Source organism: Pseudoalteromonas sp. P1-9 (genome assembly GCF_001399975.1).
Taxonomy (GTDB): Bacteria; Pseudomonadota; Gammaproteobacteria; order Enterobacterales; family Alteromonadaceae; genus Pseudoalteromonas.
Genome location: NZ_LKBD01000032.1, coordinates 1 through 57,596, shown reverse-complemented (window position 1 = coordinate 57,596; position 57,596 = coordinate 1). Strand labels below are relative to the sequence as shown.

Genomic DNA, 57,596 nt, shown 5'->3' with positions numbered 1-57,596 from the left:
CCGAACGGTTCTTTTGAGCGCACTTTTCTCATTGTTGCTCGATATTCGCTTAGATTACTAGGCCACACATCGAGCGCCGCGATAAAAGCTCGCTCAAGCAGAACAAAAATAGAACTGCAAAGGTCAACAGACCCTCTAACTGTACAAGAATTACTTGGTCATACTGACTTAAAAACCACAGAAATTTACACGCATGTTGTAGGTACGCGGTTTGGTAATACAAGAAGTCCTATTGATCGTTGAACATTAAAATGAAACCGCATGTTTATTTGTTTTGTGAAAGGATTTAATTAGTGAATGATAAATAAAGGCTAACACACACGTTAGCCTTTTTTAGTTTGATGATATTAAGCTGTTTCTAATGCTAGTTTTGCTTTGCGCACGCGATAGTTTTGCCAGCGGCGCCACGATAGCATGATCCCTGTATAAACGAGCAAACACGCTAATAATGAGGCGAGGCCTGCGATGGTTTGGCCGATAATGCCGTACGCTTCGCCTGTGTGTAAAAAGCGAATGTAACTGCGTGCTTTTCGATATGTTGATAAATCATCAAAGGTGAGCGTTTGTAATACAGCGCCAGTTTGTGTATCTACCGTTACCGTTAAGCGTTTTTGTGGCTCGCCACCTGTACCGGTATCAAGGCTAAACGCTATTTTATCCATAGGTTTAGTAGCAAGTGTAAACTGTGCACGTTGCCATTTTGGTGTGTGGTTAATTGCATTTTCAAATAGCACATTAAGCGATTTTGGCGTGCCGTTATTTAATGGCGACGCTTTTAGCTGCTCAACTTTCGCATCGTTTGATACCACTTTTTTTAAGGTGTTTCCCGGCAATTTAAAAGAGAAAAAGAAAGCTGTTGCAATGAGTACCGCAAGTACCGGCGCTAAATAAATACCGTACACATTATGCCATTGGTAGTCGCGCGCATTAGTGTTTGGGTAAGACTTAGCAAAAGTAAGTTTTTGTTTAAAAGCGCGTTTATTAAAGCGTTTTGGTAACCACAAATAAAGACCCGAAAGCACTAACACAAAGAAAATAATATTAGCGATGCCATTAACCCAGCGACCTGTCTCACTAAACTTACCATCAAGGGTTAGCCAGCGATGAAAAGCGCGTAATTTACGCATGAATGTTTTAGTTGCAAGCCCTGGTTCGTTAATGTGTTCACCATTGTATGGGTTTAAATAGGCAAGGGTTTTGCGGCCTTCTTTAATTTGAATAAAGGCGTTTTGTTCGTTTCTAATCGCAATACTTAACGGCTTTTTATGCTCTAAGGTACTGGCAATAGTATTTATTTGTTCAAGCGTAAGTTTTTGCGTGTTTGCAGAAGGTGCTTGGGGATAATCGTATTGCTCTGCGCTGTGAATAATTTGGCGTTCATAGGTAAGTAACGCACCGGTGGCCGACATTAAAAAAATAAATAGGGCAGCGATGCAACCAATAATTAGGTGAAGCCAAAAAAAGGCTTTTCTTATATTCATACTTTATTGCTCATAATAACGGTAGCGGCGAGCTATGCTTTTGTAACTCGTTGCTTTACATATTTGATTGACAGACCAAATGTGCTTTAAACGCTTCAGTGAGGCAAAATGTCGCGGACAAGCAGTACTTTTAAGTTAGCCGTTTAATTTTGCTTTAAGTAAACGTTATTTTCTTTAAAGGTTGCGGGCATTCTAAGCAAATAGCAATAAAATTGGAATAGTTAATGATAATAATTATTGTTAATTTTGCACCATGGAAACTATTACCTTAAACGTTCCCATTCTAGACTAAATATTTGTTTTATAATTAAATGTATTAACTGGTTAGCGTTTTATGAAAGCGATAAATATTGTTGCATGTAGAATTAAGTACGCTGGCAAAAGTGAAATGTGAGTTAATACGCAAAATGGCGATTTTGCGTATGAGAAGACGCGAACACAGCGTAAGTATTTGTTTTACAATGTATTCGCATTGTGATCTAGTTAAACGTATCTGAACGCTCAATTACTTCAATCGCGTAACCGTCTGGATCGTTGATGAAAAAGAATTTCGCAACGAGTGAATCACCGTTATAAAACTCTTTAACGTCTTTTGGTTGATAACCAAGAGAAACTGCTTTTTGATGTATTGCCTCTATATTTTCAGCACTTACTGCAAGGTGGCCGTAACCGTTACCCAAATCATACTGTGCTTTTTGGTCAAAATTTACTGTTAGTTCAAGTTCAAAGTCTGACTCTTCATTACCTAAGTAAATTAAGCAAAAGCTATCGAAAGTAATCCGACGTTTTTCTGTTAAGTTAAGTATGTTTTGATAGAATCGCAGTGACTTTGATTCGTCTACTACGCGGATCATACTGTGAATCATTTTTGCCATTGTTAGGAATACCTTATGTGTGAATTATATGCTCAAGAGCCGCAGACATCTTACGATAGCACCAAGCGTTCAATACGCATTCAGGGGGTGGTGACAAGTATTTCGCTAGAAAATAAAATCTGGCAAATTCTTGAGCGTATAGCAGCCGATGAAAAAGTAACAGTGCCGGAGTTTATTTCCACCTTGTATCAAGAAGTAATTGAACGTCATGGCAGTGTTAAAAATCTCGCATCAATGCTGCGTGTAACGTGTTTAACCTATGCGCTAAATAGTAAACCACTTGGTTAATTAACGGGTAGTATCTAGGTACTACATTGGTTGTTAACCATTAATCACCACATTTTGCCGCTTAGCATTTTTTGCCAAGTTATTTCTCATAGGCAAGTAGTCTGGCCCCAGTTACTTTTATTGAGAATACGATTATGGAAACACTTACTTTTTTTGAAGATCTTTTTGCCAACGCAGATCCGGTGTTTATATTAGCTGTTGCATTAGCAAGCTTAGTTTTATGGTTTTTACCGGCAGTTCTCGCGTTTTTCTTTAATCGCAAACATGCAAAATTAATCGCAGCCGCATGTGTGCCAGCGGGTTTTTCACTCATTGCGTGGTCAGGCCTGATGATTTGGGCTGTCACCGGTAAAAGTGTTGAAAAAGCGGTGACTAAATCGCGCAAACCAGTGTCATCAAGCGAAGCCAGCTAATATAAAACGCCCTTTTTACAGCGTTAGCAGTAGAAAGGGCGAAAATATTAAATTTAATCAGCGGCTGTTAGCGCTGATTTTATTGATTAAAAGGTGTATTGCACCGAAAGACTTGCGTAGTCTACTTCACCATTAAACTTATCTACATTTGAAAAAATCCCAATTTCATCATCTTCAAATTCAAAGTCGTAGCGAGTGTAATCTAGATTAAGTTGCCAGTTTTTTGAAATCGCAAATGATGCACCAGCGCCGTAAAATAGCTCATTGCCATCAAGTGAGAGGGTATTATCAAAGCCATTTAAGTCGGCATCCCACCAATAATTACCGCCTTTTACGAACAGTGTTATACGCTCAGTAACCGGTAAACCAAGCTTAAGCCCAAGCGTATAGCCATCGAGTTTGGTGTTAAAGTTATCGTTACCAAACTTACCAAAATCCAAGTAACCCGCTTCTAAACTGATCATTTGATTAAACTGAGTACCAATAAATACATTGTAAGCGTCGTCATCATCATCAAAATCATCGTCACCGCTGGCGCTTATTAATCCATAACCACCACCCACATAAACACCGCGATGATCTACATCAGCCTCTTCTTTGGCGATGGCCGGTGCTACTAAAATTGACGATAAAATTAATGATAATAATGATGTGCTTTTCATAGTAAATCCTTGTTAATGTTAAACTTTTAAAGTCAATCTAAGGCAGCAAACAGTGTTCCAATAATTTTTTATTTAAAATTCATTGAGTTATGGTTTTGGTCTGGAACTTTTACGTACTTACTTTTGTAGCAACAACACAGGGTATGAATATTTTACAGACTGAAAGTCTGCAATAACAATAAGTTAAATTACGGCTTATTAGGTTTGGGTACATCTTGGATATTTACGCCCTCTTGTTGCATTAGGCGCTCCGCGGCTTTTTGATCCTCTTTATCTGCATCAACATGACTGTCTTGCGATGTTGCTTCATATACTAAGGTTGTTAGTAACGGAAAATGGTCAGAGCCAATGGATGGCAAACGGGTGATTTTATGTAAGGTAAAGTGCTCGCTATGAAACACATGATCTAAAGGCCAACGGGCAAACCAATACTTGGTGTGGAATGTATTAAACATGCCTCGGCCAATTCTTGGATCAAGTAACCCACTTATCTTTCTAAATAGCCGAGTTGTATAAGACCAAGCCACGTCGTTAAGATCGCCTGAAACCAAAATTGGTTGGTTTGATTTTGCTATTTTTTTTGCCACCACAATTAGCTCAGCATCACGCTCAGATGAATAGGTATTTTCCGAAGGGCTTGGCGGTGCAGGATGCAAAAAGTGAGCTTGCAGTTTAACCCCATTTTTTAGTGTAACCGATGCGTGAATTGATGGTACGTATTGTTCAACTAAAAATTCGATGCGTTCATCACCTATGGGTAATGCTGAGAAAACATGCATACCATAAAGGTTATCTAGTGGGCAGTTGACGTGGTAGGGGTAGCGTTTTGTTATACCTTTGAGTGCATCCTCCCACCACCTATCGGATTCTAGCGTAACAATAATGTCGGGCTTATGTGTTTTTATGAGTTGAATAAGTGCTTTTGCGTTGCGGTTTGTCATTAATACGTTTGTATTGAGAATGGTAATTTCATCAAATGATCTGTGTCCAGAAGCTGCTTTGACTTCTTTTGGCCAGCAACGGGTATAAGGCAATATCCACAACAAGTGCCAAATTATCGCGCAGAGTGTTAAAACAGGTAGTACGTAAAATATGTTGGGCTTATCAACCAATATGAATATTTGCCATATCAGTAAACTTATCCCAAGCGCACACAACTGAACCCTTGGAAAATCAAATACCCTAATTACCCAATGCGACTTTCGCACTATAGGAATTAACGTTGCTGCTATAAATAAAACCGTTAGCGTAATAAGTGTCGCAATCATTGAAATTCCTTATTTAAGTGGCGCGCTTTAGTGATGACTCAGTACAGACTCATTGCACTACAAGTTAGCTGATAGCCCTAACTTCGCGCATTTTTATATTTTAAAGATGGGTAACACGTTCTAACTAATCAATTGTTGTGCCACTGTACATTTATCCGTAGCAATTCACTTGTTATGACGTTTAGTGTTGTTTTAACGCCTTATAACTTAACAAGAAATAAGTTTTAGGCAGAAAGGCACAAGTACTTGTTGCAGGCGGTATTACGCGTTTGAAACGTAATCCTTGCACAGTGGTTTGAAAAATTTACCAGTAGATATGTAAAAGATTCACATAAGTTATCACTAAATAGCACGAAAAATATTTAAGTTGTTGATTATATTGTAATTAAAAGTTGGTTTTATTGTTGCATCAAGTCTAAGCAAGATATTTTTACACGACAAAAGAAGGAAACTTGTAATGGCTACATCTAATCAAAATGCATCGAATTCAAAAGCTAAGCAAAACGCATCAAATGGTCATCCGATTGCCGATAAATTGAATAGCTCTATGCATGATTCAGTCGATACCATCACTGAAAAAGTTGGTACAGCGGAAGAAACGCTGCGCGAAACCGCGCATTCAAGCTCAGAAACCCTATCTCAAAAGCAGCAGGAAATGAAAGCTAAGTGGGAAAAGTCAGCCGTTAAAAAATACGCAGTAGAAAACCCAGTAGCAACAGCAGGTATTGCATTTTCACTCGGTATGTTGGTGTCTGCAATTATTAAACGTAAATAATATAGGTTTAAGACGATGGACAACATGGGTCCCGAGCAGGGCGGTTTTAACAATCAAAGCGAGCCAAATCAGCAGCCTGAAAACGAGGCGAAGCTGGCGCAAACATTCGAAAGCGTAACAGCATTGCTTGAAAGTAAAATTGCCAAGCTCATCACGTCAAAAAACTTAGTAGCGGCTGAGGCTAAAGTTAGCCTCAGCGCTGCGCTACTCTCATTCGCGATTTGTTTAACACTGGTCGTGATTGTGAGTGTAATTTGGCTCTTGCTTAATGCAGTGGTTGGACTAACTTTCTATAAAATGTATCCCAGTTTAGCCTTGGTAATTGGCAGCTTGTTACTTTTTAACAGTGCATTAGCGGTATGGCTATTTATTCAGCTTAAGCGTATATGGCATCGCGTGGGGTTTAAAGCGAGTGCGTCTTTACTTTTAAACGGAGACTAACATGGAGTTTTTACTTAAAGATGATCTGAACCAACTTGAAAAAGCAAAAGCCGAATACCTCGCGGTAAAGGCGTTTGATGACTACAACACACAAGTTGCAAAAACGAATGTGAAATCGATTTTATCGTCAAAAGAAGGGCTTATGGCATCTTTTGGGGCGGGGTTTGTAAAAGGGTTAATGGATAACCCTGATAACCAAAAATGCGGTTCATCCCATTCTGATCTAATTAAAATTATCAGCTTATTAGTAAAGTAATGGGATGTTGTTATTTTGCTTTTTCTTTAGGCTTGAGTACTTCAGAGAATTGAAAGATTAAAAAGCCAATAAACGATAGAACAATACTAATTTCATAGCGGCTGTACGCTACAGATACGCCAATTGCACCTGTATTCCAAAGTCCAGCTGCGGTAGCTGTGCCTTTTACGCTGTCTTTATCCCTGAAAATAGCTCCGCCGCCAATAAATCCCATACCTGTGATAATGCCATACATTACCCTTGCTTCGGCATCAGAACCTTCAAACACGTTTATACCGACGAGCATAAATGCGCATGAGGCAATGGTAACCAGTGGAAATGTTCTAAGGCCAGCGCCGTTTTCCCTTGACTCTCGGTTTAATGCAATCGGCAATGACAGCAAAAAAGCAATACCAAGTTGCTTGAAGTGAAACATTATTAAGGTGAAATCTAAGTCTATCTCGAACATCCGTTTCTCTTTTTTAAAATACGGCTAAAACACAGTGTACGCAGGCAAACTGATCGTCACGTTTAAAAGCAGTGTATTGAAGTGAGTGTGTAATAAAACCAAACACTTATATAAATACGCTGCGTGTCTAAAATGACCATCGTTTTAAATAGTGTAACGCAACTTATTAATGAAAGTCGATTGGCAACGATGTGATGCGTTTAACCACATGCGTTGTTACTGTTACCCTAAAGTAGCCTAGACTGTATAGGTCAAAACGCTCTATATTTTAGACAATTAAGATAATGACTGTTTATTGAAGTGTTCATAATTAAGGATAGTGTATGAGTAATTCTGTATTAGTAAGTGCGATAGAGCGCTTACAACGAATTGGCGAGCAAGCAAATACCTCAAAGCAAGTGATTGAAGCACTGAGTCACCCACACGCCACATTAGCGTGTAATTTACCCGTACGTTTAGACAGTGGCCGTTTAGCTTATTTTAAAGGCTATCGTTGTCGCTATAACGATATCTTAGGCCCGTGCAAAGGCGGTATTCGCTTTCACCAAGCGGTGAATCAAGATGAAGTAGAAGCCCTCGCGTTTTGGATGACACTAAAATGCGCTGTGGTGGGATTACCACTGGGTGGTGGCAAAGGCGGTGTTACGGTGAACCCGAAAACGCTATCACCAATGGAGCTTGAACGATTATCGCGTGCGTATGTGCGTGCGATGGCCGATTTTATTGGCCCCGATACCGATATTCCAGCACCCGATGTTTACACCAACGCGCGCATTATGGGTTGGATGATGGACGAATATGAAAAAATAACGCGCAGTAAAGCCCCTGCGGTGATCACCGGAAAACCGATATCGTTAGGCGGTAGTTTAGGACGCGAAAGTGCAACAGGTCGTGGGGCGTTTATTTGTACGCAAATGTTGGTAAAAAAACTGGGCTTAAACCCACAAGAGCTCACTGTGGCAATACAAGGTTTTGGTAACGGTGGTTACCACTGCGCCAAATTGCTGCAGCAAGCTGGCTTTAATATCGTTGCTGTAAGCGATTCGCAAGGGGGGATCTATCGAGAACAAGGACTGGATGTCGATAGTATTTTCCAAGAAAAGCAGCGCAGCAAAAAACTCTCTGCTGTGTACTGCGAACAATCGGTGTGCGAAGTGCAAGAGTTTAAACACATTAGCAATCAAGAACTGCTTACTTTAGATGTTGATATTTTGATCCCTGCAGCGCTCGATAGTGTGATCACCCGTGATAATGCCAATGATGTGCGCGCTAAGTACATTGTTGAAATTGCAAATGGTCCCGTTGAAAGCGAGGCGGATAGTGTTTTGCAGCAAAATAACGTAACAGTGGTGCCGGATATTTTGGCAAATGCTGGTGGTGTTATTGTAAGTTATTTTGAATGGCTGCAAAACAGACAAGGCGAGCAATGGTCACTCAATATAGTAGAAGAAAAGCTGCATCAAAAGCTTGAAAAAGCGTTTGAAAATGCTTGGCAAATCTATCAAGAAAAAGACATTACACTGCGCGACAGTGTATATAACGTAGCGTTGCGTGCTTTAACCGAAGCCATTGAAGCGCACGGCACCACCGATTACTTTAATGCACAATCGAAACGTTAATAATCGTTTTGGCTATTAAGTTGAATTAGTTAAGCGCGATTCACAATCGCGCTTTTTACACTTAAGTATGTATCACTTTTTTGTCTTGTTTCGTTTTCTTACAAATTGGCGATATACAAACAGCTTTTGTATTAATAAACTAAGCGCATAATTTATATAATAAAAATAAACTCTATATGCAGCTTTTTCCTCGTTTAAATGCCTTTTCTTTGGTTCTTTGTGCACTTCTTTCAAGTTTTGTAAATGCCGCTGAGATTGTCGAAAAGTTACCTGAGCAATATGAACCAAGCGATAAATTTGTTTTCTACTCCCATGGTTATATTGTTGAAGGAGACAACCCAACGCCCGTTGAAGTGAAAAATGGTTGGGGTTTGTATGATTTTCCAAAGGTAAAGCAAGCGCTTGCTGATGATCGCTATACGTTAGTTGCGGTTCATCGTAAAAAGAACACAGATCCATTTGAATATGCAAAAGCGCAAAGCGCGACGATTAGAAACATGATTAACAATGGGGTGCCCGCCAACAACATTACCTTGATTGGTTTTTCGCGTGGCGCGTTTATTACGGGATTAATATCAAACCACCTAGCTGATTTTGGCGTAAATACTGTATTACTAGCAGGTTGCGGCCGTTTAATCTCAAGCAAGCTTGATGATATAAAAGTGTATGGGCATGTTTTATCAGTTTATGAAAAAACCGATAAATCAAATACCTGCAAAAAGTTAAAAGACAAAAGTGGGCAGGTACAATCATTTAAAGAAGTAGCGATAAACACCGGTTTGTCGCATGGCGCGTTTTACCGTCCATTGCCACAGTGGGTTCTGCCGGTAAAAACGTGGATGAAAGAGAAAATGGATATTCGCTAAATTGCGCTGAGTGCAGCAATTAGCTGGTGGTTTCTTCGCTTAAATCGCGCGGTGTAAAGTTTGCTTTAAAGCTGAATGCATAAGGTGTATCACCGTGCTCACGAAGATGGTTTAGTCGTGATATCGCTTCACTTAGCGATGGAATATGGCCTTCTTCTACCCACCAAAGCACGTAATTATCTTCATTTAGCTTTTCAAACCACTCGTTTTTCCTGCGCATGAAGTCACGATGGTTGGTTCTAAACATAAAGTTTTTCAGGCTATCGACATTTTGCCAAACCGACATATTAACCAACATATTAGGGTTTTCAAAAGCTTGAATACTGGTTGCATCGCCAGAATCATCTTTAAGGCGCCATACAAAACCATCGGTTTTTTCAGCGAGTGAATTTACTTTATCTAGGTTATCAACAAAGTCTTTAATTTCTGGGGTATCAAGAGCGTATTTTGCAAGCGCGATATTAAGTTGAGCTAATTGCATCGTTATCCTTAGTTCGTCGTAACGGTATAAATATTAGTTTTTAACACGCCACGGCGGGTTTAAACGGTTTTCTCCTGCCCAATAAAGCTTGATTTTATTGCCTGAAGGGTCAAATAACACGGCTTCTCGCCACAGGTATCTTTCATCAGTTGGTAGCTGGGAAAATATAACGCCTTTTTCTTGTAAGTCAGCAACCCAGTTATCGAGCTGTGCATGTTCAAAATAAATCGTGGCGCCATTAACGGCATTTTCTTCAAGTGACAGCGAAAATGTTGAATCGCCCTCTGGGCAGGCAAAACGCGCATAATGGGGTGTGTCGACAATAAGTTCAAAACCGAGCGTTTGGTAAAACCTAACGGCATCACTCATTTGCGTTACCGGTAATGTTACTTGGTTTAAGTTCATTTAAATCCTTAAAACTAAACTGTAGGCATGCGTTTTAAAGGCATGCCTATACGTTATTTATTTGTTCTCATTAACTAAAATAACTTTACGGTGCGGGAATGGAATTTCAATATTGGCATCATCAAGCGCTTTTTTAATTTGCTCGGGTACCGAATACAAAATATCGAAATAATGTTCACCGGAACAAAACGGACGTACTAAGAAATCGACCGAACTATTGTTGAGGGTTTCAACTTCAACAAAAGGCTTAGGGTCATTCAAAATATGTGGGTGCGCGTCTAATACCTTATTAATAACTGTGCGAGCAGCGTCGATGTTCTCGTCATAGGCGATGCCAAAACGCATATCAACACCCCGTATCTCATGGTGAGAGTGATTGACAATTTTATTGCCCCAAATATCGCTATTAGGAATGATAATACGCTGGTTATCAAAGGTTTGTAAAATGGTGGTAAACATGTCTATTTCAGCCACTTTGCCAAATTGGTCGCCCGTTTCAATAAAATCATCCACTTTATACGGTCTAAATATAAGCAGCATTACACCCGCAGCAAGGTTCGATAACGTGCCCTGAAGTGCCAAACCAACCGCAAGCCCAGCGGCACCTAGCAGTGCAATTATAGAGGCTGTTTGCACACCAAAACGGTTTAACACCGCAATACCGACAAATGCCAAAATGGTGTATTTGGCTACACTGCCAAAAAACTTAAACAAGGTATCGTCTAGTTGTGCATGACGATTAGAGATTTTGATGATAGCTTTATTTACTTTGCCGGCAAGCCAAATACCAATAATTAAAATGGCGAAGGCAAGTAATAAGTTAGTTGCCCAATCAAGTGCCGTTGGCAAGTATTGATTGAGGTCGAGCTGAGCGATAAATTCTTCCATTTTTTGTTAACCCAACGTTAAAAACTATACACTAGGCTATCTTAAACTGTGCTTCAAGAGCCATAGCTATAATTTATACACATAGAAAGTTTATTAAACATTAACTTGCGGTTTGCGGTGTTACATCACATAGTTTGTAAAGTAGTTTTATTCTATGTTGCGTGTTTAAAGGAAGAGGTATGTCCTATTTGAAATTAGCAATACGCTTTCGTTTAGAGCCTGGGTGTTTAGGGCCAACGGGTACTGATTACATTGAAGATTTTTGCCGATTGATAAATCGGGTTGATTTTACCTATCCGTTTGTCACCCTTGATGTGATCCCTCGCTATGATAAAACCTTGCCTGAATGGGAGTTTTTACTGAACGGTAAGTTAATTTCAGAAGAGCAAGCCGAACGTGTGTTAAGCGTAAATGGCTTTACTGTCGACAGCATGGAAGAGCAGGTGGAACAATTCCTGACCTTAAAAGTAGAGCAGTTTATGTTGTCGCTTAAAAATAAGCGTTAACACATTTCGCCGTTAAGAATCACTCGCATTCAGTTAGTCGCTTCCGTATACTGCATTTTTATTTAAGAGCCTAGGAACTTTATGAATATCTGGGTCGATGCAGATGCATGCCCTGTTGCAATTAAAGAGATTTTATTTCGTGCAGCAGAGCGTACACAGATCAACACAACCTTTATTGCTAACCATAGTTTCCGCATTCCACCGTCTCGTTTTATCAAGCGATTACAGGTCGAAAAAGGTTTTGATGTTGCCGATAATGAAATTGCTAAACGTGTAGTCGCGGGCGATTTAGTGATTACACAAGATATTCCACTCGCCGATGAAGTGATCACTAAAGAAGCGATTGCGCTCACCCCGCGCGGCGAGTTATTAACCGCAAGTAACATTAAAGCGCGTTTAAATATGCGTGATTTTTTTGATACTTTGCGTGCCAGTGGCGTTGAAACAGGTGGCCCGAGCGCGTTATCAAACACTGATAAAAAAGCCTTTGCTGATGAGCTCGATAAAGCGCTTGCAAGGCTCGGTTAGCCTTATTATTTAAAAGGAAAGTTGCGCAGTTATGCACGATCTTACGAAAGGAAGCATTCCAAAACACATAATTTCAATGGCAGTGCCAATCGCCATTGGTCTGCTTATTCAAACGCTGTATTTCTTAGTTGATTTGTATTTTGTTGGTCAACTAGGCAGTGCCGCGATTGCCGCTGTGAGTAATGCATCAAGTTTGTTTTTCTTTGTTATGGCATTAACGCAAGTACTCAATATTGGTTGTGCAACACTAGTATCGCATGCGGTCGGGCGCAAAAAACAGCGCCAAGCCAGTCACGTATTTAATCAAACGTTAGCGCTTGCCAATTGGGCAACCCTGTTTTGCGCAGCGATAGGCTACGCATTTGGTCACGTATTTTTTGCGTTTATGACCGCCGACATTGCTACACAAGCATTAGCCGAGAGTTACTTTTATTGGTTTTTACCGTCGTTACTGCTGCAGTTTGTATTTACCGCATTAAGTGCTGCGCTGCGCGGGACTGGTATTGTAAAACCGGTTATGTCGATTTCGGTGATTGGTATTATCGCTAACATTATTCTATCGCCTATTCTGATAACGGGGTGGGGGCTTGGCATTGAGCTCGGTGTCGTTGGTGCGGGTCTGGCGAGCAGTATTTCAATGTTGCTATCGTTTGTGCTTTTGGTGCGTTATTTCAATAAACAAGAGCAATATCTTCAAGTGCGCTGGTTATCGTTTGCGTTAAAAGCGAAAACGATACGCAAAGTACTTAATATTGGTTTACCGTCGGGCGGTGAATTTTTACTGACCTTCTTGTATATATCGTTGATTTATTGGGCGCTTAGTCGTGTATCTGCTGAAGCACAAGCCGGCTTTGGTTTAGGTGGGCGTATTATGCAATCGCTATTTTTACCGGTTATAGCCATTGCCTTTGCCGCGCCTGCCATCGCTGGACAAAACTTCGCAGCGCGGAAAATCTCACGCGTATACGAAACCTTTCACATCACCGCGTTTTTAACGTGCTCATTAATGGGTATGTTAATGGTACTGTGTTTATGGGTACCGGAGCTATTTGTCACCGGTTTTAGTGACAATGCCAACGTGGTGTTAGTTGCAGCTACGTTCTTGAGTTTTGTTGGCCTTAATTTTGTTCCTGCTGGCTATGTATTTGCCATTTCAGGCATGTTTCAAGCGCTTGGAAATACGTGGCCCGCGTTACTGAGCACCTTTGTGCGTTTGTCACTGTTTGCGGTTTCAGTTATTTATTTAGTGAATCAAGACGACTTTTACATTGAACAAATTTGGTATTGTTCAATTGTTACTGTGTTTATTCAAGCTTTGGTCAGCCACCTGTTAATTCGTCGTGAATTTAATAAAAAGCTGGTTAAAGCGCCAAGTAACACGCCAGAGCAAACTTGCGCCGTGGCAAAATAAATCAGTGGTATAGCTGAAAGAGTATGCTAATTGTTGTGCTCAGTGAGTAATTCTTTAATCGTTAACGCATCAACGGGCTTGGCAAACCAATAGCCTTGAATTAGCGAGCAATCCGATGCGGTTAACCAGTGCATCTGCGCATTGAGCTCAACGCCTTCGGCAATTACTTCAAGCTTTAAGCTCTTACTCATTGCAATAATGGCTTTGGTAAGGGCTTGGCTTTCGGCGTTATGTTCGATGTCTTTAATGAAGCTTCTATCAATTTTGAGCTTATGCACTGGGAATTTCTTTAAATAGCTGAGCGATGAATAGCCGGTGCCAAAATCATCAATGGCTATTTTTACGCCTAAATTAGCTAACATAGTGAGCTGGGCAATGGTTTTTTTATCGTTTTCAATGAGTAAGCTTTCGGTAATCTCTAATATCAGCTTGTTGCTTGGCAAGCCACTGATTTCAATTGCATTTTTAATAGTGGCAATAAAATCATCACGTTGGAATTGAATAGTAGAAATGTTAACGCTAATACCGGGCGCATTTTCATATTCATCTTGCCACTTTGCTGCGGTAATACAGGCATGTTCTAAAACAAACTCACCAATATTGGCGATTACACCAATTTCTTCAGCAAGTTCAATAAATTGGTCAGGTGAAACAAGGCCCTTGGTAGGGTGATGCCAGCGTACTAATGCTTCACACGCATAAATAACATTATGTTTAGCATCAAAAATGGGTTGGTAATCAATGAAAAACTGTTGGTTATCGATGGCGGTTCGCAGTTCGCTCTCAAGGGTGCGCCTTTTTTGCGCTTTTTCGTCCATTTCGGCAGTAAAAAACTGAAAATTATTTTTACCTTTTGCTTTCGCTTTATACATGGCGCTATCGGCTTTTCGCATCAGTGTTTCTACGTCTTGCCCGTCGTTTGGATAAGTTGTTATACCGATACTAGCAGAGACAAACCCTTGTGCGTTATCCAGTTGATACGGGGTGGCGATTGCCGCCTGAATTTTATGGGCGACTCGATCAACTTTAAACTGATTGTTATCGCTTGCGATAAGTACCGCAAATTCATCACCACCCAAGCGAGAAATAGTATCTGATTTACGTAAGGTTTCGCTCAGGCGCGTTGCTGTTTGCTGTAAAAGGGTATCGCCTTGTGAATGACCAAGGGTATCGTTAACGTGTTTAAAACCATCTAAGTCGATAAACAATAGCGCCAGAAATGAGTTCTCGCGCTGTGCTTTATTAAGAGCTTGCTCAAAACGATCTGAGAATAAGTTGCGGTTTGCAAGCCCAGTAAGTGAGTCAAAGTTAGCTTGCTGGTAAATTTTATTTTCTGCCTTTTTACGTTTTGTGATGTCGCTAAACAGTGCTACAAACGCATCAATCTCGCCGTTATTATCACGAAGGGCGGTGATTGAAAGCCATTCATAATAAAGTTCACCGTTTTTACGGCGATTGCAAATTTCGCCTTGCCATTGGTTATTTTCATCAAGTTGGTGCTGCATATTGGCGTAAAAAGGTTCTGTTTGCAGGTTTGAGCTCAGTATGTCAGGCGTTTTATTTAATACTTCGTCACTGCTGTAGCCAGTTATTTCAGTAAAGGCTTCATTGACTGCTTGAATTTTTGCGTTTTTGTCGCAAATCATTACGGCTTCATTGGCGGTACGAAATACTGTTGATGTAAGCCTAAGTTGTTTTTCATCCTGTTTTTGCTTTGAAATATCATTGAGAATAAGCACATAGCCATTTTTCTTTCGCTGGTTATTTATCAGCGGATAAAGATGCACATGGAGCCAATGGTGCTCGTGCCCTAAATTAATGCGGTCAACCCAAGGGGTATTGGTGCTAATTGCGTTATCAAATTCGTCGCTGTGCTGCGTTAAATTACGTAATTCATCAAATAAACTTTGTTTACTTGATGATAATTTTCTAAAAAGAGCACTTTCAGAATGTTTATTTTGATAATCAATATAGCCCTGTAAGTCGGTTGTGATAATTGCAGAGGGGCTTTGCTCCACTATTTGGCTGAGTTTGGTACTGTATTTTTGCGCTTTTCGGGTGATGCGTAGTAAAAAGGTTAAAAACAGTGCAAGCGCAATTAATACTACTAAACCCGCAATGTAAATGGCATGTATTTTATTGTTTTTGGTTTTAATAATCGCAACTTGGCTATCAACCATTTGTTCTAGGTTTTTTTGATATTGCCAAATTTCGCTTTGATATTGCCGTTGTGTGGAAATATCTTTAATGACCGAATAGAGCAGTGTTGCACCATGAAACTCGATGGGAATGGAATAAACTTCAACGGTTTTAATATCACCCGCTGCTGTTTGATGGCGAAAGATAAAATAGTTGCGCTTTTGTCGATGGGCGTTTTCACGCTCTTCTGCGACTTGCTCTGCGGTAAATAAGTTAATTTCTTGAATGGTTTTACTTTGCAGTGCTTGCGAGCTGTAGCCATAAAAATCCGCCGCGGCTTGATTGGCTTTTACAATTTTTCCTGATTTTGGCTCAATCAGTAGCATCACAGCGGTGTGATCATCAAATATTTGCTCAAATTCGGTATTGGCAAATACAAAAAGCGGGAAAAATAACAAAAAAGCAAATACTACGGGCATAATCAGTTAAATTTGGCTAACGACGGTACATTATTCAACTATAGTCGTAATTATTGCAATAAGTTGATGTAATTAATCGTTAACTAAAGAGTGTGTGATCACGTTTATTGCAAGTTTATAGCGCTACTCAAGGTGTAACAGCACATTTATCAAGCTGATGTTGCGCCTTTGCTGATTGTGATAAAAAACAGGTAAGTTGCGCGTGACTAGCGCGAAGGGAATTCGATGAGACATATTTTACTACTTTGCTGTGTTTTGAGCTTAATTGGCTGTCAGCATTTTCGCCAAGCTAAACAACAATCTCAATTACTCGACAGTGTTGCTGAAATAAATGGCCGAGTTGATTATCAATCTAATTCAGATGGTGGCGAACTCGTAGTTGCTATATTAAGCCGTAACGACAACACCTTCGCGATAGAAAATCAGAAACTACTTGATAGCAACGGGCAGTTTAAATTCTACCTAAAACCAGGCACTTATTACGTTGCTGTATATCAAGACAGCAACCACAACTTGACCTACGACGACAATGAAACAGGCGTTGCTTATGTTGACTCGGTTGGCATGTTACAAGCAATTACGCTTAACGATAAAGCCAAATACAAAGCCAAACCAATTCACTTCGCAAAGCCTGTAAAAAAAGGGTATGCGGTTCAATACAGTGATAATTACAATATTAATAATATCGGCAAGTTAGCGAATTTAGAGAACGCTATGTTTGATGCCCATAATGTTGATATGGGGTTTTGGCGACCGCTTGATTTTCTTGCACAAGTGGAGTCTGGTTTATTTATGTTGTCTCCGTATAACGCTAAAAAAGAACCGCTTATTCTAGTGCACGGCATGATGGGCAACCCGCGCGAATTTTCCGCTTTAGTTACGGCGCTTGAAGATTCTGACTATCAAGTGTGGGTATTGTACTACCCAAGTGGCGTAGGGTTGCATTTGGTTAAAGACTATCTGTTAGAAAGCATTGAGGTTATGCAAAAACGCTACGGTTTTGATGCGGTTTCGGTGCTAGCGCACAGTATGGGTGGGCTGATTACCCGAGGTTACGCACTAAGTCATCAAGGTCATGCACGTAACTATAAAATTAATCATTTCATTACGGTAAACAGTCCTTTACTGGGTATGCAAAGTGCTCGAAAAGGGGTTGAAAGTTCGCCCCTTGTAATTAACTCATGGCGTGATGTTGCAACTAACAGTGACTATGTTAATCAGCTGCATACTCAGACACTGCAGCCAGAAATTAATTACGCTTTGGTATTTTCCTATCAAGACGGTGCAAGTGATGATGGCGTTGTGGCATTATCTAGTCAAATTCCGCCTAATATTCAGCGTGAAGCAAATAAAATGATGGGCTTTAATGCATCGCATGCAGGGGTGTTGAAAGAGCCAAAGTTTATTAATTTTATTATGAGCACGTTGTCAAATTCAGCATCTGCTAACTGAAACATGTTATTAACATGTCGTTAAATACAGTTATTTGAGTTAAAAATAGTCTAAAGTACGCATAAATTTAACATTCTTGCGTTTTAGCATTGCTTCTTTTGCGCAGTTTTTTTATAGTTTCGCCTCATTTTCAAACAACATGGACGCACATCACATGAAAATGGTGCTCTCACATTTTAATTATTGGTGTAAAGCTAAGGACGAAGCACAGCTCGCCAACGCAAAAATTGAAATGTTTGATCCAATGAGCAAAAGCCCACAATTGGATTGGGTGCCAGCAATGCAGCGCCGACGACTAAGCCACTATGCAAAAATGGCGTTGTTTGTTGCAGCAAATAGCGCCGAGAAAAGTGGTGCAGAATCGATGCCCGTTGTATTTGCATCGCAACATGGCGACTTTCACCGTACATCAAGTATTTTAAAAGATTTAGCTCACCAAGAAGTGATCAGCCCAACATCGTTTGGCCTATCTGTTCATAATGCAGTTATTGGGCTTTATTCGATTTTGACGAATAATCAACAGCCAATGAACAGTATCGCGGCTGGCGAGAACACCCTGCTGATGGCATTAATTGAAGCAAGCATTCAGTTAAATAACCCGAATATATCCGAAGTACTCGTTGTGTATTGCGATCAACCACTACCTGACGATTATGCACGATTTGACGATGTGAATAGTTGTGATTTGGCGTGTGCATTTGTCGTATCTAAAGACAATGAACAGGGTATTACGCTGTCGTTAACTCCTAGCGATACGCCTAACAATACACCGTTACAGGCAAAACAGTTTGTGGAATTTTTAGCGACAAACAAAACCAACGACGCGCTTGTACTCGGCAGTCAAAGTGCGTGGCACTTGCATATTGATGAGGTAACGCCTTGTTAACCAAGCTAGGACGCTGCTGGCGCATTGTCGCAACCGGTTTTTGTTTTGCGGTGTTTGGTTTAGGTGGATTGTTAGTTCCGCTAATTGTATTGCCTATTCAGTACCTTATTTATCGTGATGAAGAAAAGCGCCGCAAGGCAGCGCGCTATACAGTGCATTTGCTGTTTAAGTTTTTTGTTGGCTTGATGGGCGCATTAGGAATCTTTAAATTCACTATTGCTGATCGAACTAAATTTGCCAATTTAACAGGCAAGTTAGTACTTGCTAATCACCCGACCTTGATTGATGTTGTGGTACTTATTTCGCTTATTCCCAATGCAGATTGTGTTGTTAAAGCACATTTATTTAGTAACCCATTTATGCGAGGTGTGATAAAATCCACCGGTTATATAAGCAATGAAAGCCCTGAGGGCTTACTAACGGATTGTGCAGCATCACTTGCTGCGGGAAATAACTTGATCGTGTTTCCCGAGGGCACTCGTACGACACCTGGTCAAGCGTTAAAATTTAAACGAGGTGCGGCAAATATCGCACTGCGCTGTCGTGCTGATATCGTTTCTGTGTTAATTCATGTTGCACCGTCAACGTTAACTAAGTCAGAAATGTGGTACGAAGTGGCACCTACGCAGGTTAAATTTGATCTCGCAATGACGAAACAACAATTGCAATTACCCAGTTTTGAAGCGTCGAAATTGACGCAGCATGCGCGTAGTTTTACGCGCGATATGCAGGCATTTTTTCAAGGAGAATTAGACAGCTATGAGTGATTTAAAAATTAAAATCAAGAAGCTCATTATTGAATCATTAGATTTAGAAGATATTACCGTTGATGACATTAACGACAGCGAACCACTTTTTATTGATGGTTTGGGTCTTGATAGCATTGATGCGCTAGAGCTTGGCTTAGCGATTAAAAAAGAGTTTGATATTAAAATTGACGCAAACTCAGAAGAAACAAAGCAGCATTTTGCATCGGTTGATGCGTTAGCAGCGTTTATTGAACAAAACGCATAACAGCGGGTAGGGTATGAAAACACAACAAGAAATCTTCGCAGTATTAACTGATATCTTGGTGGAAGAATTTGAAATAGATCAAGGCGATATTTCGCTTGAGGCACACCTTTATCAAGATTTAGATCTCGACAGTATTGATGCCGTTGATCTGGTGGTGAAATTGCGTGAAATCACAGGGCAAAAGATTGATCCTGAAGCGTTTAAGCAAGTACGCACTGTAGAAGATGTGGTAAACGAAGTAAGCAAGTTGGTTTCAGCGTAAAACACATGATAAAAGCAATACTGAATACAGTATTCATTGTATTATTACTGGCCTACCCAGTGCTTATTTATTTTGGCCTGCAGTATGCGAGTATTTCCAGTATTGCACCTGTTTTACTTATCGCCATTGTTGGTCGCTATGTATTTACACGGGCGGCCAGTAGCACCATGCCATGGCTTCTACCGGCAACGGTATTAGGCAGCGTATGTGTCGCATTGGCGTGGTTACTTGATAACAGCAAGGTACCCTTGTTTTACCCTGTGCTTATTTCAGGCACTATGCTTGTCACGTTTGCGTATTCATTGTTCAAAGGGCCTACGGTGATAGAAACCTTTGCGCTACTCGATGAAAAACGTAAAAGCAAAGACAAGCAAAATGTAACATTACCAGAACATGTTGTTGCCTATACGCGAAATGTCACCAAAGTGTGGTGCGTATTCTTTAGCATTAATATTGCACTTGCATGTTACACCATATACCTTGGAGATATTGCGCTTTGGACGCTATACAACGGATTGATTGCGTACATTTTAATGGGCGTACTAATGGCAGGTGAGTTACTTGTTCGTCATGTTGTAAAGCAGCGTCACGAGTTTGATCATTAAATTAGTATGCATACAACCAGCCCTTCGATTTTAGATAGAGATATCTGTGCTAATGTGGTAACGGCACTTGCCAATCAATTACGCGTGTTTAAACAGCAAACCGGTGCGCAGTCTTTGGTGTTATACCATGCTGCAAGTGATGTGTTTTTGGTACGTTTGCTCGCGGCCGCACATGCAGGTTTTGATGTTATATTTCCAGCCAACGGGCAGCCAGAGAATATCCAGATCGCCAGTGAAGATGCCGACTATGTGTTGGTAGATGAATTTAGTGGCGACAAACACCTTTCGCTTGATTCCCTTACCTTTGCTGAATCGTTACAGCAACCTGCCAATGCGTTAAGTTTGCCAGAATCTGGAAAACTTACATTTTATACATCTGGTTCAACAGGTTACGGTAAGCCTGTGGTAAAGTCTTGGCAGCATATTAATGCTGAGCTTACAAATTTGTGCAATACCTTTGCGTTTACTCGTGATTGCCAAATTGTTGCAACTGTATCTCATCAGCATATTTACGGTCTGCTATTTAAGTTATTCTGGCCGTTACGTGCGAATTACTCAGTAAACCTCACATTTGTTGAATTTCCTGAGCAATTACGCGCGTTAGTCGCAACACAGCCTTCGGTTATCATTACCAGTCCCGCATTCATTGACCGCCTTATTCGTGACAATGTATGTGTTTCAGTTAAACACAATATTGTGGGAGTATTTTCATCAGGCGGACCGCTTAGCGACAGCAGTGCAGTGACCTTGTTTCAACAATTGGGCGTTGCTGCGACGCAAATATATGGCAGCACTGAAACGGGCGGCATTGCGTATCGCCAAGTCTCTGAGTTTAAAACTGAACCATGGCAGTGCTTTGACGGTATAACGGTATTAAAGCATCAGCAGCAGCTTGCAGTTAAATCACCTTATTTTGATGATGCAATGTTTGTCACGCAAGATTGTGGTGAGATTTTAGAAAACGGGCGCTTTAGTTTGTCAGGTCGCTTGGATCGCACCATTAAACTTGAAGAAAAACGCGTTAATTTAGATGCACTTGAGCGTGTATTAAGCGACGATAGTGCGATTATCGAGTGTAAAGTTGTTTTGTTAACGCACGGATTTCGCCAGCAACTGGGATTAGTTGCACAATTGTCGGCCGCTGGGCTTGGCGAACTGAATAAAAACGGTAAACTAGCGCTCAATAAGCGCTTAAAGCAAGTGCTTGCTGGGCAGTTTGAAGCAGTGTGCATGCCACGTAAATTTCGTTACGTGGATGAGTTGCCAGTTAACAGCCAAGGTAAGTACGTATTTGCAGAATTGGAGAAGTTATTTGACTAAGTTACAAGAATCATTACCAGAAGTACGCGCCGTTGAAGAGCATGACGATACGGTAAAACTCACCCTTTGGGTTGACGGTAGTTTAGATTATTTTAACGGTCACTTTCCACAAGCACCGATTTTAGCCGGTGTTGTACAGTTAGATTGGGCAGTAAAATACGCACAGCAATACTTTTCGTTAAGTTCTGCGCTGGTTGATTCTGTTGAAGTATTGAAGTTTCAAGTGGTGATTGTTGCAAATTCAGAGGTTGAGCTTACTCTCACCAAGAAAAACGACAGCAAATTTACCTTTAGTTTTCACTCAGAACATGGTCAGCATTCATCTGGCCGCGTAGTGGTGCACAGCTAACATTATGCACGCGTGTATTGTTATTCCAAATTATAATCATGTTGCTGTGATTGAATCGGTTCTAACGGAGCTAAGTGCCCTCGATTTACCGATTATTATGGTCAATGACGGTTCAACAGCGGATGCGAGCGCTGTCATGCGTCAATGTGAATCTCAGTTTCCGTTATTAACGTTGATTGAACACAGTGAAAATCAGGGCAAAGGTGGCGCAGTACAAACGGGTTTGCTGACAGCCGATAAATTGGGTTATAGCCACGCAATACAAGTTGATGCAGATGGTCAACACGACCTAACAGATATTCAAACCTTAATCTACCTTGGCAAAAAGTATCCCGACAGCGTCATAAGCGGCCAGCCTATTTACGATGAATCTGTGCCGAAAGTGCGTTTATACAGTCGTTACATTACTCATTTTTGGGTGTGGATTGAAACCTTATCGTTCAGTATAAAAGATTCAATGTGTGGCTTTCGCTGTTATCCAGTGAAAGCAACGGCTGCACTGCTGCGTGATAAGCAGCTTGGCAAGCGCATGGATTTTGATATTGAAATCATGGTGCGCCTATTCTGGCGTGGTACGCCAAGTCGGTTTATGCCAACGAAAGTTATCTACCCAGAAGGCGGTAGCTCACACTTTCGCGCATTTGAAGATAACGTACTTATTAGCTGGATGCACACACGCTTGTTTTTCGGCATGTTACCACGCGTTCCATTACTGCTTTGGAGAAAACTGCGTGGCTAAACATTGGTCGACAATGCAAGAGCGCGGTACCTTGCTTGGCATGCGTTTTTTACTGGGCTTTTATCGCTTGGTTGGGCGTCGTGTATTGTGGTTAATGTTGTTTCCTGTGGTGTTTTATTTTTACTGCACAGGCAAAACGCAACGTACGGCAAGCATTGCGTTTTTAAACCAAGTGGCACAGCATAACAATCAACCGGCAAATGCAGGTTTTTGGCAGGGGTTAAAACACTTTTGCAAATTTGCCGACTCGGCGTTTGATAAAATAGACGCTTGGCTTGGCAAAATCCCACTTGATGCCATTCAATATCAAAACCATGAAGAATTTGCTGAATTGCAAAAAAGTAAGCAAGGGGCCATTTTTATCGGCTCTCACTTGGGTAATTTGGAAGTATGTCGGGCGCTCAGTCAAGGTCGTTACGCAGTAACCATAAACGTTTTGGTATTTACCCATCACGCAGTTGAATTTAATAAGGTGCTGCAACAAATCAATGCCGATGCCAAAGTAAACCTCATCCAAGTTACGGATATGAGCCCAACCTTGGCGATTTTACTGAAACAAAAAATTGATGATGGCGAAGTAATAGTGATTGTTGGTGACCGCACTAGCTCAAGTGTCGCAGGCAGGGTAAACTATTGTAATTTCATGGGTAAACCAGCACCGTTTTCGCAAGGGCCATTTATTCTTGCGAGTTTACTCGAATGCCCAGTGTATTATTTATTTTGTTTAAAAGCGCATAATCGCTATTTAGTTATTTTTGAAAAAGTTGCGGATAAGTTAAAATTTAGCCGTAAAACACGACAGCAGGATCTACAAACAACAATTCAGCATTTTTCAGAACGTCTGAGTTTTTTTGCGAGTCAGTATCCTTACCAATGGTTTAATTTTTATGATTTTTGGACTGACGACAGTAAAGTCAGCCGGGATTAGTTCGGAGTAAGAAGTGATTAATCAACAGCAAACAGGGCCACTGACATTCGGCCAAGGACCGCTTTCAATTGAAGATATTGTCGCGATAGCAAAAGGACACACACAGGCTAAGCTGTCGAATGATACCGGATTTACTCAACGCATTGACGCAGGCGTTGCCTTTTTAGATAAATTACTCGCAGAAGACGGCGTAATTTACGGTGTAACAACCGGGTATGGCGATTCAGTAACGCGCGCAGTACCACTATCGCTAGTAAATGAATTACCACTGCACCTAACGCGTTTTCACGGTTGTGGTTTAGGCGATGTGTTTTCAAAAGAGCAGGGCCGCGCAATACTCGCGACCCGATTAAATTCATTAGCACAAGGTTACTCGGGTGTTAGCTGGGATATGCTGACGCTGTTAAAAGAATACCTAAACCACGATGTTGTGCCTGTTATTCCACAAGAAGGCTCAGTGGGCGCAAGTGGTGATTTAACCCCACTTTCATACGTTGCCGGTGCCTTAGTTGGCGAGCGCGATGTGTATTTTAATGGTGAAGTGGCAAATAGTGGCGATGTGATGAAAGCCCTCAATCTAACGCCGCTTACGTTAAGACCTAAAGAAGGCTTAGCGATTATGAATGGTACTGCGGTGATGACGGCACTTGCATGCCTTGCTTATGACCGCGCCGAATACCTTGTCAAACTTGCGACTCGCCTTACGTCACTTGCGAGTTTAGGTTTAATGGGAAATTCACACCATTTCGATGATATTTTATTCTCGGTAAAACCTCATGCAGGGCAACAACAAGTGGCTGCTTGGATCCGTGACGACCTAAATTATCACACTCATCCGCGCAATGCCGACCGTTTACAAGACCGTTATTCTATTCGCTGTGCGCCGCACATTATTGGCGTTCTAGCAGATACCTTACCTTGGTTACGTCAGTTAATTGAAAACGAGCTAAACTCGGCAAACGATAACCCAATTATTGATGGTATTGGTGAACACGTGTTGCACGGTGGTCATTTTTACGGTGGACATATTGCAATGGCAATGGATACGCTGAAAACGGCGGTTGCTAACTTAGCTGATTTGGCCGACCGTCAAATTGCGTCATTAGTTGATAGTAAGTTTAACAATGGCTTGCCAAGTAACTTATCAAATGGCGATCCAGAGCGTCAGTACATTAACCATGGTTTTAAAGCGGTGCAAATTGGCGCATCTGCATATACTGCAGAGGCGTTAAAACTTACGATGCCAGCAAGTGTATTTTCTCGTTCTACTGAATGTCATAACCAAGACAAAGTAAGCATGGGCACCATCGCAGCGCGTGATGCACTGCGAGTCATTCAGTTAACTGAGCAAGTATTAGCAAGTACCTTGTTAGCGTCAATTCAAGCATTGCGCATTCGTAAAGAGCGCGGCGAAGTTGATGCCGACAGTCTTGCCAATGGATTAACCGAAATGTACCAAGACATTACTGGTTATTTCCCGAACCTTGATGAAGACCGCCCGCTTGAGCGTACTTTGCGTGATACAGTTTATGCAATTCAACAGCAGAAATGGAAGTTATATGAATAGTCGAGATGCGCTATTAACTACGCAGGTTGAAATTGATGTACCGTTTCACGATTGCGACCCAATGCAAGTGGTGTGGCACGGTAACTATGCCCGTTACTTTGAGGTAGCGCGTTGTGAACTGTTGCGCTTGTTTGATTACGATTATGATGAAATGGCAGCCTCTGGCTTTATGTGGCCGATCATCGATATGCGTTGTAAATACATTAAACCTGCGCGTTTTCGCCAAGTGATTGTGGTAACGGCGTATTTAAAAGAATACGAAAACCGCATCAAAATTGATTATGTGATCAGCTGTAAAGAAACAGGCGAAAAGCTGACAAAAGGTTATTCGGTTCAGGTTGCGGTGAGCATTAGTGATGGTGAAATGCAGTATGTGAGCCCGCCAGCACTGATTGAAAAACTATCAAAGGTGTTAGATGCGTAGCGCATTGTTAGTTTGTATTGCGGTTGCGGCATTTTTTGCAAACGCAAATACCACGCTTGTTGATGCGTTTAGTGAGCTAAAGCTTGTTAATCAGATCAAGGTTAGTGGACAATTTGAGCAACACAAAAAAATTAAAGTGTTAAAAAACAGTATTGTTTCCGCTGGTAGCTTTAGTGCCGATCAAAGCGGCTTTGTGTGGCAGCAAAAAACACCGATTGCTTCAACAATCCGCATGAATGAACAAGGCATTTACAGCATAGATCATCGCGGAAATGAAAGCCAAATGACGAATGCTGATCTTTATATTCCGCTGCTACAAGCCTTGTTATTGCAAGATCCAGTTAAGTTATCTGACTATTTACAGCTTCAATCGGTGGCAGATAATTGCATAAACTTGTCGGCAAATGAGCCGCTTGACCAAGTGTTTAGTGCGGTAAAACTGTGTGGAACAGGCACCATCTCGCGAATTGTGCTCAGCGAGCAAGCGGGGCATACCACTGAGATCAATTTAACCTATGCCGCGGCTAATTAAGTTGAATTCTCAAAGAATTTCCATCGCGCTTGCCTTTGTTGTGATTGCTGCGTTGTTTTGTGCAATTATCGCAAAACAATTTACAAGTGGCGACACACAATTTAGCAGTGATATTTTAGCGGTGGTGCCACAATCTGATGTACGTGCGTCTCCTTCGATTACTCACGCGAAGGCAATTATACAGCAGCGCTCATCCGGGCAGCTGGTGTTTAGTAGTGGCAACAAACACGCGTTACTCGCGTTTAAGCAAAGACTAGAGCAAAATGCTGCGCTGACGTACATCCCGCCACCTGATATTAAGCTCGACGAAGTGGTGGCGTTTTACTCCCGTTATCCAGGCAGTTTAATGTCGAGTAGTTATCCTAGCCAACTGTCAGAGCCCAGTGAATTACTCAATTACACTTTGGCAGAATTAACCAAGCCAGACAGTACCTTAAGTGCAAGCTCGCTATCGAGTGACCCAACATTAGCGCTGGCAAGTTTTCTAAATGGTGTGTCGCATATGGGCAGTATGGGGCAGCAAGATGGCTTGTTTAAAGTTCAGTTGTCACGGGCGCAACAACAGGTTTTTGCCGCGGATGACCCGCACAAAACCTTTTATCTTGCGCGTTTTATGCTAACTGAAAACGGCGCAGACTTTTCGCAAAATATTGCATTAACGCAACAAATTACCGATTTAATTAGCCAGTTTGAGGCTGAATATAACAGCCAGATTTATTTCTCAGGCTTTGCCTTTCATGGCAGTGAAAATGCGCAACAAGCAGAATATGAAATTTCGACATTTGGCATCATTAGCTTGGTTGCAGTGGTGTTGCTTGTACTCGTATTTTTTAGAAATTTAATTGTTATTGGGCTGATGCTGGTGACAATTTTAAACGCCTGCATTTGGGGTATGGCCGCGCTGGTATTAGTATTCGATAACATTGAATTGATTGGCTTAGTGTTTTCAGTGACCTTAATTGGCGTCGCCATTGACTACTTATTCCATGTGCTGTGCGCGGAAAAAAACACTATTACAACGAGCTTGGTTCTTGGCTTTGTAACAACTGCCGCAGGATATGCACTTTATAGCTTTTCACCAATGGCCTTATTACAACAAGTCGCAGTGTTTATGATTTTTGGTCTGCTTGGTGCGCTTGTGTTTTCTCTTTTTTGTCAGTATGCACTTGATCTTAAACTTAAAAAGCCGCGTATTGCTTGGGCGAATGTGTTAATGCTATTAAACCGTGAAAAAGCGAAGTTATTGGCAGTATTAGTTGTATTGTTCTCCCTTAGCTTTTTAGTGAAACCGATTGTGCATCAAGATGACGTGGCTGTTTTGAGTAATACAAGTGAGACACTTAAACATAATGAAATGTTTAATCTCGCTTTACTTGGCCAAAGTAATAAGCACCACTTTTTACTGACTGCTGACTCCATGCAGTCGGCGCTTGAAAAACAAGAGACGGTAGTTAAATGGTTGGAAAAAAACGCCAATCAGGTTGAAGTAAACAGTTTGGCAAATTACTTGCCGTCACTAAATGCGCAGCAAACTACCTACACCTTACTACAAAATAAAGTAGTGGCAGGTCACTATACTGAGGTGAGTAATTCGCTTGGTATTAATGTGGGGGTTGAGCAATATTCGCCATTAACGGTGAGCGAATTTAAACAGTCGCCACTTAAGCAGCTGTTACCGCTTCATTTAGTGTTTGAAGATGCGCACAATGCGGTGCTTTGGTTTAATGTTGACACATTAACGAGTGATACCCTGAATGAATTATTAAACGAACATGGAGATTTCTTGCATTTACTTGATAAACGTCAAGAAATTTCAGATGCATTAGGTCATTATCGCTCTACAGTAATGGGACTTATGGCATTAAGTGCGGTGGTTGCAATGCTCGTTATGGCACTACGTTTTGACTTGGTTACGGCGTTATTGTCAGGGCTAATCATTGGTTTAGTGACGCTGTATGCATTGTTACTCTCGAGTTGGATACAAGGTGCGGTGAATTTATTTAATTACCTCGCAACAATTTTAATTTTAGCGCTGGCAATTGATTATCTAATTTTTTATCGTAGTAAAGGCTTGTGTCAAAGTAACTTGCAGGCAATAAGTTTATCATTATGTTCATCATGTTTGGTGTTTGGCATATTAATATTGAGTAAAACACCGGCTGTTTTTAGTTTTGGTTTAACCTTAGTTATCGGGTTAGTGAGCCTTTACCTATTGGCTCCGTGTATTGTCAAGGAAAGGAAATGAAGGTAGAAAAAGTTGATGTAGTTGTAATTGGTGCAGGTCCTTCAGGCGCAGTTGCAAGTAGTTTATTAAATAAACAAGGAAAAAAGGTTGTCGTGCTTGAGCGTGAAACATTCCCACGCTTTTCAATTGGCGAGAGCTTATTACCTCAGTGCATGACCTATTTAGCTGAAGCTGGCTTAGTTGATAGTTTAAATTCACAAGCGGATGCACTTGGCTTTCAGTTTAAAAATGGTGCCGCATTTGAAAAATCAGGCGAACACACCTTTTTCGACTTTACCGATAAATTTACCGAAGGACCAGGTACTACGTTTCAAGTAAAACGTGCAGACTTTGATAAATTACTTGCCGATGGTGCAGCGCAGCAAGGGGTTACAATTCGTTATCGTCATACTGTAATTGAAGTGACTGAACACGCTGATTTTATGCGTTTAATAGTGATCGACGAAAGTGGTGAAACCTATACGGTTGAGGCAAAATTTGTATTAGATGCGAGCGGCTTTGGTCGAGTGTTACCGCGTTTACTCGATTTAGAAAAACCGTCAAAATTCCCTGTGCGCAGTTCGTATTTCACGCATGTTGAAGACAATATTGATGATGCTAACTTTGATCGCAATAAAATTCTGATAACGGTTCACCCAGAGCATCCAGATGTTTGGTATTGGTTAATTCCATTTTCAGATGGTACCGCAAGTATTGGTGTAGTAATTGAGCCTGAAAAAGTTGTGGCAGCTGAGCGCGAACACCAAGAGATTTTGTTTGATTATATCAATCAAGTACCCAACTTATCTCAACTACTAAAAAATGCCAAAGCGATTGCACCTGCACGCCAAATTAAAGGCTATTCAGCGGACGTAACACGTTTACATGGCGAGCGTTTTGCGCTGTTAGGCAATGCTGGTGAGTTCCTAGATCCTGTATTTTCAAGTGGTGTAACCATTGCACTTCGCTCTGCGTGTTTAATTGCACCTGTAGTAAATGATTTGCTCGATGGCAAAGAAGTAGATCTTGCTACACAATATGCAGAGCCGCTTAAGCAAGGTGTTGATTGCTTTAAAACCTTTGTTACCGCGTGGTATGACGGTCGTTTCCAAGACGTTATCTTCCATAAAGAGCAAGATCCGCAAATCAGACAAATGGTATGCTCAATTCTTGCTGGTTACGCGTGGGATACAAGTAATCCATACGTTGCACATAGCGAGCGTCGTTTAGATGTATTAGCGAAGTTATGCAAAGAGTATCAGTAACCTTACTAATACTGTGTTTATTGGTAGTAGGTTGTTCAAGTGCACACCGTATTGATACGGTGTCGCTTGATCACGAAATTCACTATAAATTACAAGCAGTACCTGAAAGTTGGCCAAAAATGTCTGCACTGCAATTGATCACAGTAACACGGGGTGATGAGCAAAATACCTTGTTGTTACAAAGCGAACGTTCCGAGCAGCAACTCAATTTAGTCGCGCTAACAGCGCAAGGAATAAGTTTATTCTCATTATCGCTGTTCAAAGACGGTAATTATCACGTTGAAAACCATCTACCCGGTATTAATTTGTACCCAAGCCATATGCTAGCCGATATGCAATTGGCAACATGGCCGCTTACAAATGTAAAAAAAGGGCTACTTGGAGCATCCATTACACAGCAGCAAGACGCACGCATTATTAGCGACCTAAATGGCGAGGTAATGCGCATTCGCTACACAGACACCACTACGACAATTACCCACATGCGTCGTCACTACACAATCACTATCGAAGAGATAAACTAATATGGCAATCGGTTTAAATGACTTAGGGCTTGTTTGTAGCCTAGGCGACAGTAAGCAAAGTGTGATGACAGCACTGTCCAACAGTGAACTATCACAGCCGCAATTACTGACCAAATTTGATAAACCGGGCAATGACGGAACTGAATTTTTTGTCGGTGCTGTAAGTGCAACGTTACCAGAAATTTGTGAGCCACATTTTAATACGCGCAATAATCAATTGCTGTTAACTGCGTTCAAACAAATTGAGCACACATTTACAGCGCTTACAAAACAATTTGAAAAACAACGTATTGCTATTGTTTTAGGCACCAGCACAAGTGCCATAAGTGAAGGTGAAAACGCCTATCAGCAATTTACAGATGCGGGTGATTACCCAGCGCATTTTAATTATCGTCAGCAAGAATTACACGCACCAAGCGAATATTTAGCGCATATTACGGGCGCCAGTGGCCCTTGTTACACCATTTCAACAGCCTGTAGCTCAAGCGGTAAAGCATTGGTCAGTGCGCGCGGTTTAATTGAATCGGGTATCGCAGATGTGGTGCTTTGTGGCGGCGTAGATAGTTTATGTAAAATGACCTTAAATGGTTTTAAAGCGCTTGAATCGACCGCGGCTGAATACTGTAAACCGTTTCACAGCGAGCGTGATGGTATTAATATTGGCGAGGCAGCGGCACTTTTTGTAATGAGTAAACAGCCTGCAGCTGTGCGTTTATGTGGTGCAGGTGAGAGCTCGGATGCGTATCATGTTTCAGCGCCAGAACCGTCTGGCCGTGGTGCGATTGCAAGTATGACGAAAGCTTTGCAAGACGCTGGCATCGATGCCAAAGAGATTGGTTACATAAATGCCCATGGTACCGGCACACCGAAAAACGATGAAATGGAAGCGAATGCCATTCATACTCTTGGTTTTGATTGTTTAGTAAGTTCAACTAAAGGTGTTACTGGTCATACGCTTGGTGCGGCTGGGGCATTGGAAGCGGGGATCTGTTGGTTGCTACTAAGTGATTTCAATAAAGACGAGATTATTCCTGCCAATTACCCCGTAGCGGAACTGGATGAAAAACTTTCGTCAATTAGACTCGCAGCATCGAATTCTTCTGGTAAAATACGCTTTTGTTTATCCAACTCGTTTGCGTTTGGTGGCAATAATGTGTCACTTGTTTTTGGTAATTAGCGCATCAACGGAAAAACACCGAATTAAAAATGTAACGCTAGGCATCAGTGCTAATACTTAAGTGCCAGCGCAAGTAAACTCGATTAAGTGCTCACGCCCTATTTGGGCGTTGTTTATTTTGCACCCTTAATCCGAAACTTAGGTTAATTCATGACACATTATTCGATTGAAGCGGTGCTACCTCACGCCGACCCAATGATCTTGCTCACGCGCTTGGTGAGCTATGATCAAGACTCTGCAGTTTGCGAGGTCGATATCTCTGCACAATCAGCGTTTTTTAACGAACAAACTCAATCAGTTGCAAGTTACATTGGTACTGAATATATGGCACAATCTATCGCAGCATACGCAGGTGCTTTAGCACTCGATGACAATGCTGCGGTTAAAATTGGATTTTTAATTGGTTCGCGTAAATATAAGACATTTACTCCTGAGTTTACGCTAGGGCAGACGTTAGCTGTTTCGGTTAAAAAACTGTTTCAAGAAGAAACAGGGTTAAGTGTATTTGAATGCCAAATTCTGCATGCAGATACGGTTCTTGCTGAAGCTAAAATCAATGTCTTTCAACCAGATGATCCTGTGCAGTTTTTAAAGGAACAACAATGACAAAACGTGTATTAGTAACTGGCTCAAGTCGCGGAATTGGCAAGGCCATCGCATTAAGATTGGCCGAAGACGGATTCGATATTACGCTTCATTGCCGCAGTGGCATTGACGCGGCAATGCAAGTAAAAGAACAAATAGAAGCACTTGGCCGGCACGTTAGCCTTGTTCAATTTGACGTATGTGACCGTCAAAAAACGCAGCAAGCATTGCTTGCGGATGTCGAAGCACATGGAGCGTATTATGGCGTTGTCTGCAATGCCGGTGTAACACGCGATACTGCCTTTCCTGCAATGACAGGTGAAGAGTGGGATGAAGTATTAACTACAGGATTAGATGGTTTCTACAACGTAGTGCAACCTTTGGTGATGCCGATGATCCAAACTCGTAAAGGCGGCCGCATTATCACTATGGCGTCGGTATCGGGCATTGCTGGTAACCGTGGGCAGGTTAACTACAGCGCAGCAAAAGCAGGTTTAATTGGTGCAACTAAGGCACTGGCGCTGGAAGTGGCAAAACGTAAAATTACAGTAAATTGCGTCGCACCGGGTTTAGTTGCAACCGATATGGTTGATGATTTACCAGTCGATGAAATTTTAAAAATGGTACCTATGCGCCGTATGGCAGAGCCAAAAGAAGTGGCGGGTACAGTGGCATTTTTAATGTCAGATGACGCTGCCTATATTACGCGTCAGGTTATTTCGGTAAATGGTGGGTTAGTTTAGTGAAACGCGTTGTTGTAACAGGAATGTCTGCGATTACTGCGCTAGGCGATGATTGGCAAACGTTTAAAAGTGCCTTAAAAACAGGTGAAAATGCAGTAGAGACAATGCCAGATTGGACATTTATTAATGGCTTAAATACCAATTTGGGCGCGCCAGTGAAGCATTTTGAAAAGCCTAAGCATTATTCACGCAAAAAGATCCGTTCAATGGGACGGGTATCACTTATGGCAACGCGCGCAACAGAATTAGCCCTCGAACAAGCTGGCCTTTTAGAGCACCCATCGTTAACAAATGGCGATACAGGTATTGCGTACGGTTCATCAATTGGCTCTACTGCGCCGCTTATTCCATTTGGCCGCATGATGGACAGTGGCGAAATGACGGGTGTGACAGCAACGAGTTATATTCAAATGATGGCCCATACCGCGCCAGTTAACGTGGGCGTATTTTTTGGTTTAAAAGGCCGTGTAATTACGACAAGCTCGGCATGTACATCAGGCTCACAAGGTTTGGGCTATGCTTTTGAGGCGATTAAATTTGGTCGTCAAAAGCTAATGGTGGCAGGTGGCGCAGAAGAATTATGTGTAACCGAAGCTGCAGTATTCGATACGTTATACGCAACCAGCTGCAAAAATGACACGCCAAAACAAACCCCACGCCCGTTTGATAAAGACCGTGATGGCCTAGTGATTGGTGAAGGTGCATGTACCTTTATTTTAGAAGAGTTAGAACACGCACAAGCGCGTGGCGCACATATTATTGCCGAAATTGTTGGCTTTGGCTGTAATTCAGACGGGCAACATGTAACCCAACCAACCAGCGAAACCATGCAAGTGGCGATTGAGCAAGCAATTGCCGAGGCGGGTATAGAAAAATCTCAAATTGGTTACGTGAATGCTCACGGCACTTCAACTGACCGTGGTGACATTGCTGAATCTCATGCAACTTTCAATGCGTTAGGTAAGGTGCCGATTAGTTCGTTAAAGAGTTATTTAGGACACACCTTAGGTGCGTGCGGTGCTATTGAAGCGTGGGCGAGCATTCATATGATGCAAGACAATTGGTTTGGTGGCACGACGAACTTAGATAATGTAGACCCAGAATGTGCGCCACTCGATTACTTAAGTGTAAAGGGGCGTGAAATCAACACCGATTATGTGATGAGTAACAACTTTGCGTTTGGTGGGATCAATACCTCGTTAATCTTCAAACGCTGGTCGTAAATCATGTTGATGCGATGGATTGCACTTAGCTTACTGTTTATCTCAACACATAGTGTTGCCGATGAAGTCACGTTTGGTATTGGCGCGTTTTATTCATCGCTCCCGCATTATTTAGGCGCAGAACAAAACGAAAGTTATGTGGTTCCCCTGCCGTATATTCACATTGAGAAAGAACACTATAAAGTTGAGCGCAACGAATTCGAGTCATTTTATGAAGTTGCACCTAATCATTATATTAGTGTCAGTGCAGGTGGTGCGATTGCCGTATCAAGTAAAGATAATCGTGCCCGCGAAGGCATGGACGACCTGGCTTGGGTGGGCGAAATAGGCCCAAGCTATCAATATTTTAGTTTTGGTAATCCTACCTCAGACGACTATTTATATATTTCACCTTTTATTCGAAAAGCGTACGCATTTGATGGCGGAGATATTGACGATATCGGCAGTGTGTATGGCGTTATGCTAGAAGCGGGGCAGCAGATTTATCAAGATGGTCAGCATCAGGTAAACTTTACTGGACGTTTTAGTACCCGTTTTGGCAGCCATGCATACAACAGCTACTTTTATCACGTTGCTGAACAATTTCAAACAATTGACCGTTTGTCTTTTGATGCTGATGCGGGTTATCTTGCATCGGTATTTAGTTTAGGATTAACTTACGATAACGATTGGCTTTGGGCCGGCGGTTTTCTTCGTTATTATAATTATTCACACAGTGCAAATCAGCAAAGTCCCCTGTTGCGTGATAATCACAACGTTGCACTTGGTTTTGGCTTTGCATGGAAGTTCTATTCATTAAAAAATTAGGGAGAAGTAATGAAAAAATTAATTCTTGGTGTTTCGCTTGCACTTGCTGCGAGTACTGCAACCGCGCGTGATGATATTGGTCGTTACTCGGTTGAAGAGCTACTAAGCACAGCAAAAGCTGAGCAAGCGCTTGATCCAAACATTAAACTATTTTTTGGTAAGCAAAAAGCGGGCGAAGTAAAGTCAACTTACGGTGAAGTGCAAACTAATAAAAAAACCAATGCGTTCAACAAAAGCGATAAAGAAGCGTGCCAATGGGTAATGCTTAGCGCATTGAAATCATTACAAGAGCGCGCGCGCAGAGAAGGTATGAATGCCGTAATGAACATCAGTTCGTACTACAAAAAACGCGAATTTGTAAGTGACACTGAATTTGAATGTGGCGCAGGTTTTGTTATGGCCGGTGTGACATTAAAAGGTGATTTGGTTAAACTATAAGAGTTCAACCATTCTTTAAAAAAAGCCCGTTTAGGGCTTTTTTAATATTTAAGGCAGCAAAAATGCAAAACCAACCAAATAACCCATTACATGGCTTAACGTTAGAGAAAATTGTGACACAATTGGTCGAAGAGTATGGTTGGGATGGCCTTTACCGCGAGATTAAAATTAACTGTTTTTCAAACGATCCTTCGATTAAATCATCGCTAAAATTTTTACGTCGCACTCAATGGGCGCGTGATAAAGTTGAAGCTCTTTACCTTGATACTTTCCGCTAACTGATCTAAACGTCCAGTAACTCACTATAATTAAGTAACAATTTGAGAAATCAGGGAGTGCATAATTATGAGAAACGAGCTAGACGCAAAACTATTATTGAAAGTATTCGACCTTATCTACCAAAAAGGCGAAGACTTTGAAGACGGTAAACTCTATCAAGGGATCACCGCGTTTTCTGATATTGATGGCTACACCATTTACTTGAAAGGAAATGGTGTATTGCTACGTTTTGGCTTTCACAACACTTATCACCTTGATTATGAGCACAGCAAATTAAAAGATGTGTTTATGAGCAAACTCGAATCTTTGGTTAAAGAAGTCGAATAACGAGTTCCCTTAGCTAACTTACTTAAATCTAAAAACTTTTAATTAAAAAACGCGATACGCGCGAGGAGCTTATGAGACAGGTCATTATTTTAATTCTTTTGCTGTTAGTTACTGGATGCACAACGCATTATCCTAACCAAGATATTGAAGGTAAACCGTTTCCAAATGTCACTGGCACGAGTTTAGAAAAACAAACTGTTAATTTACCAGCGCATGTTGCTGGCAAGCCGAGCGTATATTTAATTGGTTATAAACAAGATTCGCAATTTGATATTGATCGCTGGTTAATTGGACTTGATATGAAAGAAGTGGATGTGGTTGCTTTTGAATTACCGACTATTGCAGGGATGTTTCCGCGCATGTTTAGTACTCAAATAGACGAGGGCATGCGCCGCGGCATTCCAAAAGAGTTATGGGGTGGGGTAATTACAATTTATGAGCACGGTGAGCGTATTCAAGCTTTTACCGGCAATGAAAAACCAAATAATGCACGTATTGTATTATTAAATCGCCAAGGTGAAGTGGTGTATTTTTATGATCGTGGTTTTAGTGTTGCTGCGCTCAATGCGTTAATTACCCGATTGGCAGAACTAGATTAATCTTATTTAACCCAGACTCGGGTTATTTAGGTAAAAGAAAAGGCGCAATGTGCGCCTTTTTTACTTTTATGTACCTAACCGCAGGTTACAGCGAAAATGTTCTTGAAATGGAGAACACTAGGCGCTCATCAGCGGTGTCCCAATCAAGGTTTGTATTTTCAGCTGCAAGCTCTAGGTTAAATCCTTTAAAGCTGGTTTGATAAGCTAGACGATAGTGATGGTATGATGAATTATTGCCATCCCATAACCACTTATCGCCATCAAGTGAGTTTGACACATCAAAACTTGCACGTAGCGTATGATTTGGCGCGATTTCATAAGAATGCGCTAGCATAGCAATGGTATGGCCTGCGCCTGTGCCAAAGTAATCCCAGCTGTACCAGAAGTTAAACTCGGTGCTACCCAAGGCTGATGAATAGCCAAATTTTGCGTAAGCTTCAGGGTAGTTACCATCATCTGAATAGCTTGCGCCGTGGTAAGTGTAATATGCGATACCATAATCAAGGCTTAACGCGTCGTTAAGGCTGATATAGTGGCCAGCGTAAAAATCCCACTCAATGTTAGTGTCGTCACCAAAATCAACATTTGATGCCCAACTACCTGCATAAAAGCCGTTTTCAAATGATTTATCAAGACTAACCTGTAGCGCAGGGTCGTTCATGGTTTGGCTAACACCGTTGAAGGTGTAGTCAGATGCCCCAGTTACCGTTGTACTCCAATCGGCATGCGCCACGCTTGTCATTACTGCAACCGGGATTAGTGATAATTTAATTAAATTTTTCATATGATTAGCTTATTGTCTCTATTTTATTAAAATCAATTGCGTTTTCTTTTGGCGAACTTTGAATAGTCTTAACTGTTTTGAATTTATTAACCAAAATAAAACCAAAACCAGCAAAGAAAATCGCAATAACAATGGCACCAACCCATTGGATTTGTAAAAAGTTCAGTTTAAATAATAGTGTTAAAAGTGAAAGTGCAACAATATTTAGCAACAGATAATTGCGCTTACCTAAATGGGCGACGGTTAGGTTAAGGTTATCTGTGTATAAGCGGATCAGTGAGTCTAGTGAATTGATCACAAACACAATTCCGACAAATACCATTGCAAAATTCACCAAGCCATCGGTTGCAATACCGGCATCATGGTAGTGATACAGCACGGCAAACCACGCAGCAATTGGAATTGACGGGAAAATCAACATCGCAGCGAGTACTTGGTAGGTTTTAAGTCCACCAACAAAACGAGAGGTGAATTGACCTATCATAATGCTCCAAGCGAACCACCAAAATAAATAGAATTCATGGTAGTCGTTAAGCGGCAATACAAAATGGTGAATATTCGCAAAGTAGTCGCCAATCAGTGCTAAGTTATTTGTGTAGGCACTCATTTCACTGTCGCCAAATACAAAAGCGCCTGCCCACATAGCAACAATTAACGCGATAAATACCCAGGTTGTTGTAATACTTAAAAAGCGTACATAACGAATACTGGTACTTGAGTAAGCAGCAAAACAAATTGCTGCAAATACAATTAAGTAAAATGTTGGCACAATTGATTCGCCATCACCCACTGCGGGTAGATACCAAGGCAAGTTACTCAGTAACAAAAAGGCGGTAAATGCACAGGTGCCGATAATCACCACGTTGTTAACCAATTTTACCAGTGGAATTTCGAAAAATTTCACCTTAGGTTCAATTACGCAGAAATAAAAACAGGTCAAAAAGTAGAAACCCCAAATTAAAAATCCCCAAAAACCAAACTCAATCGCGAGTGGGTTTGTGAAGCCATATTCTGGGCTTGCTTTTATGTCTGCATAACCGGCAAACTCGGTTAGCGGGAACATGATCAGGCCAACGTCGAGGCCAGATGTAAACAGAATTGCAATAAAGGTAAATGTTTTAACAGGCGTGACACCCACTACTTGCATATTGCCCCATTTATATAAAATAAAGGCGATTGAAAGTAAGGTGAACAAAATGCCAGCACTAAGCCATAAGGTCATTGTCACCCTCCCAGTATAAGTAAAAATAGTTCATAGTTTTCCTATTTGTTGTTGTCATAGTTAATCATTAGCGAATTGCTATTTGCTGAAAATAACGATCAAAGTTGTGATGCTTTCATCGCTATTATCAATTTTTAGCGCTGTTGTTGCTGCCAATCTGGCTTAATGCCAACAGGTGCATCAGTTGAGTTAAGCGCTGGCTTTGCCAAAATGATGTCAGCTGCCTTTTCTGCAACCATAATGGTTGGCGCATTTAAATTGCCATTCGGTATGGTTGGGAAAATAGACGAATCAACGACGCGTAAATTACTTATTCCGCGCACTTGCGTATTTGAGTTAACAACCGCCATATCGTCTTCACCCATTTTGCATGAGCAACTTGGGTGATAAGCACTTTCAACGGCATCACGCACAAAGGCATCAATTTCTTCGTCAGTTTGAATTTGTTCGCCAGGTTGAATTTCACCGTCGCGGTAATCATCGAACGCAGGCTGTGCGATAATTTCGCGAGTTAAACGCACGCAAGCGCGGAACCCTTCAATATCGTCGGGGTGCTGTAAGTAATTAAATTGAATCTTTGGTGCAATACTCGGATCAGAGGAGTGAATCGTTACCGCACCACGACTTTTCGGTTTATTGTGGCCCACATGTACCTGAAAACCATGGCCATCAAATGCCGATTTACCATCGTAACGAATCGCCGCAGGCAAAAAGTGATACTGAATATCAGGCCATTCAACGCCCGCTTTTGAACGAATAAACGCACAGGATTCAAAGTGGTTAGTAACACCGAGACCTTTTTTTGCAAACAACCATTTTGCGCCAATTAAACCTTTTGAAATCAGCCCCAATTTACCATTTAACGTAATTGGCTTTTTACACTTGTACTGAAAATAAAACTCTAGATGATCTTGTAAGTTTTGACCGACACCCGGTAACTCGTGCTGCACGTTTACGCCGGCTTGTTCAAGCACTTCGCGTGGTCCAATACCCGATAACTGCAAAATATGGGGTGAGCCAATCGGCCCCGCGCTTAAAATAACCTCTTTATTAGCAATGGCACGATGGGCTTTGCCTTTAATGGTGTAGTTTACACCCGTGGCTTTTTTGCCTTCCAAACGTACTTTAGTTACCAGTGCATTGGTTACTATGGTTAAATTTTTGCGGTGCTTTATTGGATCTAAATAAGCGCGACTTGCCGAGCAGCGAATGCCGTTTTTCACGGTCATATGCATCGGGCCAAAACCTTCTTGGTTTTCACCGTTGTAGTCGTGAGTATGGTCATAACCTGCTTGTTTACCCGCTTCAATAAACGCACGGTACAAAGGGTTAGCCATTTCATTACCGTTATTAACGCCAAGTTCACCATTGCCGCCGCGGTAATTATCTTCACCTAAATACCAGCTTTCGGCTTTTTTAAAGTAAGGTAAACACGCTTGGTAATCCCAGTTTTCGGCGCCGTGTTCGGCCCATTCGTCAAAATCTTTTGCATGACCACGTACGTACACCATGCCATTAATTGACGAAGAGCCGCCCAATACCTTGCCGCGTGGGCAGTGCATACTGCGATTATTAAGGTAAGGCTCTTGTTCTGTATGAAATTGCCATGCGTATTTATCGCCATTCATTGGAATTGATAACGCCGTTGGCATTTGAATAAAAATACTCTTATCTGAACCACCGGTTTCCAGTAAAAGTACCGAATGATCGGGATTTTCAGATAAGCGGTTGGCGAGCACACACCCAGCTGAGCCTGCGCCGACAATAATATAATCGTACTGCATAAAATTACTCGCTAAAATGGGCTTTCAATTTGGCTCATGCCAACATAAATTGATTTGGTTTGGGTGTAGCTATTTAGTGTTTCAACGCCGTTTTCGCGGCCAATACCTGAGCGCTTGTATCCGCCAACGGGCATTTCAGCAGGTGAATTACCATAGCTGTTTATCCAACAAATACCGGCATTTAATTGATGAATCACACGGTGAGCGCGTTTAATGTTTTGACTAAAGACACCGGCAGCTAAACCAAGGTCTGTGTTATTAGCGCGTTTAATTACGTCGTCTTCATCGTCAAACGGCAATACACACATTACTGGGCCAAAAATTTCCTCTTTGACTATGGTCATGTCGTCAGTGCAATCAACAAAAATAGTTGGTGCAACGAAGTTACCGTTAGGTGCAGATTTCGGCATTGCCTGATAACCCCCGGTTAAAACCGTGGCACCTTGCTGTTTACCAAGCTCGATGTAGTTTAAAACTAAGGCTAAGTGTTTTTTCGAAATTAGCGCGCCTAAATTTACATTCGGATCGAGTGGGTCGCCCATTACAATGTTATTTTCGGTACGGTTTTTTAACTCTTCGATAAACTCATCGTAAACATTTCTTTGAACATAAACGCGGGTACAGTTGGTACACACTTCACCTTGGGTATAAAAGTTACCGAGCATTGCGGCGCTTACCGCTTCTGTGATTTCGGCATCATCGAACACGATTAGCGGCGATTTACCGCCCAATTCCATGGTCACTTCTTTTAAGTTACTGGCCGCACTTTGCATCACTTTTTGGCCCGTGCCCACTTCGCCAGTGAACGAGACTTTTTCTATGTCTGAGTGTGTTGTTAACCATTGACCAACATCGCCCGCGCCATGTACCACGTTGAATACACCTGCTGGCATGCCCGCTTCAATGAATATTTTGGCAAGTTCAACCGCACCGCTAGGTGTTTCTTCAGATGGTTTGAAAATTAAAACGTTACCTGCCGCAAGTGCTGGGCCCGATTTCCAACAGGCAATTTGCAATGGATAGTTCCATGCGCCAATACCTGCGCAAATACCTAATGGTTCTTTTCGCGTGTAAAAGAAGTCATTACCAACCGTTTGCTGTGAACCAAGTTGTGTTGGCGCAAGACCTGCAAAATACTCAATGACATCGGCACCCGTTTCAATATCCACACAATCGGCTTCTTGAATTGGCTTGCCTGTATCCAGGACTTCAATTTTGGCCAAATCGACGTTGCGCTCACGCAATAGGGCAACCGCTTTTAATAAAATTCGGCTACGTTCAACAGCGCTTATTGCTGACCAAGTTGCAAAACCCTGCTTGGCACTTTCAATGGCTTGCTCTTTAATAAACTCGTCGGCAATTTCAGTTTGGTAAATAACCTCGTTTGTAGCGGGATTGATAACATCAAACGACTGACCTGATTTGTTTTCAAGTAGTTCGCCATGAATAAAATTGAGCAATTTAGGAAGAGACATAATTAATCCTGACACACTGGAATAAGAGAGTTAACGTAGTTTTTAGCAAGCAACTCGGCATTGCTAAATTCATCTTCGTTAGCTTTGGTTAATACGGCACGTAACCAAAGGCCGTCGATCATCGCTGCGCTAAGAGTTGCAGCTTGTAATGCTTGTTCATAAGGCAATAACGCTTTGAACGAATAAAGTAAATTGCTGTACAGACGTTTTGCATTAACCGCTTGCAAGCGGTGTAATTGTTCGTCATGCATTGATTCTGCCCAAAAACTCAGCCACGTTTTGGTGACATGAGCCTGCTTTTGTACAACTGAGAAATTTGCTTCGACGATTAGCATAAGGCGTTGTTGCTGACTTACGCTTGCGTCGATTTTTGAGATTAAGCTGGATTTTAAACTGGTTAGTAAGTAACGCACGGTCGCTTCAATTAACCCATTCTTACTGCCAAAGTAGTGACTGATAATGCCCGAGGACAATCCGGCACGTTTGCTAATGGTATTAATCGTTGTCGCTTTTAATCCGAGCTCGGCAACTGAGTTTAATGTGGCGTCAATCAGCTGTTGACGACGTATGGGTTCGTATCCAACTTTAGGCATATCTTTATTAATTGATCGTTCAATAAAAATAAATTCTAATGAACTCTAACTAATATTTCAAATCTAAGGGGGCGTTTATGTTTGTGTTTGTGTATGCTTTTGCAATGATGTTGAATGCTAAGTGGCTGATTAAATAAGTTAAAATTCACTCTTTAAATTATTTAAAAATAATTTTTTTGTTGTCATATTGTTACAATTAAAACTATTTCTACTGTAAGTAAATTGAATATTGGAGAATCGTAAGGCGATTTATTGAAGGGCTTAATTTAAGAAGCAATCATCGAAAAACGGAAGCTTGATTGCTGTAATTTAATAAAAATCACGACGTAAATAAGTGATTAAAAGGCCTGACTAGCGGGAAGTTTTTTTGAGATGGGTAAACAGGGTAACTAATTTTTAATTTAGGTAAGTTACCCTTATTTAAGTGTTAAGCAATGAGTTGCTTTACTACAACAAGTTGTTGTTCGCTTGTGGTGGCTGTCGCAAGTTGCGATGCTAAGCTGCTGCCATTTATGTCAGACAGTAACTTTGCTAATGCATGTTTTGATAACGTTACGTCAAAATAATCATTAAGCTCATGGCCGCCAAACCAAATAAGTCCGGCTTTTTCCAACCAATCAATCGCGGCGCTAATTTCAATTGCTAAATCAAGCGGCGAATCGCAATTAAATCCACCTTGATTAATTAACATGTGCGCTAACGTAGAGCATGAAATGTCTATTTTATTGGGAAATGCCGTTTGAGTTTGTTTCATTACATGGCATACCACAGCCTGAAACAAGGATATATTAGGCAGATTTTTACTGATTGTATCGTTCATATTTTTCTTTAACCACTTGCTGTTTCGGCACTTTTTACTATTCTTAAAACATACATTTTGTAAGTATCATACACTAATAATAATGCCAATATTGCCTTTTCGTTGTGTAAAACTGCTGCCGCTTGCGCTTATGCTAAGTGTGTCTGAACATGCCTTTAGTGCAACAAATTCCGATCTTTTCGCGCTCGATTTGTATCAGCTGAGTGAAATTGAAGTCACTATTGCCAGTAATACGCTGGAAACAAAAGCAACGGTTCCCTCTACCATTACGGTGTTTGATGAAAAGCAGCTCATAGCCTTAGGTGTAAACAATGCGTTTGACGTATTGAACTACGTACCGGGTATGCAAATGGCGCGCGGCGATTGGGTAGGTGCTGTGCCAAAAGAGCATGCTAGAGGGGTAAGGTTAGACAATGGCTATTTGTTAATTTTACTTGATGGCGTGCGTTTAAACGAAACATCGTTTGGTAAAGCCACGGTTTATACTCCTTATATTGCGACATCTGTGCTTGAAAAAGTTGAAATCATTCGAGGTCCTGGTTCGGCCCTTTACGGCAGCAATGCGTTTTTAGGTGTAGTTAATTTTATTACTAAAAAAGCACATAAAAGGTTTGAAGTTGCGATTGGCGACCACGGTTATAAAGCGCTCAGTGGCAGTTATGCAAATACACAGAAGCAAATGAGTTTCAGTGCGAATGTCTCGTTACAACATAGTGATGGGCAATCATACGACGTAGGGGAGCAATTAACGGTTAACGACCCTTTAAAGCATGTATTTGTAAACGCCCAATTGGGTTACCAAAATAGTGAATTGCGTTTTCATTTTATTGAAAATCAACTGGATGAGTTTATAAACCTCGGTGGTTTTAGTAAACAAAATGTACATACCAGTCAGTCTGCCAGCATTAGTTTGCAGCATCAATTATGGCAAAATGATCATCATGAAATTGACGTGCTGGCAAGCTACGCTAATTTTCAAATTGATTCTTCTGGCATGGTGTTACCAACAGAAGCGGGTATTGTAAGTAATGACTTTCTCACTGGGCCAAACTGGCAAACGCAGTGGAGTAAGTTAAAGTTTACCCATAATTACAAGCTATCAAGCGATAAGCAATTAAACTCTGGTTTTGAATACCGCCATGCCAGTCAATATCAAGCGGGTGTTACCACCAACTTTTATGATTTTGATAGTCAGTTAATAATTCCAAACGATGCGTTTTATTTAGGCGGATTACAACGGATTGAGAACATTCCTGAATTTGCAGCGCTACGTGCTTCGCATGATTTTTATGGCGCATATAGCCAATTAAAGTGGCAGTTAAATCCAAGCTGGTTGTTTTTTATTGGTGCGCGATACGATGACATAAGAGATCTAGATAGTAAATTATCACCGCGTTTTTCAGCGATTTGGCATGCATTTGATAATCAAACTATTAAGCTTCAATACGGCGAGTCATTCAGAACCCCGGTTAATAATGAGCTTTACTCAAGCGACAGTGTTACCAAAGGCAATCCTAACTTAACGTCTGAATACGTTAAAACAACCGAGCTAGCGTGGCTTTATAATGGCAAAAGCACATCACTTGAAGCTGTGCTATTTAACAATCAATTAAGAGACTTTATTAATCTAGTACCAACTGCCGGAACCAGTTTTTTTACCTTTGAAAATAGTGTTAATGAGAATATGTCTGGGGTGGAATTATCCGCTAAAAAGCTCTATCACAAGCTACAAATAACCGCTAATTACACGCAGTTATTTGACGAGCCAATTAATCAAAGCTTTAAGCGTTTTGCTAATTTACAGTTGAGTTATCCAACTGACTTTATCGATTTTCATATCAACGCCTTGTGGCGTGACAAAATTGAAGCTGAGCGCAGTGATGAGTTTCGCTATTATCAACCGAGTTACACGCTAGTAAACATAAAGTTAGCGCGTAGTTTTGAACAGCACACACTGTCACTAACAGGTGAAAACCTATTTGATAAAGACTATAGCATTTTTGATCCGCGAGTTTGGGATGGCGCGGTGCCAGGAAAAGGCCGGCAACTGGTGTTAAGTTACCAATATACCTTTAACTAACACACAAACGATTGCTTCGCTCTCGTTTAAATAACGTTTTGGTTTAGTTATCAGCGAGCCCTAATCAGGCATTGCTTCAATGCTGACAATCGCAGAGCGGTTTAAGGTAATTTTGTAGCGTTTAGCTGTTTTTGTACCATTGGCCGAATAGGTAACCACTAAGTTTATCTGATAACGCCTTTCTACCGATTGACCCGATACTTTGCTGCCGTCCAAACTGTAGAGTTTGCCTGCACCTTTTTTTAAGTATCTGACAAAAGGGGTTAAGTTAAAAAACACTTGCTGCTGAATTTCTTCATAACCCGGTAAAAACGCTTTAGCAATCACTTTACTATCACAGCGATAATGAATTAAATGTGCTGCTTGTTTGTTTTGCTGACGTCGTTTTTTAAATAAATTCTCGACATCATCGGGTAGTGCTTTTCGACGAATATGCTCAAGCCATACTGTTTGGGTATGAATGGTTTTATTATCTGCACTGCTTTTAAATATATGTCGCCATTTGGGGCGCCCTTGCCTTATTTTGCGCCAAATTACGCGGGTTAAATCTTCTTTAAATGTTTCACGTAGGCCATAAATAACCCCCAACATGGCAATCAGCGCTAATGTAACTTCTTGGAAATTTGAGCGCGCATTGAGAACTAAAAACATCACAAACGCCATCATAATCGCTGTGACGGTGCCACGTACCAAACGCTGCAAGTTTAAGTTAAGGTTTTTGGTTTCTTTACTAAACACCACACCATATTCGATTAGCCTTTGCAGTAACCGCATTTTGTTGGTGATGCGATTGGGGTCCTCTAGGGTTTGTTTCGAATTGTACTCACGCTCTTCACGGTAGGCGCTTTCACTGCGACAAAAATCACGTAATGCCTCACGCGCTTTTGCAAACTCACTACTTTTTGGACCTTTTGACAACAGCTTTAAAAACATTTGTTCACAGTGCCAACTTAAGTAGTTATCGGCGTTGTCGAAATAAGATTTTAGTTTTTTGTCGGGCGGTGTGTAGCGGCGCAATTTCTTCAATAACACGCCTGCTTGTTCAACCAATTCAGTGGCTGCGGGATAAAACACCTCGGCATCTTTGATTTTTTGTGTATGTTTAATATCCGCCTCAAGCGCCAAGCGAATTTGATAAGAGTAAAGGTTTAAATTCAATCGATAATCAGATTTTTCACCTTTTGACTGACTGATAAAGCGGCTACGTACTAAAGGTAAATGTAATTGCTCAGAATAATAGGCACTGTGGCTTTTCACATGGGCGTGAAAATAGTCTTCTTCGTTTAAGGTACTGGTGTTGATGCCCATTTCTACGGGCAAAGAAAAATACAGGTCGAGGCGCTGCGTTTCTTTGGGAAGCAATAGATAGCTTAACTTAATTGATAAGCTTTCATCTTGAGCGAGTTTTACGTCTCTGTCGATATTGAGCACTCCTTTTCTGCTTTAGTTATCGCTATTAAGCATAGCATAAATCTACTTTAATAACATGATGTTAAATTATAAAGCGCGTTTAAACCCGCCAATATGCAGTCTATCTTAGGCATGTTGCAAAAATGAATTGAGTTGCTACATTGCCTAAGCAACCAATAAAAATGGACCCTTTTTTATGAGTAAAATAATTAAAACTACGCTGTTAGCAGGATTAGTCAGTTTGAGCGTAGGCCCAGCAATTGCCAGTGATAATGCCACTTGGCAATATGAAGATGTGTTTAACATCGAATATGCAGCATCACCTCAAGTTAGTCCAAGTGGTGACAGTATTGTTTATGAGCGTCGTAGTATGGACATTATGAGTGACAGTACACGCATCAACTTGTGGCAGTACAATCTGAGTAGCAATGCTCATACGCCGTTGCTTTCAGGTAAGGCACAGTATCGCATGGCACGTTTCTCATCGGATGGAAAAAAGCTGGCGTATATTTCAAATGAAGAGGGCGATAATCAACTTTATGTGCGTTGGTTGCAAAGTGGCGACATGGCTCGCGTAACGAATGTGGAACATGGCGTAAGTAATATAAGTTGGTCACCGAATGGTCAATGGATCGCATTTTCTATGTTTAAACCACAAGAGGCGAAAGGTATTTTTAGCGAAATGCCGAAAAAACCAAAAGGGGCTAATTGGGCCGGTACTGCAAAGTATATTGATCAGATGAGTTATCGTAGCGACGGACGTGGGTTTTTACCCCATGGCTATCGCCATATTTATGTTGTGCCAGCAGAAGGCGGTACGCCTCGTCAAATCACTACAGGCGATTTTCACCATGGCGGCAATATTGCGTGGAGCCAAGATGGTGAGCAGATATTTATTAGTGGCGACCGCCACCCTGATTGGCAAGACAGACCTCGTGAGTCTGACATTTACCAAATTAATGTTGCGACGGGTGAAACCACTAATGTGACCAAGCGCGAAGGCCCCGATGCTGCGCCAGTGATGTCACCAAATGGTAAAAAGATTGCGTATTTGCGTTTTGATGATAAAAAACTATCGAGCCAAAACAATGACATTTTTATCATGAACAATGACGGGTCTGATGTTAAAAGTTTAACTGCGAAACTCGATAGACCAATAGGCAATCCTAAGTGGGATACAAAAGGCCGTGGTCTTTACTTTAGCTACGACGATTATGGCCAAAAATACGTAGGCTACGTAAATCTGAAAGGAAAAATCACAGAAAAAATAGCCAAACTGGGCGGTCAGTCTTTAGGGCGTCCGTATACCTCGGGTGAATTTGCGGTAGTAGATACGAATGAACTGGTTGTGACACTTGCCAATGCCAATCGACCTGCTGATCTAGCGATGGTTAAAAAGGGAAAAACGCGTAAAGTCACCTCTTTAAATGAAGATTTGCTCACCCATAAAACAACCGCTGAAGTGGGTGAAATCACTGTTAAATCAACGGTTGATGGTCGTGATATTCAAGCTTGGTATGCGCTGCCACCTAACTTTGATAAAAACAAAAAGTATCCGCTGATTTTAGAAATTCACGGAGGCCCACATACGGCTTATGGTCCAAATTTTAGTGCCGAAGTGCAGTTAATGGCTGCAAAAGGCTATGTTGTTGTGTGGGCGAATCCGCGCGGCAGTACGTCTTACGGTGAAGATTTCGCAAATCTTATCCATCACAATTATCCTTCGCAAGATTACAACGATTTAATGGATGTTGTTGATGGCATGGTTGCGAAACCGTATGTTGATAGTAATAACTTGTTTGTGACGGGTGGCTCTGGTGGCGGTGTTTTAACTGCTTGGATTGTGGGTAAAACTGATCGTTTTAAGGCCGCGGTAGTGGCAAAGCCAGTCATTAACTGGTTGAGCTTTGCTCTGACCGCTGACGGTTATTCGTATTTTACAAAATATTGGATGCCAGGCATGCCATGGGATCATGTTGAACATTTATGGGCTCGTTCGCCACTCTCGCTAGTGGGCAATGTTAGCACACCAACAATGCTATTAACTGGCGAAGAAGATGTGCGTACGCCGATGAGTGAAACTGAGCAGTATTATCAAGCATTACAACTGCGTAAAGTGGGTTCGGCAATGGTGCGAATTCCTAAAGCAAGTCATGGTATTGCGGCAAGGCCAAGTAACTTGATCCAGAAAGTTGGCAATATAATGGCGTGGTTTGAAAAGTACCGCACCCAATAAAGTGTGGTTTAGTTATTAAAAAGCCCCGTAATATCGGGGCTTTTTACTACCTAATTAACTGGGGTTAACACATTAAATTGATTTATTAGCAAGTGTTTGAATACGCGTTTCGGCTCCTGAAACAACATCGTTGATGATTTGCTGTACCGACTTAACCTCATGAATAACCCCTTGCGATTGACCAATAAATTGCACACCGTTTTCTAAATCGCCATCGATGGTTGCAGCTTCAAGCTTTTCGGTAGCGGCACCAAATAATGACAACATTTTGATTTTATCAAACTGGGCTATCAAGCCGACAAGCAGTTTCCACAACGGCATATCGACCATTTTTGCTGCTTTAAATGACTTAATGGTGGCGCTTAAAAAGTTCATTGGTTTTCTAGTGGCTTTTTGTGCTGCAGGTGTTTTCATTACGCGCGCATAAAGACCATCAAAATTCTTGGAATAAATAGTATCTGCGACGCGCTTTTCAATCACCGCATTTTTAACATTTTGGTGCACTGGGCTTTCAAGACTGGTTGCAAAACGAGAGCCCATTGCGATAGCGTCTGCGCCAAGGGCAAGAGCTGCCACTAAACCTCGACTGTCGGCAAAACCACCTGCTGCGATTACAGGAATATCGACAATATCGACAATATTGGGTACTAAACATAGCGATGTAACTTCGCCGCCGTGAGCGGCTGCTTCATGTCCGGTCACAAGCAGTGCGTCTACCCCTGACTTTTGTGCAGCAAGGGCATGTTTTTCAGTCACCACTGTGGCGATTACTTTACCGCCATATTGCTTAGCGCCTTCGACAAGCCAATCACCTTTACCAAGTGAAAAGTTAATCACAGGTACTTGTAGCTCGAGTGCGATTTTGGCGTTTTGCTTTGCGCCAGGCATCATTAACGTAATGCCAATGCCAAATGGCTTATCGGTAAGCGAGCGGATTGTTGCAATTGCATCTCGGGTTTGTTGTTGGCTAAGTGGACCTGACGCCAAAATACCTAAACCGCCGGCATTACAAACGGCCGCGACTAATTCTGGTGTTGAAATCCAGCTCATGCCGGGTAATACGATTGGGTGTTCAATGCCAAAAAGTTCGGTAATGCGTGTTTGCATAGGTATTGCCTGCTTAACTGGTCAGATGTGTTAGAGTTTACAAACTATTAACCCAAGATGGAATAGTTTTCGGCAATAAAAAGGCCTGCAATTGCAGGCCTTTAATAAGCTGACTTAACGAGTGTTATTTACACACACCATTTGCATTGGTGATACGGAAGCGAAGCTGCGTATCATTATAGTCGCCATCACCACCGGTATCGTCACAGTTTATGTAACCTGTGTTATTGCTACCTAAAATGGTTTCACAACTACCATACTTCCACGTACGGTTATTTTCTTTAAACTTGTACGTTATCGAGAACGTATTGCCTCCTGTTAGTGTAGCGCGTTCTACCCAACTGCTTGTATTCTCTGGATATTGCCAATTGGATATCGCAGTACCATTAGAAAGCACTTTATACGCTTGTTGATAATCAGCACTACGTTTGTGGGCAAATGCAATACTGGTACCTGGTGCAAAAGTTAAGCCATTACCAGATTCTGTAATACATTGGGCTAATGCTTTCGTTACGTTGATGTTCACCTGACTTGAAGCGTTGCCACCTTTGCCATCACTAATACCGTATGTAACGACCACTAGACCTTCGTAATTTTCAGGTGCTTGATAACGTACTGTACCGTTACTGTTAATTGTTGCAATACCGTGGCTGGCACTAACACTTGTTACGGTTAGGGTATCGCCATCAGGGTCATTGTCGTTACCAAGTACATTAATTGACGATAAGCGCTCACCTTGCGTTACCGATGCTGAATCTGGGTTCGCAATGGGTGCTTGGTTAGTTGAAAGTACAGTCACTTCAAGTACCGCTTGTGCTGTACCGTTGGTTTTACCATCGCTCACGGTGTAAGTAATACGTGCTTTACCAACCCAATTTGCAGGAGGAGTAAAGGTAATGGTGTTATCAGTGTTTACCTGTGCTACGCCAACGTTTGCAACAGCGTTTGTAACGCTAAGGGCATCGGAGTCTTGGTCGCTATCGTTTGCTAGTACATTGAAGCGTGTTAGCGACGTATCTTGGTCAATTGTTGCAACATCGTTATTTGCTGACGGTGCGTTGTTTTGTTTAACACGTACATCTACTAAAGCACTGTCAGTTAAACCTTCAGGATCTTTGATGGTGTATGTAATCCAATCTTGACCATGGAAGCCAGCATCTGGTGTGTAGGTCAGGTTTTGGTTGCTATCAATTACCACGGTACCGTGATTAGCAACCGCAGAAATCAGCGTTAAATCATCACCGTTAAGATCTGAGTCGTTCCAAAGTACATCAACGTTGTAAAGTGGTGTGTCTTGGAATGCTTGAATGCCATCATCTACAGCCACAGGTGGTTGATTAACCGAGTTTACAACTACCGTAATAGAACCGGTTACTGAGCCACCGTTACCATCTGACACTGTGACATCGATTTTTGCAGTGCCAACAAAGTCTTTGGTTGGCGTAAAGTAAATAATGCCATTGCCATCTACTGAAACGGTACCGTCATCAGTTGATACTGAAACCGGCTTAGCGTTGTCGCCATCTTTATCTTCAATTTTATCGAGAATATTAATCGCATTATTTTTTGAGTTTTCATCAACAGCAACTGATGCTGGTTGTATTGTAGGCGCATCGTTAACAGGCATTACATCAATTGTAATGTAGCCAGTCGATTGATTTTCGCCATCAGTGATGGTGTACTCAATGCCCACTTCGCCATAAAAATCAGCATCTGGTTTGTAATTAATAAGATTACCGTTAACCGTTACTTTGCCTTTTGCAGTTGTCGCCGAGACCAATGAAATTGATTGACCGTCTGGGTCTTCGTCATTTTGCAGTGCATCAAAGCCAGTAACTGATTCATCTTCATTGATTGAAAGGTAATCACTACGTGTAATTGGCGCATCATCAAGTGGTTTTACGGTTACTTTTACAACACCTTCTGCTGTGCCACCTTTACCATCTTCTACTTGGTAAGTGATAGTATCGTCACCGTAGTAATTTAGGTTTGGTGTATAACGCAAGCTACCGTCTGATTTTACTTCTACGCTACCGTGTAACGCAGTAGCCGATACTGCTTTTGCAGGATCTTCATCAACATCTGAAATATGTTGAGTTAAATCAACGACATTATTTTTAGAGTCTTCATCCACTTCAATGATTTTTTCAGTTGTTGTTGGATCGTCGTTTAGAGCATTTACCGTAACAACAACCACTGCACTGTCACTTAATTCACCATCGTTAATGGTGTAGTGAATAGTATCTTTACCGAAGAAGTTGTCGTTTGGCTGGTAACTTAGCGTGCCATTAGCGTTGATAGTAACAACACCGTTGTCAGACTCAGCTTGAGTTACTGTTAATGTATCGTTGTCAGGATCACTATCGTTTGCTAGCACATCAATCACATCGATTTTCTGGTCTTCATCGGTTTGTGCTTCATCGTTATTTGCGTTTGGTGCATCCGTTTCACCTGTTACCAGTACATTGATAATACCAACTACCGAACCACCGTTACCATCGACTACCGTGTAGCTAATCTGATCGCTACCAGCATAATTTTCTTTTGGCGAATAGCTCAGAGTGCCATCTGGGTTAACGCTTACTTCACCGTGGTTAGCTGTGGCATTCGTTACCGTTAAGGTATCACCATCCACATCATGGGTATAAGGGCTGGTATCAACAATCTCATTTTCGCTGTCTTCTGCAACCGTTAGCGAAGCAGTTTCTGCGGTAGGTAGATCATTTACAGGGGTCACTGTAACGGCAATCTTTGCGTTTAATTCGGTTTCACCATCACTTACCACGAAAAGGATTTCATCGTCACCAAAGTAATTTTCATTTGGTTTGTAAGTGAACTGTCCGTTACCGGCATCAATTAATTGGCCGTTTGTTGCAACTGGGTTGCCAATAATTGAAAGTGCTTCACCTTCTGGATCAGTTACGCCTTTTAGCAAGTTAATATTGGTAATCTCAACATCTTCTTTTGTTGTAAGCGTGCGTTCTGTTTGACGTGGTTCATCATTTACAGCCGCAATTTCAACGGTAACTTGGCTTGTTGCTACGCCACCACGACCATCGCTAATGCTATAAATGATAATATCTTTACCATTGTAATCAGCTTTTGGTTGATAGTTGATACTGTTGTCGTCGTTTACAGTCACTACGCCGTGTAATGATGTCGGCGTACCTAAAATAACCAGCGGATCGAAGTTTGGATCTTCGTCGTTTGCGATAACCGCAATTGATTCAGCGAACTCATCTTCGTTGATTTCAAGGGTATCTGGGTTTGCGATTGGCTCAGCATTGTCATCGTCATTAATAAATACATTGCCAACCACGTTATCCACCACTAACGCAAAGCTTTCAGACTGCTCAAATTCGTCATTCGTGAGTGTTGCTACTTTTACAAATACAGTATCTGTGTTTTCAGGTAACGTAATATCTTGTGTTGAAGCAAGTAAAACGGCTTGCCAGCTCAGGCCTAAGTCAAAGCTTACCTCAACGGTTGTGTCGTAGTCTTCTTGTGCAAGCGCATTACCGTCAACTAACTGGAACGGGAAGCTAATTTCGCGTTCTACTTTGCTATCTAACGTAACCTCAAATGTGGTTGTAGCACCTTCTGACACAGGATCTGGCATTGCAATAACCGACATCACTTGTGGTTTTGGTGCTGTGCCGTCTGTTACTGATACTGCTTTTGCGTGTTTGCCGGTTTCTTCAAACCATGCCGATAGCTCATAAGCTTCATTTTCTTCAATGCTATCATCAACTAAAGAGGTTACTTTAATTAATACATTTTGAATTTCAGCTGGTACGTTAACCGATTTATTTTCAACCAGCGACATTTCTTGCCATGTAACGCCGTTATCAAGTGAAACGTATCCTGAATTTAAGAAGTCGTCATTGGTGGTATCATTTAAACCAATCACATTGAAGCTGAGTGATTGCGATTTCTCTAACTTACGGTCAAACACAACATTGAAAGTGACTTCTTCACCTTCCATCATTGGGTTTTTATCAGTGCTGATAAAATCAATTACCGCATTTTTAGGCGTCGCATCAATAAGTAATACTGGCGCTTCAATTAAATCGAGTTGCTCTTGCTGAGTCCATGCATGTAGTTGCAGGGTTTCAATTTCTTCGTCTGCGTGTTGATCTTTAATAATCGATACGCGAACAAGGAATTCTTGCGTATCTTTCTCAAGCAAGAATGAATTTGCTGCGCTAAGGTCGATTGTCTGCCAGAAAGCGCCATTGTCAAATGAGAATTCAGCTTGAGGATCAAAGTCGTCATTTGCTGTTGCATCGTCTGACTTTAGTTCTACAAACACGTTTTGTGTCGTGACTACTTGTTTATCTAAACTTAACTCAAATACTGCGTAGTTGCCTTCAGAAACTTCATACTCTCGCGGCGCATTTTCGATTAAGCGTGCCGGTATAGAATTTGAATCGTCTAAAATTTCTGCTTCAGCACTAACATTTGCAACCTGTAGCTTGTAGCTTTCTGTATATTCCGCTTCTTCATCTGTTAATGTAACAACTTTCACTAGAAAATGATTTATGCCTTCGGGCATCGTCACTTCTGAGGTAGTGTTTAAGTTGGCTTTAACCCAGTTTGCGCCATTATCGCTGCTATATTCAATTTCAGATGAATAATCTCGTTCTTTTACAGCAGTTACATCTTCTAATGAAAGTGAAAAAGGTGTTACCGCATTTGTCACATTGGTTAAGAATACGGTAAATGTATGCTCCTTACCTTCTTTTACTTTTTTAGTTTCTACGATTACATCAGCTACTTCAGGAGCAGGGTTCGTGTTTTGATTTTCAATTATTAAACTTTCAGCTTTACGGTCGATGCCGTCGTCTTTCCCCCAAGCTGCAAGTACTAGCTGCTCTTGTTGTTCGTCAAGAGTGTCGTTAGCGGTTGTCACTTTTACATCAAAACAACGCAATCCTTGCGGTACTGCAACTGTGGCAGTATTCGATAGGTCAATTTGTGTGTTAAATGTGATACCTTGATCGAAGCTGATATATGCAACTGAGTCAATGTCGGCAAGTACAGCAGTGTCAGGGTTTACTTCTAAATAATAGTCTTGTGTTTGTGTGGTGGTGCCGTCTAAGCACACATTGAATAGTGCTGAGTTACCTTCAGATACTTTAAATGGCGTTGCCGTAATGCTACTTACTTCAGGGAAGTCATCGCTATTTTCGGTGCGATCTGAAATGGTAACTGTTGTTGTTTGTGTATCCGTGCCACCGCTAATTAAGTAGGCAGTTAGATTGAAATCTTCGCTGTTTTCTACCTCATCGTCGCGCAAAGTATGTACGCGAACATCCACATATTCAGTGCCTTCAGGAATAAGAGGGCGTTGTTTGGATGATAAATCGTATTCCATTGGCCACGTAACGCCGCCATCAAGCGAGATTTCTGCATTTGGATTGTAATCACGTTGCGCGGTTGCTGCGCCATCATTTAAGCGCAAACGCAGTTTTGCATCATCATTAAGTGGTTGATTAAACTGAACTCTAAAGGTTACAAATTCACCTTCTTCTACATTACTATAAAGCGCAAAAACCGAATGCACCGCGTCTTTTGCTAAATCAAGATCTGCGTCTTCGTCATGAATGCGGATAATTTCAAATTCATGATCAGATTGGTCAGCACGGTGCCATGCATTAAGCTTTAATGCCTCAAAACCTTCGTCAATATCATCTTCAAAAGATTCAAATTGGATATCAACATAGCGACCACCTGGTGGCACCAAAATTTCTTTGCGCGAAGATAGGTCAACGTTTTGTACAAAGGTTTCACCGCGGTCGAATGAAATATTCGCATTGGCTGAAAAGTCATCGCCCATCGTTGCCGAAAGTGCATCAAGCTCAAGGTTAAGTAACGTTGGTAGTACTAAATCTTTGTTGAACTTCAAGCGGAATTTAATGGTGCGGCCTTCTTCAACAAGATCATCACTATGACGTGAATAAACAGCGTTGACGCGAAGGTCACCTTGGTTACTTGATGGGTCGAGAATATCTTGATTAAGTGTTAGGCGATCCGACAGTGTATCTCTGTGCCATGCTTCGAGCGTGAAGTATTCAGTATCTTCATCTTTGCCGTCATCATTTAAATCAAGCAAAATATCGATATGGCGACCACCTGGCGGTACAGAGATCTTTTGTGGGCTGGCTAAATCAACTAAATACGGATAGCTTTCGCCACGGTTAAATGAAATAAACGCTGTGGTATTAAAATCTTGCCCTTTTTGTGCGGTACCGCTGCTTAATTTTAAGTTTAAATCTTTGTCATCATCGAGGATTTTGTTGAATTTAACGCGGATGTGCGCTTCATCACCTTCTTCAGGGCTTTTATCTAGGCTGTAAATTGCACTGATTTTATAGTAGCTGTCTTCACCACCAGAATGATCTGAACCATCACTGCCACAGTTAGCCGATGCTAAATCGGTAAAGCGGTGAGCACTGGTTGATAAATAGCTGAGTGATGATTTACCCATGTCGTAAGCGAAAAATTCAGAGCCACCTAAATTATCCTGACGTGAAAAAATGAGTTCGCCTACCTGGTTTTTAGCGGCCCCTGTCGCTAATGCTAGGTTATGCTGGTTAACAATCTCAACGGTTAACGCTGTTGTATCAACGCGATACAAACTGTTTTTACTGACTAAATATAAGTTGTCGCCAATAAAGGTTAAGTCACCCCAGTTTTTATCTTGTTCATTGCGAAAGCCTGTAAGCTCTCCATAAATTGCGACATAGCCTGTCGTTGGATCTATGGTAAATAAGGTATCGTCGTGTGCGGCCCACAGTAAGTTTTGGCTCGGATCGCTTACCAAACGGTAAGTGAATTTAGTCTTACCAACCTGATGGTGTGAACCCGAGTTTATATCATAATATGCAAGATAACTGTGGCCATTATTTTGTGGAACTGAAACATAATACAAACGCTGTGACGCTTTATCGAGTGCGATTGCGGCAGAATCATACAGTGCGATTGAGTTTGACAGGCTTTGACCTGTGTATTCATCGAGCTTATGAATAACACCTTGGCCTGCATCACTGGCAATACCATAAATCGGGCTGTGGCATTGTGAATAGGCCGAAAAACCTGACGTAGCAAGGGCTGCACATACAAGGGTTCTGACAGCGTTTAGTTTCATAGGGGGCTCCAACGGGCTAACAGAGTAAAATATAAAGAAATTTTTTCCGAGATTTTACGTTAAGTTGAAACGTAATGAAAATGTTTATCGTAAAAAATGATTAGAAAAATATTACACTCTATAACAGAAAAAATTATTCTAAGTTCTTTAGGTACTTAAAACTAAAGCCAGTAAGCTTAGGGGGCGTAGAGCAAATGCGTGCTTAACAGCAGCTGTTTATAAAGATGTTTTGCATTGTTCTATAGCAAAAATGTAAATAATCAAATACAGAAACCTTAATTTCTATAAGGATATTTTTAATCGCTAATTTATTGATTAGTTGCTCGTTATCGAGCTAGTAGGGAATACTAGGGTCTGTTGATCTTTGCTGTTCTATTTTTGTTCTGTTTGAGCGTGCTTTTATCGCGGCGCTCGATGTGTGGCCTAGTAATCTAAGC

General features: G+C 41.4%; 55 protein-coding genes and 1 pseudogene. 38 read left to right on the top strand and 18 right to left on the bottom strand.

Annotated features, from left to right (window positions below; translation table 11 throughout):
- Nucleotides 1-243: pseudogene (locus AN214_RS23050) on the top strand (hypothetical protein); the annotation flags it as partial.
- A 104-nt stretch (nucleotides 244-347) separates the two neighbouring features.
- Here the strand turns inward: AN214_RS23050 and AN214_RS16860 are convergent.
- Both AN214_RS16860 and AN214_RS16855 read right to left on the bottom strand, forming a co-directional pair.
- Complete coding sequence (locus AN214_RS16860; protein ID WP_054980791.1) at nucleotides 348-1,481, bottom strand: PepSY domain-containing protein; 1,134 nt, start codon at nucleotides 1,479-1,481, stop codon at nucleotides 348-350.
- A 479-nt stretch (nucleotides 1,482-1,960) separates the two neighbouring features.
- Entirely contained in the window at nucleotides 1,961-2,356 is a 396-nt protein-coding gene (locus tag AN214_RS16855) for a VOC family protein (protein ID WP_054980790.1), read from the bottom strand.
- Nucleotides 2,357-2,371: 15 nt separating this feature from the next.
- On the opposite strand from AN214_RS16855, the gene AN214_RS16850 reads away from it, so the two are divergent.
- Nucleotides 2,372-2,644 carry a ribbon-helix-helix domain-containing protein gene (locus AN214_RS16850; RefSeq protein WP_010559441.1) on the top strand — a complete coding sequence of 91 codons (273 nt, stop codon included), beginning with the start codon at nucleotides 2,372-2,374 and terminating at the stop codon, nucleotides 2,642-2,644.
- Nucleotides 2,645-2,778: 134 nt separating this feature from the next.
- Nucleotides 2,779-3,057: a superinfection immunity protein gene (locus AN214_RS16845; protein WP_054980789.1), complete on the top strand. Its 279-nt coding sequence runs from the start codon at nucleotides 2,779-2,781 to the stop codon at nucleotides 3,055-3,057.
- A gap of 86 nt (nucleotides 3,058-3,143) precedes the next feature.
- On the opposite strand, the gene AN214_RS16840 is transcribed toward AN214_RS16845, so the two are convergent.
- Nucleotides 3,144-3,719, bottom strand: coding sequence for an outer membrane beta-barrel protein (locus AN214_RS16840; protein WP_054980788.1), 576 nt, complete (start codon nucleotides 3,717-3,719; stop codon nucleotides 3,144-3,146).
- 188 nt (nucleotides 3,720-3,907) lie between these two features.
- A complete protein-coding gene (locus AN214_RS16835) occupies nucleotides 3,908-4,987 on the bottom strand; it encodes an endonuclease/exonuclease/phosphatase family protein (RefSeq protein ID WP_054980787.1) in 1,080 nt (359 codons plus the stop codon).
- A 457-nt stretch (nucleotides 4,988-5,444) separates the two neighbouring features.
- Between AN214_RS16835 and AN214_RS16830 the strand changes: the two genes are divergently transcribed.
- Genes AN214_RS16830 through AN214_RS16820 form a run of 3 tightly spaced genes read left to right on the top strand, consistent with a single transcriptional unit; the run spans nucleotide 5,445 to nucleotide 6,459 of the window.
- Entirely contained in the window at nucleotides 5,445-5,762 is a 318-nt protein-coding gene (locus AN214_RS16830; RefSeq protein WP_010559437.1) for a hypothetical protein, read from the top strand.
- A 15-nt stretch (nucleotides 5,763-5,777) separates the two neighbouring features.
- Entirely contained in the window at nucleotides 5,778-6,203 is a 426-nt protein-coding gene (locus AN214_RS16825; protein ID WP_054980786.1) for a hypothetical protein, read from the top strand.
- A 1-nt stretch (nucleotide 6,204) separates the two neighbouring features.
- Nucleotides 6,205-6,459, top strand: coding sequence for a hypothetical protein (locus tag AN214_RS16820; RefSeq protein ID WP_054980785.1), 255 nt, complete (start codon nucleotides 6,205-6,207; stop codon nucleotides 6,457-6,459).
- A gap of 10 nt (nucleotides 6,460-6,469) precedes the next feature.
- Here the strand turns inward: AN214_RS16820 and AN214_RS16815 are convergent, their stop codons facing one another.
- Nucleotides 6,470-6,907 carry an MgtC/SapB family protein gene (locus tag AN214_RS16815; RefSeq protein WP_054980784.1) on the bottom strand — a complete coding sequence of 146 codons (438 nt, stop codon included), beginning with the start codon at nucleotides 6,905-6,907 and terminating at the stop codon, nucleotides 6,470-6,472.
- A 323-nt stretch (nucleotides 6,908-7,230) separates the two neighbouring features.
- Here AN214_RS16815 and AN214_RS16810 point away from each other — a divergent pair, with 323 nt between their 5' ends.
- Both AN214_RS16810 and AN214_RS16805 read left to right on the top strand, forming a co-directional pair.
- Nucleotides 7,231-8,526, top strand: a complete 1,296-nt coding sequence (locus AN214_RS16810; RefSeq protein WP_054980783.1) for a Glu/Leu/Phe/Val dehydrogenase — start codon at nucleotides 7,231-7,233, stop codon at nucleotides 8,524-8,526.
- A gap of 176 nt (nucleotides 8,527-8,702) precedes the next feature.
- Entirely contained in the window at nucleotides 8,703-9,392 is a 690-nt protein-coding gene (locus AN214_RS16805) for an alpha/beta hydrolase (RefSeq protein ID WP_054980782.1), read from the top strand.
- A gap of 19 nt (nucleotides 9,393-9,411) precedes the next feature.
- On the opposite strand, the gene AN214_RS16800 is transcribed toward AN214_RS16805, so the two are convergent.
- From AN214_RS16800 to AN214_RS16790, 3 genes are read right to left on the bottom strand one after another with little or no spacing between them, the layout of a single operon-like run.
- Nucleotides 9,412-9,873 (bottom strand): DUF3291 domain-containing protein, encoded by a 462-nt coding sequence (locus tag AN214_RS16800; protein WP_054980781.1) that lies wholly within the window; start codon nucleotides 9,871-9,873, stop codon nucleotides 9,412-9,414.
- 33 nt (nucleotides 9,874-9,906) lie between these two features.
- On the bottom strand, nucleotides 9,907-10,278 hold the full coding sequence (locus AN214_RS16795) for a VOC family protein (protein ID WP_054980780.1): 372 nt from the start codon (nucleotides 10,276-10,278) through the stop codon (nucleotides 9,907-9,909).
- A 57-nt stretch (nucleotides 10,279-10,335) separates the two neighbouring features.
- Complete coding sequence (locus tag AN214_RS16790) at nucleotides 10,336-11,166, bottom strand: mechanosensitive ion channel family protein (RefSeq protein WP_054980779.1); 831 nt, start codon at nucleotides 11,164-11,166, stop codon at nucleotides 10,336-10,338.
- 179 nt (nucleotides 11,167-11,345) lie between these two features.
- Between AN214_RS16790 and AN214_RS16785 the strand changes: the two genes are divergently transcribed.
- From AN214_RS16785 to AN214_RS16775, 3 genes are all read left to right on the top strand, one after another.
- Nucleotides 11,346-11,672 (top strand): hypothetical protein, encoded by a 327-nt coding sequence (locus AN214_RS16785; protein ID WP_054980778.1) that lies wholly within the window; start codon nucleotides 11,346-11,348, stop codon nucleotides 11,670-11,672.
- Nucleotides 11,673-11,753: 81 nt separating this feature from the next.
- Nucleotides 11,754-12,200 carry a YaiI/YqxD family protein gene (locus AN214_RS16780; protein ID WP_054980777.1) on the top strand — a complete coding sequence of 149 codons (447 nt, stop codon included), beginning with the start codon at nucleotides 11,754-11,756 and terminating at the stop codon, nucleotides 12,198-12,200.
- 31 nt (nucleotides 12,201-12,231) lie between these two features.
- Nucleotides 12,232-13,611, top strand: a complete 1,380-nt coding sequence (locus AN214_RS16775) for an MATE family efflux transporter (protein WP_082428610.1) — start codon at nucleotides 12,232-12,234, stop codon at nucleotides 13,609-13,611.
- 26 nt (nucleotides 13,612-13,637) lie between these two features.
- Here AN214_RS16775 and AN214_RS16770 read toward each other — a convergent pair whose 3' ends face one another.
- Entirely contained in the window at nucleotides 13,638-16,229 is a 2,592-nt protein-coding gene (locus AN214_RS16770; protein ID WP_082428609.1) for an EAL domain-containing protein, read from the bottom strand.
- 225 nt (nucleotides 16,230-16,454) lie between these two features.
- Here AN214_RS16770 and AN214_RS16765 point away from each other — a divergent pair, with 225 nt between their 5' ends.
- The 25 genes from AN214_RS16765 (at nucleotide 16,455) to AN214_RS16645 (ending at nucleotide 36,498) form a co-directional block, all read left to right on the top strand.
- A complete protein-coding gene (locus tag AN214_RS16765; RefSeq protein ID WP_054980775.1) occupies nucleotides 16,455-17,681 on the top strand; it encodes an alpha/beta fold hydrolase in 1,227 nt (408 codons plus the stop codon).
- A gap of 154 nt (nucleotides 17,682-17,835) precedes the next feature.
- The gene (locus AN214_RS16760; protein ID WP_054980774.1) at nucleotides 17,836-18,567 is read left to right on the top strand and encodes a beta-ketoacyl synthase chain length factor; all 732 of its coding nucleotides are present in this window, start codon (nucleotides 17,836-17,838) and stop codon (nucleotides 18,565-18,567) included.
- The gene (locus AN214_RS16755; protein WP_082428607.1) at nucleotides 18,561-19,334 is read left to right on the top strand and encodes a 1-acyl-sn-glycerol-3-phosphate acyltransferase; all 774 of its coding nucleotides are present in this window, start codon (nucleotides 18,561-18,563) and stop codon (nucleotides 19,332-19,334) included. The genes AN214_RS16760 and AN214_RS16755 overlap by 7 nt, the downstream gene beginning before the upstream one ends.
- Complete coding sequence (locus tag AN214_RS16750) at nucleotides 19,327-19,581, top strand: phosphopantetheine-binding protein (RefSeq protein ID WP_010559422.1); 255 nt, start codon at nucleotides 19,327-19,329, stop codon at nucleotides 19,579-19,581. Before AN214_RS16755 ends, AN214_RS16750 begins: the two co-directional genes overlap by 8 nt.
- Nucleotides 19,582-19,594: 13 nt before the next feature.
- Nucleotides 19,595-19,843 (top strand): acyl carrier protein, encoded by a 249-nt coding sequence (locus tag AN214_RS16745; RefSeq protein WP_054980773.1) that lies wholly within the window; start codon nucleotides 19,595-19,597, stop codon nucleotides 19,841-19,843.
- 5 nt (nucleotides 19,844-19,848) lie between these two features.
- Nucleotides 19,849-20,448, top strand: a complete 600-nt coding sequence (locus AN214_RS16740; protein ID WP_054980772.1) for a hypothetical protein — start codon at nucleotides 19,849-19,851, stop codon at nucleotides 20,446-20,448.
- 6 nt (nucleotides 20,449-20,454) lie between these two features.
- A complete protein-coding gene (locus AN214_RS16735) occupies nucleotides 20,455-21,768 on the top strand; it encodes an AMP-binding protein (RefSeq protein WP_054980771.1) in 1,314 nt (437 codons plus the stop codon).
- Nucleotides 21,761-22,117, top strand: coding sequence for a thioester dehydrase (locus tag AN214_RS16730; protein WP_054980770.1), 357 nt, complete (start codon nucleotides 21,761-21,763; stop codon nucleotides 22,115-22,117). Before AN214_RS16735 ends, AN214_RS16730 begins: the two co-directional genes overlap by 8 nt.
- A gap of 4 nt (nucleotides 22,118-22,121) precedes the next feature.
- A complete protein-coding gene (locus AN214_RS16725; RefSeq protein ID WP_054980769.1) occupies nucleotides 22,122-22,856 on the top strand; it encodes a glycosyltransferase family 2 protein in 735 nt (244 codons plus the stop codon).
- A gap of 13 nt (nucleotides 22,857-22,869) precedes the next feature.
- A complete protein-coding gene (locus tag AN214_RS16720) occupies nucleotides 22,870-23,784 on the top strand; it encodes an acyltransferase (RefSeq protein ID WP_054980768.1) in 915 nt (304 codons plus the stop codon).
- Between the two features lie 13 nt (nucleotides 23,785-23,797).
- On the top strand, nucleotides 23,798-25,351 hold the full coding sequence (gene hutH, locus AN214_RS16715) for a histidine ammonia-lyase (protein ID WP_054980767.1): 1,554 nt from the start codon (nucleotides 23,798-23,800) through the stop codon (nucleotides 25,349-25,351).
- Complete coding sequence (locus AN214_RS16710) at nucleotides 25,344-25,775, top strand: thioesterase family protein (protein ID WP_054980766.1); 432 nt, start codon at nucleotides 25,344-25,346, stop codon at nucleotides 25,773-25,775. Before hutH ends, AN214_RS16710 begins: the two co-directional genes overlap by 8 nt.
- Complete coding sequence (locus AN214_RS16705) at nucleotides 25,768-26,307, top strand: outer membrane lipoprotein carrier protein LolA (protein ID WP_054980765.1); 540 nt, start codon at nucleotides 25,768-25,770, stop codon at nucleotides 26,305-26,307. Before AN214_RS16710 ends, AN214_RS16705 begins: the two co-directional genes overlap by 8 nt.
- Nucleotide 26,308: 1 nt before the next feature.
- On the top strand, nucleotides 26,309-28,552 hold the full coding sequence (locus AN214_RS16700) for an MMPL family transporter (protein WP_161805695.1): 2,244 nt from the start codon (nucleotides 26,309-26,311) through the stop codon (nucleotides 28,550-28,552).
- Entirely contained in the window at nucleotides 28,549-29,796 is a 1,248-nt protein-coding gene (locus AN214_RS16695) for an NAD(P)/FAD-dependent oxidoreductase (protein ID WP_054980763.1), read from the top strand. Before AN214_RS16700 ends, AN214_RS16695 begins: the two co-directional genes overlap by 4 nt.
- The gene (locus tag AN214_RS16690; protein WP_054980762.1) at nucleotides 29,778-30,320 is read left to right on the top strand and encodes a DUF3261 domain-containing protein; all 543 of its coding nucleotides are present in this window, start codon (nucleotides 29,778-29,780) and stop codon (nucleotides 30,318-30,320) included. The genes AN214_RS16695 and AN214_RS16690 overlap by 19 nt, the downstream gene beginning before the upstream one ends.
- Nucleotide 30,321: 1 nt before the next feature.
- Complete coding sequence (locus AN214_RS16685; protein WP_054980761.1) at nucleotides 30,322-31,497, top strand: beta-ketoacyl-ACP synthase; 1,176 nt, start codon at nucleotides 30,322-30,324, stop codon at nucleotides 31,495-31,497.
- Nucleotides 31,498-31,647: 150 nt separating this feature from the next.
- Nucleotides 31,648-32,103 (top strand): hotdog family protein, encoded by a 456-nt coding sequence (locus AN214_RS16680; protein WP_010559408.1) that lies wholly within the window; start codon nucleotides 31,648-31,650, stop codon nucleotides 32,101-32,103.
- The gene (fabG, locus tag AN214_RS16675) at nucleotides 32,100-32,825 is read left to right on the top strand and encodes a 3-oxoacyl-ACP reductase FabG (protein ID WP_054980760.1); all 726 of its coding nucleotides are present in this window, start codon (nucleotides 32,100-32,102) and stop codon (nucleotides 32,823-32,825) included. The genes AN214_RS16680 and fabG overlap by 4 nt, the downstream gene beginning before the upstream one ends.
- A complete protein-coding gene (locus AN214_RS16670; protein WP_054980759.1) occupies nucleotides 32,825-34,048 on the top strand; it encodes a beta-ketoacyl-ACP synthase in 1,224 nt (407 codons plus the stop codon). The genes fabG and AN214_RS16670 overlap by 1 nt, the downstream gene beginning before the upstream one ends.
- Before the next feature lie 3 nt (nucleotides 34,049-34,051).
- Nucleotides 34,052-34,855, top strand: a complete 804-nt coding sequence (locus AN214_RS16665; RefSeq protein WP_054980758.1) for a MipA/OmpV family protein — start codon at nucleotides 34,052-34,054, stop codon at nucleotides 34,853-34,855.
- A gap of 9 nt (nucleotides 34,856-34,864) precedes the next feature.
- Nucleotides 34,865-35,293 (top strand): hypothetical protein, encoded by a 429-nt coding sequence (locus tag AN214_RS16660; RefSeq protein ID WP_010559404.1) that lies wholly within the window; start codon nucleotides 34,865-34,867, stop codon nucleotides 35,291-35,293.
- Nucleotides 35,294-35,355: 62 nt separating this feature from the next.
- Nucleotides 35,356-35,571, top strand: a complete 216-nt coding sequence (locus AN214_RS16655) for a VF530 family DNA-binding protein (protein ID WP_010559403.1) — start codon at nucleotides 35,356-35,358, stop codon at nucleotides 35,569-35,571.
- Between the two features lie 67 nt (nucleotides 35,572-35,638).
- On the top strand, nucleotides 35,639-35,899 hold the full coding sequence (locus AN214_RS16650) for a DUF3081 family protein (RefSeq protein WP_054980757.1): 261 nt from the start codon (nucleotides 35,639-35,641) through the stop codon (nucleotides 35,897-35,899).
- Nucleotides 35,900-35,970: 71 nt separating this feature from the next.
- A complete protein-coding gene (locus AN214_RS16645) occupies nucleotides 35,971-36,498 on the top strand; it encodes a hypothetical protein (protein WP_054980756.1) in 528 nt (175 codons plus the stop codon).
- A gap of 85 nt (nucleotides 36,499-36,583) precedes the next feature.
- Here the strand turns inward: AN214_RS16645 and AN214_RS16640 are convergent, their stop codons facing one another.
- The 6 genes from AN214_RS16640 to AN214_RS16615 form a co-directional block, all read right to left on the bottom strand.
- Nucleotides 36,584-37,282, bottom strand: a complete 699-nt coding sequence (locus tag AN214_RS16640; RefSeq protein ID WP_054980755.1) for a TorF family putative porin — start codon at nucleotides 37,280-37,282, stop codon at nucleotides 36,584-36,586.
- Nucleotides 37,283-37,286: 4 nt separating this feature from the next.
- A complete protein-coding gene (locus tag AN214_RS16635; protein WP_054980754.1) occupies nucleotides 37,287-38,504 on the bottom strand; it encodes a choline transporter in 1,218 nt (405 codons plus the stop codon).
- Nucleotides 38,505-38,638: 134 nt separating this feature from the next.
- Nucleotides 38,639-40,288: a choline dehydrogenase gene (gene betA, locus AN214_RS16630; RefSeq protein ID WP_054980753.1), complete on the bottom strand. Its 1,650-nt coding sequence runs from the start codon at nucleotides 40,286-40,288 to the stop codon at nucleotides 38,639-38,641.
- An 11-nt stretch (nucleotides 40,289-40,299) separates the two neighbouring features.
- Nucleotides 40,300-41,763: a betaine-aldehyde dehydrogenase gene (gene betB / locus AN214_RS16625; RefSeq protein WP_054980752.1), complete on the bottom strand. Its 1,464-nt coding sequence runs from the start codon at nucleotides 41,761-41,763 to the stop codon at nucleotides 40,300-40,302.
- A 2-nt stretch (nucleotides 41,764-41,765) separates the two neighbouring features.
- A complete protein-coding gene (gene betI, locus AN214_RS16620; RefSeq protein ID WP_054980751.1) occupies nucleotides 41,766-42,356 on the bottom strand; it encodes a transcriptional regulator BetI in 591 nt (196 codons plus the stop codon).
- 427 nt (nucleotides 42,357-42,783) lie between these two features.
- Nucleotides 42,784-43,176: a hypothetical protein gene (locus AN214_RS16615; RefSeq protein WP_152960792.1), complete on the bottom strand. Its 393-nt coding sequence runs from the start codon at nucleotides 43,174-43,176 to the stop codon at nucleotides 42,784-42,786.
- Nucleotides 43,177-43,258: 82 nt separating this feature from the next.
- Here AN214_RS16615 and AN214_RS16610 point away from each other — a divergent pair, with 82 nt between their 5' ends.
- Nucleotides 43,259-45,256: a TonB-dependent siderophore receptor gene (locus tag AN214_RS16610; protein WP_054980749.1), complete on the top strand. Its 1,998-nt coding sequence runs from the start codon at nucleotides 43,259-43,261 to the stop codon at nucleotides 45,254-45,256.
- Nucleotides 45,257-45,316: 60 nt separating this feature from the next.
- Here AN214_RS16610 and AN214_RS16605 read toward each other — a convergent pair whose 3' ends face one another.
- Nucleotides 45,317-46,687 carry a hypothetical protein gene (locus AN214_RS16605; protein WP_152960791.1) on the bottom strand — a complete coding sequence of 457 codons (1,371 nt, stop codon included), beginning with the start codon at nucleotides 46,685-46,687 and terminating at the stop codon, nucleotides 45,317-45,319.
- Nucleotides 46,688-46,862: 175 nt separating this feature from the next.
- Between AN214_RS16605 and AN214_RS16600 the strand changes: the two genes are divergently transcribed.
- Nucleotides 46,863-48,902 (top strand): S9 family peptidase, encoded by a 2,040-nt coding sequence (locus AN214_RS16600; protein WP_054980748.1) that lies wholly within the window; start codon nucleotides 46,863-46,865, stop codon nucleotides 48,900-48,902.
- Nucleotides 48,903-48,974: 72 nt separating this feature from the next.
- Here AN214_RS16600 and AN214_RS16595 read toward each other — a convergent pair whose 3' ends face one another.
- The gene (locus tag AN214_RS16595) at nucleotides 48,975-50,009 is read right to left on the bottom strand and encodes a nitronate monooxygenase family protein (protein ID WP_054980747.1); all 1,035 of its coding nucleotides are present in this window, start codon (nucleotides 50,007-50,009) and stop codon (nucleotides 48,975-48,977) included.
- 124 nt (nucleotides 50,010-50,133) lie between these two features.
- Nucleotides 50,134-57,159 (bottom strand): Ig-like domain-containing protein, encoded by a 7,026-nt coding sequence (locus AN214_RS16590; protein ID WP_054980746.1) that lies wholly within the window; start codon nucleotides 57,157-57,159, stop codon nucleotides 50,134-50,136.
- Between the last annotated feature and the right edge of the window lie 437 nt (nucleotides 57,160-57,596).

Bases quoted from the DNA above. Each gene is read 5' to 3' on its own strand.
- AN214_RS16860 (WP_054980791.1), bottom strand. From the start codon at position 1,481: ATGAATATAAGAAAAGCCTTTTTTTGGCTTCACCTAATTATTGGTTGC.
- AN214_RS16855 (WP_054980790.1), bottom strand. From the start codon at position 2,356: ATGGCAAAAATGATTCACAGTATGATCCGCGTAGTAGACGAATCAAAG.
- AN214_RS16850 (WP_010559441.1), top strand. From the start codon at position 2,372: ATGTGTGAATTATATGCTCAAGAGCCGCAGACATCTTACGATAGCACC.
- AN214_RS16845 (WP_054980789.1), top strand. From the start codon at position 2,779: ATGGAAACACTTACTTTTTTTGAAGATCTTTTTGCCAACGCAGATCCG.
- AN214_RS16840 (WP_054980788.1), bottom strand. From the start codon at position 3,719: ATGAAAAGCACATCATTATTATCATTAATTTTATCGTCAATTTTAGTA.
- AN214_RS16835 (WP_054980787.1), bottom strand. From the start codon at position 4,987: ATGATTGCGACACTTATTACGCTAACGGTTTTATTTATAGCAGCAACG.
- AN214_RS16830 (WP_010559437.1), top strand. From the start codon at position 5,445: ATGGCTACATCTAATCAAAATGCATCGAATTCAAAAGCTAAGCAAAAC.
- AN214_RS16825 (WP_054980786.1), top strand. From the start codon at position 5,778: ATGGACAACATGGGTCCCGAGCAGGGCGGTTTTAACAATCAAAGCGAG.
- AN214_RS16820 (WP_054980785.1), top strand. From the start codon at position 6,205: ATGGAGTTTTTACTTAAAGATGATCTGAACCAACTTGAAAAAGCAAAA.
- AN214_RS16815 (WP_054980784.1), bottom strand. From the start codon at position 6,907: ATGTTCGAGATAGACTTAGATTTCACCTTAATAATGTTTCACTTCAAG.
- AN214_RS16810 (WP_054980783.1), top strand. From the start codon at position 7,231: ATGAGTAATTCTGTATTAGTAAGTGCGATAGAGCGCTTACAACGAATT.
- AN214_RS16805 (WP_054980782.1), top strand. From the start codon at position 8,703: ATGCAGCTTTTTCCTCGTTTAAATGCCTTTTCTTTGGTTCTTTGTGCA.
- AN214_RS16800 (WP_054980781.1), bottom strand. From the start codon at position 9,873: ATGCAATTAGCTCAACTTAATATCGCGCTTGCAAAATACGCTCTTGAT.
- AN214_RS16795 (WP_054980780.1), bottom strand. From the start codon at position 10,278: ATGAACTTAAACCAAGTAACATTACCGGTAACGCAAATGAGTGATGCC.
- AN214_RS16790 (WP_054980779.1), bottom strand. From the start codon at position 11,166: ATGGAAGAATTTATCGCTCAGCTCGACCTCAATCAATACTTGCCAACG.
- AN214_RS16785 (WP_054980778.1), top strand. From the start codon at position 11,346: ATGTCCTATTTGAAATTAGCAATACGCTTTCGTTTAGAGCCTGGGTGT.
- AN214_RS16780 (WP_054980777.1), top strand. From the start codon at position 11,754: ATGAATATCTGGGTCGATGCAGATGCATGCCCTGTTGCAATTAAAGAG.
- AN214_RS16775 (WP_082428610.1), top strand. From the start codon at position 12,232: ATGCACGATCTTACGAAAGGAAGCATTCCAAAACACATAATTTCAATG.
- AN214_RS16770 (WP_082428609.1), bottom strand. From the start codon at position 16,229: ATGCCCGTAGTATTTGCTTTTTTGTTATTTTTCCCGCTTTTTGTATTT.
- AN214_RS16765 (WP_054980775.1), top strand. From the start codon at position 16,455: ATGAGACATATTTTACTACTTTGCTGTGTTTTGAGCTTAATTGGCTGT.
- AN214_RS16760 (WP_054980774.1), top strand. From the start codon at position 17,836: ATGAAAATGGTGCTCTCACATTTTAATTATTGGTGTAAAGCTAAGGAC.
- AN214_RS16750 (WP_010559422.1), top strand. From the start codon at position 19,327: ATGAGTGATTTAAAAATTAAAATCAAGAAGCTCATTATTGAATCATTA.
- AN214_RS16745 (WP_054980773.1), top strand. From the start codon at position 19,595: ATGAAAACACAACAAGAAATCTTCGCAGTATTAACTGATATCTTGGTG.
- AN214_RS16740 (WP_054980772.1), top strand. From the start codon at position 19,849: ATGATAAAAGCAATACTGAATACAGTATTCATTGTATTATTACTGGCC.
- AN214_RS16735 (WP_054980771.1), top strand. From the start codon at position 20,455: ATGCATACAACCAGCCCTTCGATTTTAGATAGAGATATCTGTGCTAAT.
- AN214_RS16725 (WP_054980769.1), top strand. From the start codon at position 22,122: ATGCACGCGTGTATTGTTATTCCAAATTATAATCATGTTGCTGTGATT.
- AN214_RS16720 (WP_054980768.1), top strand. From the start codon at position 22,870: ATGCAAGAGCGCGGTACCTTGCTTGGCATGCGTTTTTTACTGGGCTTT.
- AN214_RS16710 (WP_054980766.1), top strand. From the start codon at position 25,344: ATGAATAGTCGAGATGCGCTATTAACTACGCAGGTTGAAATTGATGTA.
- AN214_RS16705 (WP_054980765.1), top strand. From the start codon at position 25,768: ATGCGTAGCGCATTGTTAGTTTGTATTGCGGTTGCGGCATTTTTTGCA.
- AN214_RS16695 (WP_054980763.1), top strand. From the start codon at position 28,549: ATGAAGGTAGAAAAAGTTGATGTAGTTGTAATTGGTGCAGGTCCTTCA.
- AN214_RS16690 (WP_054980762.1), top strand. From the start codon at position 29,778: ATGCAAAGAGTATCAGTAACCTTACTAATACTGTGTTTATTGGTAGTA.
- AN214_RS16685 (WP_054980761.1), top strand. From the start codon at position 30,322: ATGGCAATCGGTTTAAATGACTTAGGGCTTGTTTGTAGCCTAGGCGAC.
- AN214_RS16680 (WP_010559408.1), top strand. From the start codon at position 31,648: ATGACACATTATTCGATTGAAGCGGTGCTACCTCACGCCGACCCAATG.
- fabG (WP_054980760.1), top strand. From the start codon at position 32,100: ATGACAAAACGTGTATTAGTAACTGGCTCAAGTCGCGGAATTGGCAAG.
- AN214_RS16665 (WP_054980758.1), top strand. From the start codon at position 34,052: ATGTTGATGCGATGGATTGCACTTAGCTTACTGTTTATCTCAACACAT.
- AN214_RS16660 (WP_010559404.1), top strand. From the start codon at position 34,865: ATGAAAAAATTAATTCTTGGTGTTTCGCTTGCACTTGCTGCGAGTACT.
- AN214_RS16655 (WP_010559403.1), top strand. From the start codon at position 35,356: ATGCAAAACCAACCAAATAACCCATTACATGGCTTAACGTTAGAGAAA.
- AN214_RS16650 (WP_054980757.1), top strand. From the start codon at position 35,639: ATGAGAAACGAGCTAGACGCAAAACTATTATTGAAAGTATTCGACCTT.
- AN214_RS16645 (WP_054980756.1), top strand. From the start codon at position 35,971: ATGAGACAGGTCATTATTTTAATTCTTTTGCTGTTAGTTACTGGATGC.
- AN214_RS16640 (WP_054980755.1), bottom strand. From the start codon at position 37,282: ATGAAAAATTTAATTAAATTATCACTAATCCCGGTTGCAGTAATGACA.
- AN214_RS16635 (WP_054980754.1), bottom strand. From the start codon at position 38,504: ATGACCTTATGGCTTAGTGCTGGCATTTTGTTCACCTTACTTTCAATC.
- betA (WP_054980753.1), bottom strand. From the start codon at position 40,288: ATGCAGTACGATTATATTATTGTCGGCGCAGGCTCAGCTGGGTGTGTG.
- betB (WP_054980752.1), bottom strand. From the start codon at position 41,763: ATGTCTCTTCCTAAATTGCTCAATTTTATTCATGGCGAACTACTTGAA.
- betI (WP_054980751.1), bottom strand. From the start codon at position 42,356: ATGCCTAAAGTTGGATACGAACCCATACGTCGTCAACAGCTGATTGAC.
- AN214_RS16615 (WP_152960792.1), bottom strand. From the start codon at position 43,176: ATGAACGATACAATCAGTAAAAATCTGCCTAATATATCCTTGTTTCAG.
- AN214_RS16610 (WP_054980749.1), top strand. From the start codon at position 43,259: ATGCCAATATTGCCTTTTCGTTGTGTAAAACTGCTGCCGCTTGCGCTT.
- AN214_RS16600 (WP_054980748.1), top strand. From the start codon at position 46,863: ATGAGTAAAATAATTAAAACTACGCTGTTAGCAGGATTAGTCAGTTTG.
- AN214_RS16595 (WP_054980747.1), bottom strand. From the start codon at position 50,009: ATGCAAACACGCATTACCGAACTTTTTGGCATTGAACACCCAATCGTA.
- AN214_RS16590 (WP_054980746.1), bottom strand. From the start codon at position 57,159: ATGAAACTAAACGCTGTCAGAACCCTTGTATGTGCAGCCCTTGCTACG.